This window comes from Enterobacter cloacae complex sp. P16RS2, from assembly GCF_014982155.1.
Lineage (GTDB): Bacteria > Pseudomonadota > Gammaproteobacteria > Enterobacterales > Enterobacteriaceae > Enterobacter > Enterobacter cloacae_M.
In genome coordinates this window covers 113,616-169,959 of sequence record NZ_JADCKW010000013.1, presented here as the reverse complement: position 1 = coordinate 169,959, position 56,344 = coordinate 113,616, and the positions used below count along the sequence as shown (strand labels likewise).

Below are 56,344 nucleotides of genomic sequence, written 5' to 3'. Positions count from 1 at the left end.
GCGCTGGTTTTGCCGTCACGCGCCAGAAAATCCAGCAGCTCATCAACATCGATATCCAGGCTGTCTCCCAGGGCAATGAAGTAGGAGAATCCCATTTCACGCTGTTGCGCCCAGTCGAGGATGGTGTTCGATACCGCAGCCGACTGCGAGATAAATGCCAGTTTGCCTTTGCGGATCGGAACCGGGGAGAAACTGGCATTCAGCCCCTGCCAGGGGGCAAGCAGGCCCAGACTGTTTGGCCCGAGAATGCGCATTTGATAGCGGCTGGCGCAGGCCAGAAGCTCGGCTTTCTGTTCAGGCGGAGACGAGAGAATTATGCAGGTTTTACACCCTTTCTTGCCGAGTGATTCCAGCAGTTCCGGGTTGCGCTTCGCGTTTGTACAAAGTACGGCAAGATCCGGCACGAAAGGCAGGCTTTGTACATCAGGCCATGCAAGCACTCCCTGAACTGCCTTATAGGACGGCGTGACGGGCATGACGGGGCCATTAAATCCCCCGGCCAGCAGATTACGCATCATCAGATAGCCAGCACGATCCGGCTTCATTGATGCGCCGATAACGGCAATGGATTTAGGACGAAGTAGCGCTTCTAACCCTCGCTGGCTCATGCAGGCCTCCTGTAAATGCAAGCGACCTGATGATTTTAAACGCTTTCTGGCTCGGGCGCTGTGACGCTGCCCTTATGAACGCTTTTTCCCGCCAGATAGCGCTCCCGGAAGCAAGAGAAATGGTTGCCCAGGGCACCAGCCGCAGCGGTATCTCCCGCTAAATCCAGAAGCGCAATCGCCACTTCGGCGGTGCAGTATTGCCCGTCAGCATGCGCTTCACGCAGGCGGTAGGCGGAGACGCGGGAAAGATCGACAGAAATCACCGGCAGCGCGTCGAGATACGGGCTTTTGCGAAACATTTTTCGCGCTTCGGTCCAGGTTCCGTCCAGCATGATAAACAGCGGTGGTTTACCGGATGGCGGCGCTGAAAGCACCTGGCGATCTACACCTGCATATGACGCGGGGAAGACGACCATAGGCTGATAGTCGGGGCTGGCCACTAAATCGAGCAGGGCCTGAGGCGGCTCCGTACGGGACCACTGAAACGCGGCGGTATCCGGCAGAATATCGGCGATAAGACGCCCCGTATTGCTGGGTTTCATCGGCTCGGTATCGAACATGACCAGACAAAAACGGCTCTGTGCCGTACTCGGCGCCAGCGTCTCGCACAGACAAACCTTCAGCGGCAACAGGCAGCGCTGACAGCGGCGAATACGGTTGCCTCGGGCGAGGAACGGTCGGGTGGCGCGCGCAAGGCGTTCGGCCCGTAATTTAAGAACAGCGTTATCAGTCATGGGCGAAATGCAGGAAAAACGCTATTTTCGCAGAGGCGGGAGCGGGGCACAAGACGTGCCCCGTGAATGTTACAGCGACTCGTTTAACCAGCTGTCAAAAGGTGCTTTTGGAACCGCACCGTTGAGCATATCGATCACTTCGCCATTTTTGAAAATCATAATGGTCGGGATGCTGCGAATACGAAAACGTGCGCTCAGTTCGGGTTCGGCTTCGGTATTGACCTTAACGAACCGCATTTTTCCGCTGCGCTCTTCGGCCACATCTTCGAAAATCGGCGCGAAGCTACGGCAAGGGCCGCACCATGGCGCCCAGAAATCGATCACGACAGGAAGATCGTCCTTGAGGAGTTTGTCCAGCGTAGCACCCGTCGCGTTAATGACATCGCCATCAAATAATTCATGGCCACAACGTCCGCATTTCGCACCATCTTCCATCCGATCGTCCGGAATGCGATTAAGAGCCTGACAGTTGGCACATACGGTATTCATAACTAACCTCTGATAGAGCCGTGGGACAGCGGCACAACGCCGATAATGTTTCTAATATGTTACATATTATCAATGAGCCTGTTTGAAACAACAATGCGTTTTATTCAATGAGAACAATAGTCACAGGCTTTTGTACGAAATTATGGCTATGCGCTGGCACATCGGGTAATCTGCGCGCTTCGCGCAGCGCTGGTGGAGAAAAGCATGAACGACGAAATGAAAAACAAAAGCGGCAAGGTCAAAGTGATGTATGTCCGCAGTGATGATGACTCTGATAAACGCACCCAAAATCCGCGTACCGGAAAAGGTGGCGGGCGTCCAGCGTCTTCTCGTGCAGACGGTGGCCGTCGCCCCGCCCGCGATGACAGAAATAACCGCGGTGATGACCGCAAACGTGACGATCGCAAACGCGATGACCGTCCGCGTTCCGACCGCCCACGCAGTGACCGTCCACGCGACGATCGTCCGCGTGATGACTTCTCACGTGATAACGCCTCCCCGTGGCGCACCGTTTCTCGCGCCCCTGGCGATGAGACGCCGGAAAAAGCCGATCACGGCGGTATCAGCGGTAAAAGCTTTATCGACCCGGAAGTGCTGCGCCGTCAGCGTGCGGAAGAGACCCGCGTGTATGGCGAGAACGCCTGCCAGGCGCTGTTCCTGAGCCGTCCTGAGTGTATCGTCCGCGCCTGGTTTATCCAGAGCGTGACCCCGCGCTTCAAAGAAGCGCTGCGCTGGATGGCCGCGAACCGTAAAGCCTACCACGTGGTTGATGATGCCGAGCTGACCAAAGCGTCCGGCACTGAACACCACGGCGGCGTCTGCTTCCTGATCAAAAAGCGTAACGGCACGACTGTGCAGCAGTGGGTCAGCCAGGCGGATGCCGATGATTGCGTGCTGGCCCTGGAAGATGTGGGCAACCCGCACAACCTGGGCGCAATGATGCGTAGCTGCGCGCACTTTGGCGTGAAAGGCGTGCTGTTGCAGGATGCCGCGCTGCTGGAATCCGGTGCCGCAATCCGTACTGCGGAAGGCGGAGCCGAGCACGTACAGCCAATCACCGGCGACAGCGTTCTGGACGCCCTCGAGCAGTTCCGTAAAGCGGGTTATTCCATCGTGACCACCTCAAGCCATGCCGGTACGCCGCTGTTTAAAGCGACGCTGCCGCGCAAAATGGTGCTGGTGCTGGGGCAGGAACGTGATGGTCTGTCTGACGCGGCGCTCTCCAGTGCGGATCTGAGTGTCTCTATCGACGGAACAGGCAATGTGGAAAGTCTGAACGTATCCGTTGCGACTGGTGTACTGCTGGCCGAATGGTGGCGCCAGAATAAGGCATAATCCATTGTGCTTTTTGTATGCCCGGTGAGCCGGGCATACAAACTCTAACTACTCGCTCTCTGCCGGTAATACAGGCATCCAGTCAATTGGCTTTTCGCCACGTTTTTCCAGCCATTCATTCGCCAGAACAAAATGATTACTGCCAAAGAAACCGCGATGTGCAGACAGCGGTGATGGGTGCGGTGCCTTCAACACGTGATGACGCTGACGATCGATAATCGCCCCTTTCTTCTGCGCGTGAGAACCCCAGAGTAAAAACACCACCCCTTTACGATGCTCGTTGATCAGGCTGATGACTTTATCGGTAAACGTCTCCCAGCCCAGACTGGCGTGCGAGTGCGCCTGACCCGCCCGTACGGTAAGCACCGTATTCAGTAACAGCACGCCCTGGCGCGCCCAGCTTTCCAGGTAACCGTGGTTTGGTCGGGTAAAACCGGGCACGGTTGCTTCAAGCTCTTTATACATGTTGAGCAGAGAAGGGGGGATAGCCACGCCCGGACGAACGGAAAACGCCAGCCCATGCGCCTGCCCGGGGCCGTGATAGGGATCCTGGCCCAGAATGACCACTTTCACATCGCTCAGTTCGGTGTAGCGAAAGGCGTTAAACACGTCTTTCTGCGGCGGGTAAATCGTCTGTCCGGACTGACGCTCAGCGGCAACGGTGCTGAGCGTATTGATAAAATAGGGCTGCTGCTTTTCTTCGGCCAGCACATCATGCCAGGTTAAAGGTGTCGTCATCTCGCTCTCCTGCGAATCTCAATCTCTGACTAGCTTACCTGTTTCACCCCGGTGAGCAAAATTACGCGCTGAAATAGGTGCTAAGTGGCTAAATTTATTTTGAAAAGATGCAGGGTAAGTTGAATTGGTAAGGCTGGGAAATTGATCTAAAACAATAAAGTCAAACCACACTCTTTATGTGGTTGGTGTTTTTGTTGATTCAAATCAATAAATCACCGGGGTGTGAATGATATATATACACACAAGAAACAATGGTTTTACCAATTGGCCGCGAGAGGCCGACATCAGTTAATGTAGCCTAAGGGAGGCAACACATGATCAAAGGTATCCAGATTACTAAAGCTGCAAATGACGATCTGCTCAATTCTTTCTGGCTGCTGGACAGCGAGAAGAACGAAGCGCGCTGCGTCGTTGCGAAAGCGGGTTTTGCTGAAGATGAAATCGTACCGGTAAACAAACTGGGCGAAATCGAATACCGTGAAGTTCCTATGGAAGTGCAGCCGGAAGTGCGCGTGGAAGGTGGTCAGCACCTGAACGTAAACGTGCTGCGCCGCGAAACGCTGATGGATGCCGTTGAGCATCCAGAAAAATACCCACAACTTACCATCCGCGTGTCTGGCTATGCGGTTCGCTTTAACTCACTGACTCCAGAACAGCAGCGCGACGTTATCGCCCGTACCTTTACTGAAAGCCTGTAACGGCTTCAGCAGGGGGGAATAAAAAGCCGGGAATTTCCCCGGCTTTTTTTTACTCTTCAGTTTTCGTCTCTGGTGCGGCAGAGCTTGGCTTACGGCGCTTACCAATATTTTTGGTATCGCGGTGGCGCTGCTTCACGCGCGGTTTCTCTTTTTCTTTCTCTTTTCTCTCAGCACGTTTTGCGAGCGCTTTCTTGGACGGTTTACCCGTCATCTTTTCACTCGGCGCACGCGTGGTCGGGCGCAGTTCGTCAATAACGCGCGCTTTCAGCGCCTCATCAACATAGCGGCCAATCTTCTGCAGCAGCAGGTAGTCATGCGCTTCGACGAGTGAAATTGCAATCCCTTTGCGGCCCGCGCGGCCGGTACGGCCAATACGGTGCAGGTAGGTATCTCCGCTGCGCGGCATATCGAAGTTAATGACGTGGCTGACGTCCGGGATGTCGATCCCGCGTGCGGCAACGTCAGTCGCAACCAGCACGTTAACGCGACCATCGGTCAGACGCTTAATCCCTTCGGTACGCTTGATCTGCGCCATCTCGCCTTCAAGATAGCAGTTGTTGATCCCGGCGTTACGGAGCATTTCAGCCAGCTCGTGCACGCGCTCACGCTTACGCACAAATACGATTGTGCGCAGTGCATCTTCCTGTTTGAGCAGGTGTTTCAGCAATTCGACCTTGTGCTCAAGGTTATCCGCGCGGTAGTACCACTGGTGGATCTTCTTACGCTCGCGGGTGGACGGCGTCGCCGACACTTCCACCGGATCTTCCAGCAGACGCTCCGCGAAGTCTTTGATCGCTTCCCCTTCGAGGGTGGCAGAGAACAGCATCGTCTGGTTACGCCAGCGCGTTTCTCCTGCAATGTGCTCGATATCCTGTGCGAAACCCATGTCCAGCATGCGGTCGGCTTCATCGAGGATCAGCGTTTCAACCGCGCGGCAGTCGAAGTTCTCTTCTTTAATATACTGCAGCAGGCGGCCGGTCGTAGCAACGACGATGTCCTGGTTTTCGCTGAACACTTCGGCGTGGTTCATGTACGCAACGCCACCGGTGATGGTGGCGATATCCAGATGAGTATTTGCCGCGAGTTCACGCGCGTGATCGGCAACCTGCATTGCCAGTTCGCGCGTAGGCGTCAGGATCAAAATACGCGGCGGGCCAGATTTTTTACGCGGGAAGTCGAGCAGATGCTGCAACACAGGCAGCAAATAGGCTGCTGTCTTCCCCGTGCCGGTTGGCGCAGAACCGAGCACATCGCGGCCCTCAAGCGCAGGCGGAATGGCCGCTGCCTGAATGGCGGTCGGGCGTGTAAAGCCTTTGCTCTCAAGTGCCTTGAGCAGGCTTTCATCGAGTTCAAGTTCGGAAAAAGTCGTTACAGTCATGTTCTACCTCTGTGTGGGGCGCTGATTATAGACGTTACGGCTGTAATCTTCATCTGTTTGTATGGATATCGCTTTTCGGCCACTTCGCTTTCCCCTATGCTACTCCAGTTTCACTTAGAAGGTTGCCCTGACATGTCTCAACTCAAAGCGCAGCTGCGCCGCGATGGTTTTACGTTTAAACAGTTTTTTGTCGCGCACGATCGCTGTGCCATGAAGGTCGGTACAGACGGTATTTTACTGGGAGCGTGGGCGCCTGTCGCAGGTGTTAAGCGTATTCTTGATATCGGTACCGGCAGCGGGCTGGTGGCGTTGATGCTGGCGCAGCGTACGGAAGAGCATGTCACAATTGATGCCGTCGAACTGGATGCACAGGCCGCAGAGCAGGCGAGTGACAATATGGCCGAATCCCCCTGGGCAGCCCGAATGAAAGTGGAATGCGCAGATGTACTCGCCTGGGCGCCTGAACAAACCGCGCGTTACGATCTGATTGTCAGCAACCCTCCCTACTACGCGCCCGGCGTTGAGTGCGGGACACCCGAGCGTGAACAGGCGCGTTATACGGGCTCCCTCGATCATAAAGCGCTGCTCACCAGTGCGGCAGAACTCATCTCCGAAGAAGGTTTTTTCTGCGTGGTCCTGCCTGAGAGTACCGGCAACACGTTCATCGGTATCTCGCAGGAGATCGGCTGGACGCTACGTCTGCGTACCGATATTTCGGATACGGAAGGCCGACTGCCGCACCGCGTGCTGCTGGCGCTCTCGCCAAAAGAGGGTGAATGCTTTAATGACCGAATGGTGATCCGTGGGCCAGACCAGCGTTATTCCGAAGATTACACTGCCCTGACCCAGGCGTTTTATCTGTTTATGTAAACCTGCGGGGCGAGGATTGACGGGCCGGACTCCGCAAGCTGATCCGGGTAGTCCAGCGTATAGTGCAGCCCGCGGCTCTCTTTACGCATCATCGCGCAGCGAACGATCAGCTCGGCAACCTGTACCAGATTGCGCAGCTCCAGCAGGTTATTCGATACGCGGAAATTGGCATAATATTCATCAATTTCCTGCTGCAGCATGGTGATGCGGCGCAGGGCGCGTTCCAGTCGTTTCGTGGTGCGCACAATCCCCACGTAGTCCCACATAAACAGCCGTAGCTCATGCCAGTTGTGCTGGATCACGACCAGCTCGTCCGGGTTATCCACGCGGCTTTCATCCCAGGCAGGCAGGCGGTCTGTCTCGCGGGCGTAGGGCATGCGTTTGGTGATGTCTTCCGCGGCCGACCAGCCGTACACCAGACATTCAAGCAGCGAGTTAGAGGCCATACGGTTCGCGCCATGAAGCCCGGTATAGCTGACCTCTCCGATAGCATAAAGTCCGTCCACATCGGTACGTCCATGATCGTCAACCATCACGCCACCGCAGGTATAGTGGGCGGCTGGCACAATCGGCACCGGATCGCGCGTTAAATCAATGCCCAGACCGAGCAGCTTTTCATAAATCATCGGAAAATGCTGGCGAATGAACTCTGCTGGCTTATGGCTGATATCGAGATACATGCAGTCCACGCCAAGGCGCTTCATTTCATGATCGATGGCGCGGGCAACGATATCGCGCGGGGCCAGTTCACCCCGGGCGTCAAAGTCGGGCATAAAACGGGAGCCGTCAGGGCGTTTCAGATAAGCGCCTTCACCGCGAAGGGCTTCCGTCAGCAGGAAGTTGCGCGCCTGAGGGTGGAACAGGGCGGTTGGGTGGAACTGATTGAACTCAAGATTCGCCACCCGACAGCCGGCGCGCCAGGCCATCGCGATACCGTCTCCGGAGGCAATGTCCGGGTTCGTGGTGTACTGATACACTTTAGAGGCGCCGCCCGTCGCCAGGACTACAGCCTTCGCCTGGCAGGTTTCCACCTTCTCTTTATTACGGTTCCAGACCCAGGCGCCCACCACGCGACGCGTGCCGGGCAGGCCAATCTTGTCGGAGATAATCAGATCAACGGCATTGCTTCGCTCGAGAACCCGAATATTAGGATGGTTCAGCGCTTTACTGACAAGCGTGGTTTCCACTTCTTTTCCGGTGGCATCCGCTGCGTGCAGGATGCGGCGGTGGCTATGGCCGCCTTCGCGAGTCAGGTGATAGCTCTCTTCACCGTTGGGTTGAACCTGCGTATCGAATAAGACGCCCTGGTCTATGAGCCACTGCACGCAGTGGCGGGCATTGCTGGCGACAAACTCTGCGGCGTGCGCATCCACGATGCCGGCCCCGGCAATCAGCGTATCGTCGACGTGGGAGGCAATGCTGTCTGTCTCATCAAACACGGCGGCAATGCCACCCTGGGCATAAAACGTGGAACCTTCACTTATCGGTCCTTTACTCAGAACGATAACGTTTTGATGCTCGGCCAGGCGCAGCGCCAGAGAGAGACCGGCAGCGCCGCTGCCGATGATCAGTACATCACAATGGAGTTCAGATGTTGTGTTCATGATTGTTGTTTAATTTACTAAACAGTGTTGGGTCAGAATAGCACTCGAATGCGATATATCGCACGTTTTTTTTAAGAGGTGTTGCAATGACTAAACGCGTAAGCGGAGGTAAACGGAGGGTAAATGAGTGAAATTATTTTGCGAAGCAGATCGTTAGCGTCAGATTTTGTGGTGAAATAAAGCCTGTGTTGCGTTACTCTTCTGGCGGGAAAAAGATGTTTCTTGTCAGAAAGTGGTGCGTATCGTGAACAGACTTATAATGAGAGAAAATGAACAGTCTGCGGCGCGATGAACAAAAACAAAGGCGTTACGGAACTTATTGAAGATCAGACACTCTAATTGGTGCTTGCTCAAAGTGCGGTATTTTTAGAGTGGCGTTTCGATAACGCGTGGAATTTAGGTTTGGGGAGACATTACCTCGGATGAGCGAGCAGTTAACGGACCAGGTCCTGGTTGAACGGGTCCAGAAGGGAGATCAGAAAGCCTTTAACCTACTGGTGGTCCGCTACCAGCATAAGGTGGCGAGCCTGGTTTCCCGCTATGTACCGTCAGGCGATGTGCCTGATGTGGTGCAAGAGTCTTTTATTAAGGCCTATCGCGCGCTGGATTCTTTCCGGGGAGATAGTGCTTTTTATACCTGGCTGTACCGTATTGCGGTCAATACGGCAAAGAATTATCTGGTCGCTCAGGGTCGTCGTCCGCCTTCAAGTGATGTGGACGCAATAGACGCCGAAAACTTCGAAAGTGGCGGCGCATTGAAAGAAATTTCGAACCCTGAGAACTTAATGTTGTCAGAAGAACTGAGACAAATCGTTTTTCGCACGATCGAGTCGCTCCCGGAAGATTTACGTATGGCAATTACGTTACGGGAGCTGGATGGTCTGAGCTATGAAGAGATAGCCGCTATCATGGATTGTCCGGTCGGCACGGTACGTTCGCGAATTTTCCGTGCGCGAGAAGCTATTGATAATAAAGTTCAACCGCTTATCAGGCGTTGACGATAGCGGGATACTGGAAAAGGTATTAGGCATGCAGAAAGAAAAACTTTCCGCTTTAATGGATGGTGAAACGGTGGATAGTGAGCTGCTCAATGAGCTGTCTCATTCACCCGAAATGCAAGAGACCTGGGAGAGTTACCATCTCATCCGTGACACCCTTCGCGGTGACACCGGCGAGGTTCTCCATTTCGATATCTCAGCCCGCGTCATGGCGGCGATTGAGAATGAGCCTGTTCATCAGACCACTCCGCTGATTCCTGAAGCTCAACCCGCGCCTCACCAGTGGCAGAAAATGCCGTTCTGGCAAAAGGTGCGTCCGTGGGCCAGCCAGCTTACCCAAATGGGTGTGGCTGCATGCGTATCGCTTGCAGTTATTGTTGGCGTCCAGCACTATAATACTCAGTCTGAAACTAATCAGCAGCCAGAAGCGCCAGTGTTTAACACACTGCCGATGATGGGCAAAGCCAGCCCGGTAAGCCTGGGCGTACCGGCTGATGCATCCGCCAGCGGCGGTCAGCAACAGCAGGTTCAGGAGCAGCGCCGTCGCATTAATGCGATGTTGCAGGATTACGAGTTGCAGCGTCGTCTGCACTCTGAACAGCTTCAGTTTGAGCAGGCGCAGACACAGCAAGCTGCTGTGCAGGTGCCCGGAAACCAAACTTTAGGAACGCAATCGCAGTAATGAAGCAACTTTGGTTCGCCATGTCTCTGATGGCGGGTAGCCTGTTCTTCTCTGCCAACGCCTCGGCTGATGTATCATCCGGGGCGTTGTTGCAGCAAATGAATCTGGCCAGCCAGTCACTCAATTACGAGTTGGCATTTATCAGCATTAATAAGCAGGGCGTCGAGTCGTTACGCTATCGCCATGCCCGTCTTGATAACCAGCCGCTCGCCCAGCTTTTACAGATGGATGGCCCGCGTCGGGAAGTCGTCCAGCGTGGTAACGAAATCAGCTATTTCGAGCCAGGCCTGGAGCCTTTCACGCTGAATGGCGACTATATCGTTGATTCCCTGCCGTCACTCATTTATACCGACTTTAAACGGCTTGCCCCTTACTACGATTTTATTTCGGTAGGGCGTACCCGTATCGCGGACAGACTGTGCGAGGTAATTCGCGTTGTTGCCCGGGACGGAACGCGCTACAGCTATATCGTCTGGATTGATGCCGAAACCAAACTCCCCATGCGTGTTGACCTGCTCGACCGTGACGGTGAAACGCTGGAACAGTTCCGGGTTATCTCCTTCAGCGTGAACAATCAGGTTGGCAACAGCATGCAGAATCTGGCTAAGGCCAGCCTGCCGCCGCTGCTTTCTGTTCCTGCCGGGGATTCTGTTAATTTCAATTGGGTACCTGCCTGGATCCCGCAAGGGTTTAGCGAAGTGTCCAGCAGCCGTCGTCAGCTGCCAACGATTGAAACGCCGGTAGAATCGCGTCTCTATTCGGATGGTTTGTTCAGCTTCTCTGTGAATATCAATCGCGCAACGGCAAACAGCGCTGAACAAATGCTGCGTACCGGGCGCCGTACGGTGAGTACAACGGTACGCGATAACGCAGAGATCACCATTGTGGGAGAACTCCCTCCGCAGACGGCGAAGCGCATCTCCGACAGCATTAAATTCAGGGCTACACAATGATCAAAGAGTGGGCGACGGTTGTCTCCTGGCAGAACGGCATTGCGCTGGTGAGCTGCGATGTTAAAGCCTCGTGTAATAGCTGCGCATCCCGCGCTGGCTGCGGCAGCCGCGTGCTGAATAAGCTCGGGCCACAAACATCGCACACGATTTCTGTGCCAAGCGAACAGCCGCTGATGGCGGGGCAGAAGGTGGAACTGGGCATCGCGGAAGGCAGCCTGCTCAGCTCCGCTATGCTGGTGTATCTCTCTCCGCTGGTCGGCCTGTTTATCATGGGGGGCCTGTTTCAGATGCTGTTTGGTACCGATGTGGCCGCTATGTGCGGTGCCGCATTGGGTGGCGTGGGGGGATTCTGGCTTGCCAAAGGGCTATCTCCGACGCTTGCCGCGCGCGAGGAGTGGCAGCCTGTCATTCTCAGCGTTGGGCTGGCGCCAGACCAGCTTCGTGTTGAAACGCTCTCTTCTGAGGCCCGGTGATCCATCGGGCTTTATCATTTTTTACACCCTAAAACAGAAAACGGCCTTTCTTCACGCTATACCTGCTTCTAAGTGCATTTCCAGGTAGCGAGGATGTAGTGTAGAATGCTGCGTTTTCGCACTGAAAAACGTCAGGCTAAGAACAGCGGCCTCCAGGAATTCGTAAGGCATAATTATTTAACTATATGAAGAACATACGTAACTTTTCGATCATTGCTCACATTGACCACGGTAAGTCGACGCTGTCTGACCGTATTATCCAGATTTGCGGTGGCCTGTCTGATCGTGAAATGGAAGCCCAGGTTCTGGACTCCATGGACCTGGAACGCGAACGCGGTATCACCATCAAGGCGCAGAGCGTTACGCTTGATTACAAAGCGGCTGATGGTGAAACCTATCAACTGAACTTTATCGACACCCCAGGCCACGTTGACTTCTCCTATGAGGTTTCACGCTCGCTCGCGGCCTGTGAAGGCGCGCTGCTGGTGGTGGATGCCGGGCAGGGTGTTGAAGCCCAGACCCTGGCAAACTGCTACACCGCGATGGAAATGGATCTCGAAGTTGTGCCGGTTCTGAACAAGATCGACCTGCCAGCCGCCGATCCTGAGCGCGTCGCGGAAGAGATTGAAGATATTGTCGGCATTGACGCGACCGATGCCGTGCGCTGCTCTGCTAAAACCGGTGTCGGCGTGACCGACGTGCTGGAACGCCTGGTGCGTGACATTCCGGCTCCGGAAGGCGATCCGGATGCCCCGCTGCAGGCGCTGATTATCGACTCCTGGTTCGATAACTATCTGGGCGTTGTCTCTCTGGTGCGTATTAAAAACGGCACCATGCGTAAAGGCGACAAAATCAAGGTAATGAGTACCGGACAGGTCTACAACGCCGACCGTCTGGGCATCTTCACGCCAAAACAGGTTGACCGTACCGAGCTGAGATGCGGCGAGGTAGGCTGGCTGGTCTGCGCCATTAAAGACATCCTCGGCGCGCCGGTGGGCGATACCCTGACCGGTGCGCGTAACCCGGCAGATAAAGCGCTGCCAGGCTTTAAAAAGGTGAAACCGCAGGTTTACGCGGGTCTGTTCCCGGTCAGCTCTGACGACTACGAAAACTTCCGTGACGCGCTCGGTAAACTGAGCCTGAACGATGCTTCACTGTTCTACGAGCCAGAAAGCTCAACGGCGCTGGGCTTCGGCTTCCGCTGTGGCTTCCTTGGTCTGCTGCACATGGAGATCATTCAGGAGCGTCTGGAGCGTGAATACGATCTGGATCTGATCACCACGGCGCCGACCGTAGTCTATGAAGTTGAAACCACCTCGAAAGAAGTGATCTACGTCGATAGCCCGTCCAAGCTGCCGCCGCTGAACAACATTCAGGAGCTGCGTGAGCCTATCGCAGAGTGTCACATGCTGCTGCCGCAGGAATTCCTGGGTAACGTCATTACGCTGTGTATTGAGAAGCGTGGCGTGCAGACCAACATGGTTTACCACGGTAACCAGGTGGCGCTGACCTATGAAATCCCAATGGCGGAAGTGGTTCTCGACTTCTTCGACCGTCTGAAGTCGACCTCCCGTGGCTATGCGTCACTGGATTACAACTTCAAACGCTTCCAGGCCTCCAACATGGTGCGTGTGGACGTGCTGATCAACGGCGAGCGTGTGGATGCGCTGGCGCTGATCACCCACAACGACAACGCGCCGTACCGTGGCCGCGAGTTGGTTGAGAAAATGAAAGATCTGATCCCGCGTCAGCAGTTCGATATCGCGATTCAGGCGGCGATTGGCAACCACATTATCGCGCGTTCAACCGTGAAACAGCTGCGTAAAAACGTTCTGGCGAAGTGCTATGGCGGTGACGTCAGTCGTAAGAAAAAGCTGCTGCAGAAGCAGAAAGAAGGTAAGAAGCGTATGAAGCAGGTCGGTAACGTCGAGCTGCCGCAGGAAGCATTCCTTGCCATTCTTCATGTTGGTAAAGACGGCAAATAACCCTAAGGAGTTGGCATGGCGAACATGTTTGCCCTGATCCTGGTCATTGCTACCCTGGTGACAGGTCTGCTGTGGTGTCTGGATAAGTTTATCTTCGCCCCAAAACGTCGTGAACGTCAGGCTGCCGCACAGGCAGCCACTGGCGATGGGATTGACGCGAAAACCCTGAAGAAAGTCGGCCCGAAACCGGGCTGGCTGGAAACGGGTGCCTCGGTATTTCCGGTGCTGGCAATTGTGCTGGTGGTACGTTCGTTTATTTACGAGCCGTTCCAAATCCCATCAGGTTCAATGATGCCAACGCTGCTGATTGGTGATTTTATTCTGGTAGAGAAGTTTGCCTACGGCATTAAAGATCCTATCTACCAGAAAACGCTGATCGAAACCGGTCATCCGAAACGTGGCGACATCGTGGTGTTTAAATATCCGGAAGATCCGCGCCTGGACTACATCAAGCGCGCGGTAGGTCTGCCGGGTGATAAAGTGACTTACGATCCGGTTGCGAAAGAAGTCACCGTTCAGCCGGGCTGCAGCTCCGGTACCGCATGTGAAAACGCGCTGCCAATCACTTACTCAAACGTTGAGCCAAGTGATTTTGTGCAGACCTTTGCCCGTCGTAACGGCGGCGAAGCGACCAGCGGATTCTTCCAGGTACCGAAAGGTGAAACCAAAGAGGACGGCATCCGTCTGGTTGAGCGCAAAGAGACGCTGGGCGATGTGACGCACCGAATCCTCACCGTGCCAATCGCGCAGGATCAGCTGGGTATGTACTATCGCCAGCCTGGCCAGCAGCTGGCGAGCTGGATTGTACCGCCAGGACATTACTTCATGATGGGTGACAACCGCGATAACTCTGCGGACAGCCGTTACTGGGGCTTTGTGCCGGAAGCGAATCTGGTCGGCAAAGCCACCGCCATCTGGATGAGTTTTGAGAAGCAGGAAGGCGAATGGCCGACCGGTGTACGCCTGAATCGTATCGGCGGAATCCATTAATTCTCAATAAATGAACGCGTAGCCGCTTTAATTAGCGGCTACGTGAATTATTTCCACGATAAATCTCTTCGAACTAACGACATCCCCTGTCGTTGTGTATAGAATATTCCCCCGAAGTTTAAGGTTGGCCCTGCAAGGGTGCCACGGCACACGAAACCGCGTTGGTTTTCTCAGGTCGGTTTCGTGTGCTGCATTTTTGACGCATTCATTTATTGGTATCGCATGAACCCCATCGTAATTAATCGGCTTCAACGGAAGCTGGGCTACACTTTTCATCATCAGGAGTTGTTGCAACAGGCATTAACCCACCGCAGTGCCAGCAGCAAACATAATGAGCGTCTCGAGTTTTTAGGCGACTCTATTTTAAGTTTCGTGATTGCGAATGCGCTTTATCATCGTTTCCCGCGTGTGGACGAGGGTGATATGAGCCGCATGCGTGCCACGCTGGTTCGGGGTAATACCCTTGCGGAAATCGCTCGCGAATTTGAGCTGGGCGAATGTCTGCGTCTTGGACCGGGTGAACTGAAAAGCGGCGGCTTCCGTCGTGAATCTATTCTTGCCGATACGGTCGAAGCATTAATTGGTGGTGTGTTCCTGGACAGCGATATCCAGACCGTAGAAAAGCTGATCCTGAACTGGTATCAGACCCGTCTGGACGAAATCAGCCCGGGCGATAAACAAAAAGATCCGAAAACGCGTCTGCAGGAATATTTGCAGGGTCGTCATCTCCCGCTGCCGTCTTATCTGGTGGTACAGGTGCGTGGCGAAGCGCACGATCAGGAATTTACCATCCATTGCCAGGTCAGTGGCCTGAGTGAACCGGTGGTGGGCACAGGTTCAAGCCGTCGTAAGGCTGAACAGGCTGCCGCCGAACAGGCGTTAAAAATGCTGGAGCTGGAATGAGCGAAGATAAAACCTATTGCGGATTTATTGCCATCGTCGGACGTCCGAACGTTGGCAAATCCACCCTGCTGAATAATCTGCTCGGGCAGAAGATTTCTATCACCTCGCGTAAGGCGCAGACCACGCGTCACCGCATCGTCGGCATCCATACTGAAGGCGCGTATCAGGCGATCTACGTCGATACCCCTGGCCTGCACATGGAAGAGAAGCGCGCCATCAACCGCCTGATGAACAAGGCGGCGAGCAGCTCGATCGGCGATGTAGAGCTGGTGATTTTCGTTGTGGAAGGCACCCGCTGGACGCCGGACGACGAGATGGTGCTGAACAAGCTACGTGACGGCAAAACGCCGGTCATCCTCGCGGTCAACAAAGTTGATAACGTGCAGGAAAAGGCCGACCTGCTGCCGCATCTGCAGTGGCTCGGTAGCCAGATGAACTTCCTCGACATCGTTCCGCTGTCTGCAGAGACCGGTCTGAACGTGGATACCATCGCGGGCATCGTGCGTAAGCATCTGCCGGAAGCAATTCATCACTTCCCGGAAGACTACATCACCGATCGCTCTCAGCGCTTTATGGCGTCTGAAATCATCCGTGAAAAGCTGATGCGTTTCCTGGGGGCTGAACTGCCTTACTCCGTAACGGTAGAGATCGAGCGTTTCCAGACCAACGAGCGCGGTGGCTACGATATCAACGGCCTGATCCTCGTAGAGCGCGAAGGGCAGAAGAAGATGGTTATCGGCAACAAAGGGGCCAAGATCAAAACCATCGGCATTGAAGCCCGTAAGGACATGATGGAGATGTTCGAAGCGCCGGTTCACCTCGAACTGTGGGTGAAAGTGAAATCTGGCTGGGCCGATGATGAGCGTGCTCTGCGCAGCCTCGGTTACGGCGAAGACCAGTAACTTAAGACGACGCGCATATGGATGGATGGCAGCGCGCCTTTGTCCTGCATAGTCGTCCCTGGAGCGAAACCAGCCTTATGCTGGACGTCTTCACGGAAGAGTCGGGCCGCGTGCGCCTTGTTGCGAAAGGCGCACGTTCCAAACGTTCTAACCTGAAGGGCGCCCTCCAGCCTTTCACGCCGCTGCTGGTACGCTTCGGTGGGCGAGGGGAAGTGAAAACCCTGCGCAGTGCCGAAGCCGTCTCTCTGGCGCTTCCTCTTTCCGGCATCACGCTCTACAGCGGTCTGTATGTCAACGAACTCATCTCACGCGTTCTTGAACATGAAACCCGTTTCTCTGAACTTTTCTTCGATTATCTGCACTGTATCCAGGCGCTGGCTGGCGGAACCGGCACGCCCGAACCTGCCTTGCGTCGTTTTGAACTGGCGCTGCTGGGCCACCTCGGATACGGCGTAGATTTTCTGCACTGCGCGGGCAGCGGTGACGAGATAGAAGACACCATGACCTACCGCTACCGCGAAGAAAAAGGTTTCATTGCCAGTATCGTGATAGACAACAGCACCTTTACCGGTCGCCAGCTCCGGGCGCTGTACGAGCGCGAGTTTCCCGATCTGGACACCCTGCGCGCAGCAAAACGCTTTACCCGGATTGCCCTCAAGCCGTATCTTGGCGGCAAGCCCTTAAAGAGCCGCGAATTATTCAGGCAGTTTGTGCCGAAACGTTAGACCACAGAATCGAAAAGAAAACCGAGGATTGTCATGGCTGAATTACTGTTAGGCGTCAACATCGATCACATCGCCACGCTGCGTAACGCGCGCGGCACGGCGTATCCCGATCCGGTTCAGGCGGCGTTTATCGCTGAACAGGCTGGCGCCGACGGCATTACCGTTCACCTGCGTGAAGACCGTCGCCACATTACTGACCGCGACGTGCGCATTCTGCGTCAGACGCTGGACACCCGAATGAATCTGGAGATGGCGGTCACCGAAGAGATGCTGGCGATTGCCTGCGAGACCCAGCCGCACTTCTGCTGCCTGGTGCCGGAAAAACGCCAGGAAGTAACCACCGAAGGCGGTCTGGATGTGGCCGGTCAGCTCGACAAAATGCGCGATGCCTGCAAGCGCCTGGCGGATGCCGGTATCCTGGTTTCTCTGTTTATCGACGCCGATTTCGCCCAGATTAAAGCGGCGGCCGACGTGGGCGCACCGTATATCGAAATCCACACCGGCTGCTACGCCGATGCCAAAAATGATGCCGAACAGTCCAAAGAGCTGGAGCGTATTGCCAAAGCGGCCACGTATGCTTCAAGCCTGGGACTGAAGGTTAACGCCGGTCACGGCCTGACCTACCACAACGTGAAGGCCATTGCCGCACTGCCAGAAATGCACGAGCTGAACATCGGCCACGCCATCATTGGCCGCGCGGTGATGAGCGGCCTGAAAGAGGCGGTTTCAGAAATGAAACGCCTGATGCAGGAAGCGCGTCAGTAATGGCCATTCTGGGCTTAGGCACCGATATCGTTGAAATAGCCCGTATTGAAGCGGTGATCGCCCGTAGCGGCGATCGCCTCGCAAGACGCGTTCTGAGCGATAACGAGTGGGCCATCTGGGAAGCGCATCAGCAGCCGGTGCGCTTTCTGGCAAAGCGCTTTGCGGTAAAAGAGGCGGCGGCCAAAGCCTTCGGGACCGGCATTCGTAACGGCCTGGCGTTTAATCAGTTCGAAGTGTTTAACGATGAGCTGGGCAAACCGAGCCTGCGTCTGTGGGGAGAAGCGCAGAAGCTGGCGGAAAAGCTGGGGGTGAATCATATGCACGTGACGATCGCGGATGAACGCCACTATGCCAGCGCGACGGTGATCATCGAAAGTTAAAGTTTGTCCGCGTGGTGCATCAGGACAAACTTATCCCATAGCTGCTCTTCGCTCTCAGCGTGGGCCGGATCCTTCAGGATGGTATTCGGGATCGGGCACACTTTCTGACAGGTCGGCGTTTCATAGTGGCCGATGCATTCCGTGCAGCGGTCGCTGTTAATCTCATAAATGCTGTCGCCCATCGAAATCGCCTGGTTCGGGCATTCGGGCTCGCACATATCGCAATTAATGCATTTTTTGGTAATTAACAGCGCCATCAGGAAATTCTCAGAAACAACACAAACCGGGCGGGCATTATACGCGTCAAACCAGTTTCTTTACCAGTTCTTCGCTGTGACGAATGCGTTCGGGCGCGCGCTCCAGATCCTGCTGCACCAGCGCCATAAACAGCAGGTCCGTCAGCATCATTTGCGCGCTGGTGGACGAGATAGCCGCGCTGCGCGTGGCCTGCTCTTCAGCAATGGTATATAAACAGCGCGTTGCCCGCTGCTGCAGGGCATTCGGCGTAAAACCGGTGATCGCCAGAATTTTACCGCCGACGCGCAGGGCCTCATCGGTGGCCATATTGATTTCACGGCGCTCGCCGGAGTAAGAGATGGCCAGCAGCAGATCGTCAGGATCCATCGCCTGTACGGTCGCCAGCAGGGCGTGCATATCCTGCTCGACGATGGCGTTAAGCCCAATTTTCGTCAGCTTCCAGCCGAAGTTACGCGCCACAAGTCCGGACGCGCCGATACCGGTCAGGATGATGCGCCGCGCGCCGCGCAGCATCGCCACGCTCTCCAGCAGCTTCTCTTCGGTATTCACGTCGAGCGTCGCGTGCATAGCCGCCACGTTCTCTTTGATCAGCTTTTCGCCAACCAGCCGCATCGGGTCATCGCCGCGGATCTGATTATGCACCGGCATTGACTGCGGGTTGGGGTTGCTCACCAGCGCTTCGCTGATCGCCAGCTTGAGGGCGGGGAACCCCTTAAAGCCAATCTTCTGGGCAAACTTCACCACGCTGGACTGGCTCACGCCGGCTTCACTCGCCAGCTGCTGCGAGCTGAGATGGCGCGCGCGATCGGGTTGAGAAAGCAGAAAATCCGCCAGCTTCTTGTCGCTTTGGGCAAAGCCTGCGTAGCGCTGGCGAATGCGAATTAAACAGTTCATAGGGTCTCCTGGCGAAAATGTGATTATCTGCGCAAATACGAATTTTGCTCGCCTGAATGAATTTTATATTCCATTATAATGTGATTATTATGAATTAAAAATTCTTGAGGTACAAAAATGAATCTTGGCTCACTTGTTTCTGAAACGCGTAACCCACAAACCATGGATCTGGATGCGCTCTCCACCCTGGAGCTGGTTAACCGCTTTAATCAACAGGATACGCTGGTCGCGCAGGCAGTGAAAGAGACATTACCCGAGGTGGCGAAAGCGGTCGATGCGGCGGCGGAAGCCCTTAAGGCCGGCGGTCGCATTATCTACATGGGAGCGGGCACCAGCGGGCGTCTTGGGGTTCTGGATGCGTCAGAATGTCCGCCAACCTTTGGGGTGCCGCACGGTCTGGTCGTTGGGCTGATTGCCGGTGGACCCGGTGCGCTGCTGAAAGCCGTTGAAGGAGCGGAAGACAATGCACAGCTGGGCGAGGATGACCTGAAGGATCTGAATCTGACCGCGAAGGATCTGGTGGTCGGGCTGGCGGCATCCGGGCGCACCCCGTACGTCATTGGCGGGCTGGAATACGCCAACCGGACGGGCTGCACGACGGTCGCCATCTCCTGTAATCCGGGTTCCCCGATTGCGCAGGTGGCCGCTATCGCTATCTCTCCGGTTGTCGGGCCGGAAGCGCTCACCGGCTCCACGCGTCTGAAATCCGGGACCGCGCAAAAGCTGGTGCTCAATATGATCTCCACCGGCGCGATGGTGAAGTTCGGCAAGGTTTATCAGAACCTGATGGTGGATATGCAGGCCACCAACGTCAAGCTGTTGGACAGAGCCTGCCGCATGGTGATGGAGGCGACAGGCGCAGGCCGTGAAGAGGCAGAAGCGGTGCTCAAGCAGACCGCTCACGATGTTAAACCGGCCATTCTGATGATCCTGAGCGGGCTGGATGCGGCGGCCGCGAGGGCCAAACTCGCTGCGCATAACGGCTTCTTACGGGCGGCATTAGAAAACTAACAGAGGCGTCTATGGACAAAACAGCAGCGCTTGCCAGCGATATCCTGCAGGGGATCGGTGGGGAAAAAAATATTCAGCGTCTCGAAAACTGCATGACGCGCGTGCGCGTCGAGGTGCATAACGACGACCAGCTTGACGTGCCGCGCCTGAAGCAGCTGTCCGGCGTCAGCGGCTACGTAAAGCAGGGGCAGCAGCATCAGCTGATCGTCGGGCCGGGGAAAGCGGCGCAGGTTGTCGATGCCATGCGCGCGCTGATGGGCGTTAGCGCGAGCGCGTCGATGGACGATGCGGAGCGCACCAAAGCGCAGGCAAAGGCCAAATACAAAGCCCCCATGAGCGATGCGCTGCGTCAGCTGGCAAACGTCTTCATTCCGCTAATCCCGGCGTTTATTGCCTCAGGCCTGATCACCGGGATCATCAACATCCTCAAGCGACCGGATATTGTGGGGGATTTCGCCACGCAGTATCCGAACCTGCTGGGGATTCTCGGGATCTTCGGCAGCGCTGTTTTCGCCATCATGAACATTCTGGTCGGGGTGAATACCGCGAAGGTGTTTGGCGGATCGCTGGCGATGGGCGGGGTCATGGCGGGCATCTTGTCCAGCCCGCAGCTGGCGCAGATCACGCTGTTTGGTGAGGCGCTCCAGCCGGGCCGCGGTGGGGTAATCGCCGTGCTGCTGGTTGTCATCCTGATGTGCTGGATCGAGAAAAGGCTGCGCGCGGTTCTGCCTGGCTCGATCGAGCTGATTCTCAACCCGCTGTTGACCACGCTGATTACCGGTAGCGTAGCGATTGTGGCCCTCCAGCCGCTAGGCGGATGGATCTCTGAAGCCATCGCTCACGGTGCGTCTCTGGCTATCGACCGAGGCGGGCTGCTGGTGGGCGCTGTGCTTTCCGGTACCTTCCTGCCGCTGGTGCTGACCGGCCTGCACCAGGGGCTGGTGCCGATCCACGTCGAGCTTGTACAGGCGCACGGCTATAACGCGCTGCTGCCTATCCTGTCGATGGCGGGGGTGGGGCAGGTCGGCGCGGCGATTGCCGTACTGATGAAAACCCGCAACGCCCGTCTGAAAAAAATGATTAAAGGCGCGCTCCCGGTCGGACTGCTCGGCATTGGCGAGCCGCTGATTTTCGGCGTTACGCTGCCGCTGGGTAAACCGTTCCTCGCCGCCTGTCTGGGGGGCGCGGTAGGCGGGGCGCTGCTCAGCTACTGGAAAGTCGCTACCGTTATCACCTTTGGGCTTTCCGGTTTACCGCTGGCATTAACCATCGTGACCGGAAAAGTGATGCTCTATCTGTTAGGCTACTTAGTAGCGGTGATCGCCGGGTTCCTGTTTACCTGGCTGTTAGGTTTCAACGACCCAGAGGAGTAAGGTTTGGCAAATCACGCGCGTCGCGTTGTCTTTTTCGACCTGGATGGAACGCTGCATCAGCAGGATATGTTTGGTACGTTTATGCGTTACCTGCTGCGGCGTCAGCCTTTGAATGCGCTGCTCGTGCTGCCGCTCTTACCGGTTATCGGTATCGCGCTGCTGGTGAAAGGCCGTGCGGCGCGGTGGCCGATGAGTTTGCTGCTGTGGGGATGTACCTTTGGGCACAGCGAAGCGCGGCTCAAGCAGCTCGAAAAGGATTTTGCGCACTGGTTTCGCGGCCACGTCGCCGCCTTTCCGGTGGTGCAGGCGCGCCTGACCAGCTACCTCGACGCGAACGATGCCGACATCTGGCTGATTACCGGCTCCCCGCAGACGCTGGTGGAGCAGGTCTACTTTGATACCCCCTGGCTTCCGCGCGTGAATCTTATCGCCACGCAAATTGCCCGCGGTTACGGCGGCTGGGTGCTGACCCTGCGCTGTCTGGGGCATGAAAAAGTGGTCCAGCTGGAAAAACGCATCGGTACGCCGCTGCGCCTGTACAGCGGCTACAGCGACAGCAAGCAGGACAACCCGCTGCTCTATTTTTGCCAGCACCGCTGGCGCGTCACGCCATCAGGCGAACTTCAGCAACTCGAATAGTCTTCTCTAAAACTGGCGTGTATAATGCCGCCCGCTTTTCGACTGGAGTATCAGCCTTTGTCCAACCCTGAACACAATCATGAATACTGGATGCGCCACGCGCTAACGCTGGCTCAACGCGCCTGGGACGAGGGCGAAGTGCCCGTGGGCGCGGTGCTGGTTCATAACAATCAGGTGATTGGCGAAGGGTGGAACCGTCCTATTGGCCGCCACGATCCTACTGCGCATGCCGAAATCATGGCGCTTCGCCAGGGCGGTCTGGTGCTGCAAAACTATCGCCTGCTTGATACCACGCTGTATGTGACGCTGGAGCCGTGCGTGATGTGCTCCGGCGCGATGGTGCACAGCCGGATCGGGACGTTGGTTTTCGGGGCGCGGGATGAAAAAACCGGTGCGGCCGGTTCGCTGATGGACGTGCTGGGTCACCCGGGTATGAACCACCAGGTGAAGACTATCGGTGGGGTGCTTGCACCAGAGTGTTCGGGGCTATTAAGCGATTTCTTTCGAATGCGCCGTCAGCAGAAAAAGCAGCAAAAGGCAGTATTGAAGCTGTCGGACGATTAAGCTCGTCCGGCGCCACGACCGGGTAGCTTTGAGCCAGCTGTTTGGCCTCCGTCGCCTCTTTCTCTTTCTCCAGCAGATACCCGACCAGGCTAATCTGATATTTACGGATATTTTCCACGTAGGCGTAGGCTTCATGTCCGCGCGCGTAGCCGTATGTCAGCTTGTTATACCATGGCTTCTGGCTCAGCAGCGGCAGGCGCTGCTTAACGTCTGACCAGCTGTCCGGGTTACCTTTCGTTTTGGCCGTCAACGCTCGCGCATCAAGCATATGCGCGTAGCCCATATTGTAGGCCGCCAGCGCAAACCAGATCCGCTCTTCTTCCGGCACCGTTTCCGGTACTTTGGCCATCATATCCTGCAGATAGCGCGCGCCGCCGCTGATGCTCTGTTCGGCATCGGTACGATCGTTCACGCCCAGGCTCAGCGCGGTATTTTTGGTTAACATCATCAAACCGCGTACGCCCGTGGGCGACGTGGCCTGGGTATCCCAGTGGGATTCCTGATACGAAATAGCCGCCAACAGTTTCCAGTCAATCTCCTGGGCGTATTTTTCGAACAAGGGCTGCAGGTCCGGCAGGACGCTGTCTACCGCGCGCAGGAAGCTGCGGGTATCAACGTAGTCAAAGTCATCACCGTGCCCGAGGTACTTCTCCTCCAGACGCGCCAGGGTACCGTCTTCATTGATGGTGTTAAAGAAATCAAGCATCGCGGCAGAGAAGGTCTGATCGTCATCAAGCTGGCTAAACCAGGTCACGGGCTGCTCGTCGGTGACGTCCAGCGCCACGGCGATTTCAGGATGCACCCGCTGGAACAGGCTGATCGCGACCGAATCGGCGATGGTGTAGGGCACCTTCTGATCTTTTACCTGCTCCAGCAGCTCCGTCGTGCCGAGTTTCGGATCCACCGTCCAGCTCAGGTCGGGATATTTCTTCTCCTTGAGCTCCCGCAGATCGTCAATCACCACGTGGCCGGGCGCAATCGTCAGCTGCCGATCGTTAATTGACGCCAGCGAGCGCGGGCGCAGGCTCCCGACGCGGTAAACCAGCTGCTGAGAAACGGAGTAGTAGGTCGGGCCTGGCTGGTAGTTCTTGCTGCGCTCGCTGTTATACACCAGCCCGGCGGCGAGCATATCAGCATCGTCGTTATCGAGGTCGTCAAACAGCTCGTTGATATTCTGGCGGACGGTGATTTTAAGCTTCACGCCAAGATAATCGGCGAACTGTTGTGCCAGTTCATAATCCAGGCCAGTGATTTTGCCGTTGACGTCGCTGTAAATCAGCGGAGAATTGAGGGTACTGACGCGCAATTCCCCCCGCTCCTGAATGGCGGCGATACGGTTTTCGGCTTTGCCGAACCAGGGGATGGAAGGCCAGAGGGCCACTGCCAGCAGCAACGTTACAATGCCGATGAGCAGATAATTAATCTTTAATTTTTTCAATTAGTTAATTCTCTGCGACGCCGGTTGCCTCAGTCTGCTGTAGCCATGTTAATCATAAGGTTTGCCATTGAATGAGCGGCATTTTGCGTAAACTTGCGCCACTTGGCAACCAATTAGAGAGACAGGTCACATCTATTGTTAAATCTCTGTGCAAATTTTATTTCGACGCAAACGGTTTCGTCGGCGCTCAGGATTCTCTATAATGACGCCCGTTTTCCCCCCTTGCGCACACTGTAAGCGCCCCGGCGCTTCGAAGACGAGAGACTTATGATGGAAATTCTGCGTGGTTCGCCTGCACTGTCTGCCTTCCGTATCACTAAACTGCTGGCACGTTTTCAGGCGGCCGACCTTCCGGTAAGCAATATTTACGCTGAGTATGTCCATTTTGCTGACCTGAATGCCCCCCTGAATGCAGAGGAGCGCGTACAGCTGGAACGCCTGCTCAAGTATGGCCCAAGCCTGAGCAGCCATACGCCAACCGGCAAACTGATCCTTGCGACGCCTCGTCCGGGCACCATCTCCCCCTGGTCTTCCAAAGCCACCGACATCGCCCATAACTGTGGCCTGAGCCAGATTAACCGTCTGGAACGCGGCGTGGCGTACTATGTGGAAGCCTCTACCCTGAGCGACGCTCAGTGGCAGGCGGTTGCGGCTGAACTGCACGATCGCATGATGGAGAGCGTATTTGCCTCTCTCGATGACGCGCAGAAGCTTTTCTCTCACCATCAGCCTGCGCCGGTACAGAGCGTAGACCTGCTGGGGCAGGGCCGTCAGGCGCTGATTGACGCCAACCTGCGTCTCGGCCTGGCGCTGGCAGAAGACGAAATTGATTACCTGCAGGATGCGTTTGTTAAGCTCAACCGTAACCCGAACGACATCGAACTCTACATGTTCGCGCAGGCTAACTCTGAGCACTGCCGCCACAAGATATTCAACGCCGACTGGATTATTGACGGCGAACAGCAGCCGAAGTCGCTGTTCAAAATGATCAAAAACACCATGGAGCAAACCCCTGACCACGTGCTGTCTGCCTATAAAGACAACGCCGCGGTAATGGAAGGTTCCGAGGTGGGCCGCTTCTTCGCCGATCGCGAAGCAGGGCGCTATGACTTCCATCAGGAGCCCGCGCATATCCTGATGAAAGTGGAAACCCACAACCACCCGACGGCGATCTCTCCGTGGCCGGGCGCGGCGACCGGCTCCGGCGGTGAAATCCGTGATGAAGGTGCGACCGGTCGTGGCGCTAAACCTAAAGCGGGTCTGGTCGGTTTCTCCGTCTCTAACCTGCGTATCCCGGGCTTTGAACAGCCGTGGGAAGAAGATTTCGGCAAGCCAGAGCGTATCGTGACCGCTCTGGATATCATGACCGAAGGCCCGCTGGGCGGCGCGGCGTTTAACAACGAATTTGGTCGTCCGGCGCTGAACGGTTACTTCCGTACCTATGAAGAGAGAGTGGACAGCCACAACGGCGAAGAGCTGCGCGGCTACCACAAGCCGATCATGCTGGCGGGCGGGATCGGCAACATCCGTGCCGATCACGTGCAGAAAGGCGAGATCGTCGTCGGCGCGAAGCTGATCGTACTGGGCGGCCCGGCGATGAACATCGGTCTGGGCGGCGGAGCGGCCTCTTCTATGGCCTCCGGCCAGTCTGATGCGGATCTCGACTTCGCCTCCGTGCAGCGCGACAACCCTGAAATGGAGCGCCGCTGCCAGGAAGTGATCGACCGCTGCTGGCAGCTGGGCGACGCTAACCCGATCCTCTTCATTCACGACGTGGGCGCGGGCGGCCTGTCCAACGCCATGCCGGAGCTGGTAAGCGACGGCGGCCGCGGCGGGCGTTTCAACCTGCGTGACATCCTGAGCGATGAGCCGGGCATGAGCCCGCTGGAAATCTGGTGTAACGAATCCCAGGAGCGCTACGTGCTGGCGGTTGCTGCCGACCAGCTGCCGCTGTTTGACGAGCTGTGCCGCCGCGAGCGCGCGCCGTATGCCGTCATCGGTGAAGCGACCGAAGAGCAGCACCTTTCCTTAAGCGACACCCACTTTGACAACCAGCCAATCGATCTGCCGCTCGACGTTCTGCTTGGTAAAACGCCGAAGATGACCCGCGACGTAACCACCCGTAAAGCGGCGGGCAAAGCGCTGGATCGCCAGGGCATCACCGTGGCAGAAGCGGTCAACCGCGTGCTGCACCTGCCTGCTGTGGCAGAGAAAACCTTCCTGGTGACCATCGGCGACCGCACCGTGACCGGTATGGTATCGCGCGATCAGATGGTCGGTCCGTGGCAGATCCCGGTCGCTAACTGCGCCGTGACCACCGCGAGCCTCGACAGCTACTACGGCGAAGCGATGGCTCTCGGCGAACGTACCCCGGTGGCGCTGCTGGACTTCGCTGCTTCTGCCCGTCTGGCGGTCGGTGAAGCGCTGACCAACATCGCCGCGACGCAGATTGGCGATATCAAACGTATCAAGCTCTCCGCCAACTGGATGGCCGCTGCCGGCCACCCTGGCGAAGATGCTGGCCTGTATGAAGCCGTGAAAGCGGTGGGCGAGGAGCTGTGTCCTGCCCTGGGCCTGACCATTCCGGTGGGCAAAGACTCCATGTCGATGAAAACCCGCTGGCAGGAAGGCAGCGAGCAGCGCGAGATGACCTCTCCGCTGTCGCTGGTCATCACCGCGTTTGCTCGCGTGGAAGACGTGCGTCACACCGTTACGCCGCAGCTTGCGACAGAAGACAACGCCCTGCTGCTGATTGACCTGGGTAAAGGCCACAACGCGCTGGGTGCCACCGCGCTGGCGCAGGTTTACCGCCAGCTCGGCGACAAGCCAGCCGACGTGCGTGACGTGGCCCAGCTGAAAGGCTTCTACGACGCGATTCAGGCGCTGGTGGCGCAGCGTAAGCTGCTGGCCTACCACGACCGTTCCGACGGCGGCCTGCTGGTGACCCTGGCAGAGATGGCCTTCACCGGCCACTGTGGCGTGGAAGCGAACATTGCGACGCTGGGCGAAGACCGTCTGGCGGCGCTGTTCAACGAAGAGCTGGGCGCCGTGATTCAGGTGCGCGCGGCGGATCGCGACGCGGTTGAAGCGATTCTGGCGAAGCACGGTCTGGCAGACTGCGTGCACTATCTGGGCAAAGCCGTTCAGGGCGACCGCTTCGTGATTGAAGCAGACAGTCACGCGGTATTCAGCGAAAGCCGCACCACGCTGCGCATGTGGTGGGCGGAAACCACCTGGCAGATGCAGCGCCTGCGTGATAACCCGGAATGTGCCGATCAGGAACATAACGCGAAAGCGAATGATCAGGATCCAGGCCTGAACGTGAAGCTCTCCTTCGACATTAACGAAGATATCGCTGCGCCGTACATTGCGACCGGCGCGCGTCCAAAAGTGGCCGTGCTGCGCGAACAGGGCGTTAACTCCCACGTTGAGATGGCGGCTGCCTTCCACCGCGCGGGCTTTGACGCTATCGACGTCCACATGAGCGACCTGCTGGCCGGACGTACCGGTCTGGAAGATTTCCAGGCGCTGGTGGCGTGCGGCGGCTTCTCCTACGGCGACGTGCTGGGCGCGGGCGAAGGCTGGGCGAAGTCCATCCTGTTCAACAGCCGCGTCCGCGACGAGTTCGAAACCTTCTTCCACCGTCCGCAGACCCTGGCGCTGGGCGTGTGTAACGGCTGCCAGATGATGTCTAACCTGCGCGAGCTGATCCCGGGCAGCGAAGCCTGGCCGCGCTTTGTGCGCAACCAGTCTGACCGCTTCGAGGCGCGCTTCAGCCTGGTGGAAGTGACCCAAAGCCCGTCTCTGCTGCTGCAGGGGATGGTCGGTTCTCAGATGCCAATCGCCGTTTCCCACGGTGAAGGTCAGGTAGAAGTGCGTGATGCTGCGCATCTGGCTCAGCTGGAGAGCAAAGGCCTGGTGGCGCTGCGCTTTGTCGATAACTTCGGCAAGGTGACTGAAACCTACCCGGCTAACCCGAACGGCTCCGCCAACGGTATTACGGCGGTGACCAGCGAAAGCGGTCGCGCGACCATCATGATGCCGCACCCGGAACGCGTGTTCCGTACCGTGAGCAACTCCTGGCACCCGGAAAACTGGGGCGAGGACAGCCCGTGGATGCGTATCTTCCGCAACGCGCGTAAGCAGCTGGGTTAAGTTTTAGCCTCACACCCTTCCAGGCCCGGTAAGCGAAAGCTCCACCGGGCTTTTTTATTTGTGTCGCAATTACGCGACAGACCCGCAATCCAACTGTCTCCAAAAGGCGACATTTAACTCATTGATTTATATGTGGAAGTAAAGGTTCCCGTTAAGGTGTTGCTTAATAGCGACACTTAGCCTGGAAATCATTCAACCGATAATTAACAGGCTAAACGAGCAAAACTCATATATTTCAAACTGTTAATATTTTGTTTTGCATTCTGGCACGGGTATTGCATAATATTAACCAGTGGCTCATTCACCTTCTTATGTCAGCCCCTTCGGGACGCGCTACATAAACTTCGAATGACGCACAAAAAGGTGCCTGCCGTCCAACTACTGATCATAGCGATGCTTTATCAGGCCAGGGCGAAACGTCGAGTTAGGCACCGCCTCATTCCATGACAAAGCCGGGTTTTTACCCGGCTTTGTTGTATCTGAAGGGCAGACTCAGTTACGCTCTGCGTAAATCCCCATTAAGAGAGTAATGCGTTGAAACGCTGGCCCGTTTTCCCCCGCTCCCTGCGGCAGCTCGTCATGATGGCCTTCCTGCTGATCCTGCTGCCGCTGCTGATCCTTGCCTGGCAGGCGTGGCAAAGCCTGAACGCGCTGAGCGCGCAGGCGGCTTTGACCAACCGCACGACGCTCATCGACGCCAGACGCAGTGAAGCAATGACCAACGCCGCGCTGGAGATGGAGCGTAGCTATCGTCAGTATTGCGTGCTTGACGATCGGACGCTGGAAAAGGTTTATCAGAGTCAGCGTAAACGCTACAGCGAAATGCTGGACGCTCACGCGGGGGTCTTGCCTGATGACAAGCTGTATCAGGCGTTACGTCAGGATTTGAACGATCTCGCGCAGCTGCAGTGCAGCAACAGCGGCCCGGATGCCGCCGCCGCCGCGCGCCTCGAAGCATTTGCCAGCGCCAACACCGAGATGGTGCAGTCAACGCGCGCGGTGATTTTCTCTCGCGGCCAGCAGCTCCAGCAGGAGATTGCCGAGCGTGGCCAGTTCTTTGGCTGGCAGGCGCTGGTGCTGTTCCTGGTGAGCCTGGGGCTGGTTCTGCTCTTTACCCGCATGATCATCGGCCCGGTGAAGGGTATTCAGCGTATGATCAACCGTCTGGGGGAGGGGAAATCGCTCGGGGATACGGTAGCCTTTAAAGGTCCCCGCGAGCTGCGATCCGTAGGCCAGCGCATTATCTGGCTGTCCGAGCGCCTGGCGTGGCTCGAATCACAGCGCCATCAGTTCCTGCGCCATATCTCTCATGAGCTTAAAACGCCGCTGGCCAGCATGCGCGAAGGGACGGAGCTGCTGGCGGACGAAGTGGCCGGGCCCCTTACGCCAGAACAGAAAGAAATTGTCGAGATCCTGGATAACAGCAGCCGCAATCTGCAAAAGCTGATTGAGCAACTGCTGGATTACAACCGCAAGCTGGCTGACGGGGCGGTCGTACTGGAAAACGTTGAAATTGAGCCGCTGGTGGATATGGTGATCTCCGCCCACAGCTTGCCAGCAAGAGCTAAAATGATGCATACCGGCGTTGAGCTGAATGCGCCTGCGTGCCTGGCTGAACCCATGCTGCTGATGAGCGTTCTGGATAATCTTTACTCCAATGCGGTGCACTATGGTACTGAATCCGGTAACATTTATATCCGAAGTAATACGAATGGTTCACGGGTGTTTATTGACGTCGCAAACACCGGCTCCCCGATCCCCGATGACGAAAAAACCATGATCTTCGAACCCTTTTTCCAGGGGAGTCATCAGCGGAAAGGCGCGGTTAAAGGAAGCGGTCTGGGCTTGAGCATCGCCCGGGACTGCATACGACGCATGCAGGGTGAGCTAAACATTGCCGCGGACGAACGTTCAGATGTTTGCTTCCGTATCGAACTGCCCGTGAGCCGGAAAAATCAATAAAATGAATCTATGTCTGGTGAGTATGTCACACGTTTTTTTCCGCGCCGTACGCGCGGTGTTTTCCTGCAACACGCTTCGCCTGAGCCTGCCCTGTTTGTTTCTGGCAGGGTGTGTTTCCCATGCGCCACAAAGTGCAATTAGCGATAAACAAGAAGATAAATGGCCCGATAACCAGCTGGCAGATTTCCTCTCAACCCGCTGCGACGACATCTGGAACCTGTCAGGACATGACGTTGAAAGCAACCCGCTGTTCTGGCTGCGCGGAATAGATTGCGCCCAGCGTCTTGCGCCGGTAGACGCCCGCTCGAAGGCGGCGATGCTGGATGACGACACCTGGCAGGACGCTTTCAAGCGCGGGATTTTACTCGCAGATGCGAAAATCACTCCCGTTGAACGCCGCGTCAATGTCACCCGGCTGGACACGTTTGTAGTCAATCTTCCTGTGCAGGTACGCCCGGTATACCAGCTCTGGCGCGATGGGCAGACATTACAGCTTCAGCTGTCTGAAGAGCGCTCCCGCTACAGCAAGCTGCAGCAGTCAACCGACAGCGAGCTTGATACGCTGCGTCAACAGCAGCAACATTTACGTACGCAGCTGGATACCACGACGCGCAAGCTGGAAAACCTGACGGATATCGAAAGGCAGCTCTCGTCGCGTAAATATCAGCCGGGGAGTTCATCCGCTGCACCGGACAGCGATACGCCAAAACAAGAGGATGTGAAGCATGACGAGCCGTAAACCTGCCCATCTTTTACTGGTGGATGACGATCCCGGACTGTTAAAGCTGCTGGGGATGCGTCTGGTGAGCGAAGGTTACAGCGTCGTCACCGCTGAAAGCGGGCTGGAGGGGCTCAAGATCCTCAGCCGCGAGAAAATCGATCTGGTGATAAGCGACCTGCGAATGGACGAAATGGATGGCCTGCAGCTGTTCGCGGAGATCCAGAAGCAGCAGCCGGGTATGCCCGTGATTATCCTGACGGCGCACGGGTCGATCCCGGATGCGGTTGCCGCGACGCAGCAGGGGGTCTTCAGCTTCCTGACCAAGCCGGTGGACAAAGACGCGCTTTATAAGGCTATCGACAGCGCGCTGGAACACGCCGCCCCGGCGGGGGATGAAGCGTGGCGGGAGTCCATCGTCACCCGCAGCCCCATTATGCTGCGTCTGCTTGAACAGGCCCGGATGGTGGCGCAGTCCGACGTCAGCGTGCTCATCAACGGCCAGAGCGGAACCGGGAAAGAGATCCTGGCGCAGGCGATCCATAACGCCAGCCCGCGCAGTAAAAACGCCTTTATCGCCATTAACTGCGGCGCGCTTCCGGAACAGCTGCTCGAATCTGAACTGTTTGGTCACGCCCGCGGCGCATTCACCGGCGCGGTGAGCAGCCGGGAAGGGCTGTTCCAGGCCGCGGAAGGGGGCACGCTGTTCCTGGACGAGATTGGCGACATGCCCGCGCCGCTGCAGGTCAAACTGCTGCGCGTATTGCAGGAGCGAAAAGTTCGCCCGCTGGGCAGCAATCGCGACATTGATATTAACGTACGCATTATTTCCGCTACCCACCGCGACTTGCCAAAAGTGATGGCCCGCAACGAGTTTCGCGAAGATCTCTACTACCGTCTGAACGTGGTGAATCTGAAGATCCCGGCGCTGGCGGAGCGTGCGGAAGACATTCCGCTGCTGGCGAACCATCTTTTGCGCCAGGCGGCCGATCGCCATAAACCATTCGTGCGCGCGTTTTCCACCGACGCGATGAAGCGGCTGATGGCCGCAGGCTGGCCGGGTAACGTGCGCCAGCTGGTGAACGTGATTGAGCAGTGCGTGGCGCTGACCTCCTCACCGGTGATCAGCGATGCGCTGGTGGAGCAGGCGCTGGAAGGGGAAAACACGGCCCTGCCGACGTTTGCGGAAGCGCGGAATCAGTTTGAGCTGAACTATCTGCGCAAGCTATTGCAGATCACCAAAGGCAACGTGACCCACGCGGCGCGCATGGCCGGACGCAACCGCACCGAGTTCTACAAGCTGCTGTCGCGCCACGAGCTGGAAGCAAACGATTTTAAAGAGTAATGCCGTATGGTACTGTGAGCAATCGATTACGAGGCAGCTTACAGGCAAGAGTTTAAGGACCCACCATGAAAAAGATTGATGCGATTATTAAACCTTTCAAACTGGATGACGTGCGTGAAGCGCTGGCGGAAGTCGGCATCACCGGGATGACCGTGACGGAAGTGAAAGGTTTTGGTCGTCAGAAGGGCCACACCGAGCTTTACCGTGGCGCAGAGTACATGGTCGACTTTCTGCCGAAAGTAAAAATTGAAATCGTGGTCAGCGACGATATCGTTGATACCTGCGTGGATACCATTATCCGCACGGCGCAGACGGGCAAAATCGGCGATGGTAAAATCTTCGTCTTTGACGTGGCGCGCGTGATCCGTATCCGTACCGGCGAAGAAGACGACGCCGCGATTTAACAATGCCAATGGTTTTGTAGGCCGGGTAAGGTGCAACCACCCGGCGAAAAAAAAGCCCCTCGAACGAGGGGCTTTTTCATTACAGCACCTTATGGGGCCCGAAACATTCATAATGAATGTTGTCTTTGTTCACACCCAGCTCCACCAGCTGCTTCGCGGCATACTGCATAAACGTCACCGGCCCGCAGACGTAGAACTGCATGTCCGGCGCGCTAAACGCCCCTTCCATCAGGCTTAAATTCATCAGACCTTCGCTGTCAAATCGTGCGGCCGCGCGGTCTGCATCCGTCGGCAGACGATACCAGGTGTGCGCGGTGAAGCGCGGCAGGGACGCCCCGAGCGTTTTCACTTCATCAGCAAAGGCGTGCACGTCACCGTTTTCCGCAGCGTGGAACCAGTTGACCTGCGCACCGTGGTTGGCTTTCGCCAGCGTATCAAGCATCGCCAGCATTGGCGTTTGGCCGACGCCCGCAGAGATCAGCGTAACCGGGGTATTCGCTTCAACGGCCATGAAGAAATCGCCCGCCGGCGCGGCCAGATGAACCACGTCGCCCACGTTAGCTTCGCTGTGAAGCCAGTTGGATACCTGACCGCCGTCCTCACGCTTCACCGCAATGCGGTAGCCTTTGCCGTTTGGCTTGCGGGTAAGAGAATACTGGCGGATCTCCTGATGCGGGAAACCTTCAGGCTTCAGCCACACGCCCAGATACTGGCCCGGCTGGTAATCGGCAACCGGCTGTCCGTCCACTGGCTCAAATTCAAAGCTGGTAATCAGCGCGCTGCGCGGCGTTTTCTCAACGATGCGGAAGGCGCGCGTGCCTTCCCAGCCGCCGTTCTTGCTGGCATTTTCGCTGTAGATCTGCGCTTCGCGGTTGATAAACACGTTTGCCAGCACGCCGTAGGCTTTCCCCCACGCGTCCAGCACCTCCTGGCCCGGGCTGAACATCTCGTCCAGCGTTGCCAGCAGGTGGCCACCCACAATGTTGTACTGCTCGGGCTGGATCTGGAAGCTGGTGTGCTTCTGCGCGATTTTTTCCACCGCGGGCAGCAGTGCCGCCAGGTTTTCAATATTGCTGGCGTAGGCCGCGATGGCGTTGAAAAGCGCTTCGCGCTGATCGCCGTTACGCTGGTTGCTCATGTTGAAAATTTCCTTGAGCTCCGGGTTGTGCGTGAACATGCGATCGTAGAAATGGGCGGTGAGTTTAGGGCCGGTTTCCACCAGCAGGGGAATGGTGGCTTTAACGGTAGCGATGGTTTGAGCGTCGAGCATGAGCGCATCCTTCTGATGTGACTTTAATGATGTATTTTAAATGCATCTTATAAAAAATACCCCTGCGTTGTAAATGGTTCTTTGCAAGATGAAAAATATGCATCACAAACCTGAAAAGAAATCCGCTGGAAAGAGCGAGAGCTTTATTCCTCAAACCCTTGCGTGGCGGGTAGGAAAACGTTTGCGTAAAATCGTTTGTCAAGACCTGTTATCACAGAACTAATCAGTTATACTGTTGCCCGTCGTCCAACAGGACTGCCTTTTCAGGCCAAAATTTACTTGTTAGCTGAGTCAGGAGATGCGGATGTTAAAGCGTGAAATGAACATTGCCGATTATGATGCCGAACTGTGGCAGGCTATGGAGCAGGAAAAAGTACGTCAGGAAGAGCACATCGAACTGATCGCCTCCGAAAACTACACCAGCCCGCGCGTCATGCAGGCGCAGGGTTCTCAGCTGACTAACAAATATGCTGAAGGTTACCCGGGCAAACGCTACTACGGCGGCTGCGAGTACGTTGATATCGTTGAGCAGCTGGCTATCGACCGTGCGAAAGAACTCTTTGGCGCTGACTACGCAAACGTGCAGCCGCACTCTGGCTCTCAGGCTAACTTCGCGGTATACACCGCGCTGCTGCAGCCGGGCGATACCGTTCTGGGTATGAACCTGGCGCAGGGCGGCCACCTGACTCACGGCTCCCCGGTTAACTTCTCCGGCAAACTGTACAACATCATCCCTTACGGTATTGATGAGTCCGGTAAAATTGACTACGAAGACATGGCGAAGCAGGCTAAAGAGCACAAACCGAAGATGATCATCGGTGGCTTCTCTGCTTACTCCGGTATCGTTGACTGGGCAAAAATGCGCGAAATCGCGGACAGCATCGGTGCTTACCTGTTCGTCGACATGGCGCACGTTGCGGGCCTGATTGCCGCTGGCGTTTACCCGAACCCGGTTCCACACGCTCACGTTGTGACCACCACCACCCACAAAACCCTGGCGGGTCCACGCGGTGGCCTGATCCTGGCGAAAGGCGGTGACGAAGAGCTGTACAAAAAACTGAACTCCGCTGTATTCCCAAGCGCGCAGGGCGGCCCGCTGATGCACGTTATCGCGGCAAAAGCGGTCGCGCTGAAAGAAGCGATGGAGCCTGAGTTCAAGGTTTATCAGCAGCAGGTTGCTAAGAATGCCAAAGCGATGGTGGATGTGTTCCTGAACCGTGGCTACAAAGTGGTATCCGGCGGTACTGAAAACCACCTGTTCCTGCTGGATCTGGTTGATAAGAACCTGACCGGTAAAGAAGCTGACGCAGCCCTGGGCCGCGCCAACATCACCGTGAACAAAAACAGCGTGCCAAACGATCCGAAGAGCCCGTTCGTGACCTCCGGTATCCGTATCGGTTCTCCGGCCGTAACTCGCCGCGGCTTTAAAGAAGCGGAAGTGAAAGAATTGGCTGGCTGGATGTGTGACGTTCTGGACAACATCAATGACGAAGCGGTTATCGAGCGCGTCAAAGGTAAAGTTCTGGATATCTGCGCACGCTTCCCGGTTTACGCATAATTCCTCTGCCTGGCAGAAATAAAAAAGGCCGCGCTTGCGGCCTTTTTTTATGGCTTAACGCCGGTCGAGGGAAATGGCTCCAGGTCCGACAATCGCCAGCAAAATAAAGGCGCCAGCAATACTGACGTTCTTATAGAAGTTAATCATATTCGGCACGACCGCATCACCTGTCATATCCCAGTAGTGGTGCCCAATCACCGCGGTTCCGAGGGTATAGAATACAAACAGTACCGCGAGAGGACGGGTGAAAAAGCCCAGGACGATCAGGATAGCGGCAGGCACTTCCATTACCACCGCAATAATGGCCGCCAGCATGGGCATCGGCGCACCCAGCGAGGTCATATATTGCACGGTGCCGCTAAACCCCGTCAGTTTTGGATAACCAAAGATAATAAACAGCACGACAAGCGCGATGCGGCCAATCAGCAGCAGCAGGTGACGTGACTGACCGAAATCGAAATAACGTAGAGTGTTCATAGCTGGCTCATTTTTCAGGGGACCCAATCTAAAATTAATACACAAATCCATAGTCTTCCATTCAGTTTTTCTTCATAAATCAGGCGTTCGCGTGATGTTAAATTCAGACTTCGTGTAAAATTGTCTCTTTTCTTAGGCAAGGGAAATTTATGCAGTGCATATCATGTCAGCAAGAAGAGGCAAATAAAGAATCCGGGCTGTGTAATCATTGTGAGCGTGCAGATGAAAAGAAAATTAACGGGCTGCTTTATCTTCCGGCGGCGGGCCTGGTGATTAACCTCATCATGACGCCCATTGGAGCATGGAATTACTTTGCGGCGATGTTCCACTTTTTCCAGTCAGGGGGAATTAACCTGTTTGGTGCCGTGGGTATCGCGGTAATGATAATTGATGTGGCACTGACCGCGGCCGCAGGCTGGTATTTCTTTAAAAGAAAGTCGGGTATCCGTAAGATCATCATTCCCTACTATTTAATGGGCGTTGTCTTTATGCTCTATTTTGTGGGCATACCTGCCTGGCTCTTCGACGCAAGGCTGGATACGGCTGATATTCGCAATGCGCTTTCCTCCATTGTTGGCGCATCGATCTGGATCCCCTACTTCCTGGTTTCCAAACGCATTAATCAGGTCTTTGTACGCTAGACGTTTCGCAGGGCCGCCATGGCCCTGTAAAATGTGCGTGTTATTCACTTGTTAATAGTTGCTTGCGCAGGCTTTGATTTAACGCCAGACTATGGCCTCGATTTCGGGAGGGATTCATGGTCTTGCATTCCACGCGCTGGCTGGCGCTCAGTTATTTCACCTATTTCTTTAGCTACGGTATTTTTCTGCCTTTCTGGAGCGTCTGGCTCAAGGGTATCGGCCTGACTCCTGAGACCATCGGTGTCCTGCTGGGGGCCGGGCTGGTGGCGCGTTTCCTCGGCAGCCTGCTGATTGCCCCGCGCGTCAGCGATCCCTCCTTGCTGATCAAGGCCGTGCGTATTCTTGCTCTGCTGACGCTGGTCTTTGTTGCCTGCTTCTGGGTCAGCCACCAGTTTGCCTGGCTGATGGTGGTGATGGTCGGCTTTAACCTGTTCTTCTCACCGCTGGTGCCGCTAACGGATGCCCTGGCGAACACCTGGCAAAAGCAGATCACCATGGACTATGGCCGCGTGCGCCTGTGGGGCTCTATTGCCTTTGTGATTGGCTCTGCGCTGGTGGGTAAACTGGTCAGCCTTTACGATTACCGCGCCATTCTCGCCCTGCTGAGTATCGGTATTGCCTCAATGCTGCTGGGCATGCTGCTGCGTCCGTCGGTGATGCCGCAAGGGGAAAGCCGCCATCAGGAGAGCGCAGGCTGGCCCGCCTGGCGGAGCCTGGTGGCCCAGAGCTGGCGTTTTCTGGCGTGTGTCTGTCTGCTTCAGGGGGCGCATGCGGCGTACTATGGCTTCAGCGCCATCTACTGGCAGGGGGCGGGATATTCTGCTTCCGCAGTGGGCTATCTGTGGTCGCTGGGGGTAGTGGCCGAAGTCATTATTTTCGCCCTGAGCAAGAAGCTGTTCCGCCGCTTTGGCGCGCGAGACCTGCTGCTGCTTTCCGCCGTGTGCGGCGTGGCGCGCTGGGGGATTATGGGCTGGACGACCGATCTGCCATGGCTGATAGTGGCGCAAATCCTTCACTGCGGCACCTTTACCGTGTGCCATCTGGCGGCGATGCGCTATATCGCTGCGCGCGAGGGCGGAGACGTTATTCGCCTGCAGGCCGTCTATTCGGCGGTTGCAATGGGGGGCAGTATCGCGATCATGACGGTATTTGCGGGGTTCCTTTACCAGCATCTGGGGCATGGCGTCTTCTGGGTAATGGCGCTGGTCGCCTTACCCGCCATCGTTGTGCGCCCTAAAGTGGCCGCTCGCGCGCCGCTATGATTCCAGCATGGCGCGAATATGTTCTTGCTGCTGCGCGTTCAATGTCTCAACGGCATGTATCAGCGGCGGCGAGAACAGCGGCAGGACGGTAGGGTAGGGGGTGATAACCAGCGCGGCCTCGCGCGGTGCCCCCTCTTTCTGGAAAGCCTGCAGCGTCAGATAGCGAATGTTGAGCGGCAGCAGCGTCAGCTCGCGAAGCTGCTGTTCAATCAGGTCCTCGGTGGCTTTATCGTCTCCCGTCAGCAGGATCACCTGTTTTTCGTGCAGATCGGTCTCCTGCATCAGCCAGGCGCCGAAAATCACCGCGACAAGACTCATCTCTTCATCAGAAAAACGCAGCCCAAACTCCGCTTCCAGCTCAAACAGCGCTTCCTTTGTGGTGCGTAACAGCCGGGGATAGAGGCGATGGATCTCCTCCGGCAGGCTATTGTCGATGCCGATCTCAAACAGCGAGCGGTCCAGCGCCTGAGCAAGATGGATATACAGCTGATCGGTCAGCCCTTGCTCATCGCTGAAGTTCATCCCGGTCTGCGAGCGAAAACGGGCGACCATGCGCACGATGGCCCGACGCAAGCGCTGATCCTGCTGGTGTTTATCGAGCACCGGATCGGGCGTGCGGAGCATCATAAACAGCAGTGCCAGAAACAACTGTTCATCCCCGTGCGCACCCTGCGGCACGCGACGTCTCCAGTGACGCACGATCTCCTGGGCCGTAAAATACTCCCCTCTCGACTGGGTCCAGCTGCGCTGAACGTGAGAAAACTGTGGCGTATTCCCAAGCTGGTGCTGAATAAGACAGTATTGCAGATAGAGCTGTAAAAACTGGACGTCGCGGCATTCAAACTGGCGCTGCAGCTTGCGGGAGCAGAAGCCGATCAGCGCCCGCAGGTTCGCATCATCGTAAAGCGGCCGCGCAATGCCGTGTTGTTTAAGCGCGGTTTTTAATGCGGGGGTAAACTGGTGCGAGACAAACTGCGGGCAAAGCCGCAGCGCCCGGCGCAGCCAGTGCAGCAGGCATAAACGCTGATTCAGGGCTGTGCCTTCAATCCGGTAGCTGCCGTCGTGGTGCGTGACGATGTCCAGCCGGTGATAGCGCTGGATTTCATCGCGCGTCTCGGCTATATCTTGCCGTGCCATCGCGTCGTCCACCCCGTTGGCAGCAATTATGCTCTGTGCGGTGACGGCAGCATCGGGCAGGTAAAGCATCAAAAGCACCTGGCAGCGGCGCTGCGAACTGGAAAGCACAGATGGAATTTCAAGCGTCGTCATCATCTGTCGGGTATCCAGTGTGAATGTTTGATAAGAATAGCTAAAGGATGAGCGCTGAAAAGCGCGCCGGCAGGCCTTTCACTCAGGATTGCTGGGGAACATCACAGAATTTTTGACGTGAGGAATTGATGCAAACAGTTAAACAAAGTGCGATGGCGTTATTTTTGGCGGTTATCAGCTTCACCGCCAGCGCACATCCTCACAGTTTTATTGACCTCCAGACCGAGCTGGTTACCGACGGCACGCAGCTGAGCGGCCTGAAGATGCGCTGGACGATGGATGAAATCACCTCGGCCGATCTGCTCTATGATGCGGGAAACGCGAAGCCTGGCGATGAAATCTGGAAAAAGCTGGCGGCGGAAGTGATGGCTAACGTGCTCGGCCAGCACTACTTCACGGAATTCTGGCACAACGGGCAGAAGGTCAAATTTCTGAACCGGCCAACGGAATACGGTATGACGCGTGACGGGCATCAGGCGGTGCTGACGTTTGTGCTTCCGCTGGCACATCCGCAGCCGCTGGCGGGGCAAACGTACCGCTTTTCTACCTTTGATCCTACCTACTATGTCGACATGCGCTATGACAAAGACGGCGACGTACGGCTGCCGGACGCTCTGCAAAAAAACTGCAAAATTGGCGTGCACACCCCGAAACCCAGCGAAGAGACGCTGAACTTTGCGATCTCGCTTGATAAAGAAGATGCACCCCCTGAGGACATGGAGTTGGGTAAACAGTTCGCGCAGGAGGTGACGTTACAATGTCAGTGATCTCTTCTCCGGTTCGGAAACCGCGCCGCTGGCTGCACCTCTGGCCGCTGGCGCTCTTTCTCCTGCTAGCCGTTTGCGGTTCGCTCTGGCTATGGCAGGCCTGGCCGCAGGTGATGATGAAAAGTATTGTCTGGCAGCGTGAGGTCAACCAGCAGATGAGCGGCCTGCTGAAGGCGGTGGCGGAGAACCCGACCAAAGCGGGCGGATCCCTGCTGGCGTTCAGCTTTATCTATGGCGTTCTGCACGCGCTGGGGCCGGGGCACGGCAAAATAGTGATCGCGACCTGGCTCGCCACCCATCCGTCGAAGCTGAAATCGAGTATCGGGCTGACGCTGGCCTCCTCGCTGCTTCAGGGCAGCGTGGCGATTGCGCTCGTCGTTGTCGTGCTTTCGCTGTTGCAGCTTCCCGCGCGCCAGCTGCACATGAGCAGTTTCTGGCTGGAGAAGGGGAGCTACGCGCTGGTTGGCGTGCTGGGGGTGATCCTCTGCTGGCGGGCGCTGAAAAAGCTGCGCGTGCTGCTGCAAAAACCGAAATTCAAAACCTTTACGCCGCACCACGTTCATGATGACAACTGCGGCTGCGGGCATCAGCATTTGCCCACGCAGGAACAGTTGCAGAGCGGTGACGACTGGCGCGCGCGGCTGATGATTGTTCTCTCGATGGGCATGCGCCCGTGCTCGGGGGCCATCATGGTGCTGCTGTTCAGTAAGGTGATTGGCGTGTTTGGCTGGGGAATGCTCTCTGCGCTGGCGATGGCGGCAGGAACGTCTCTCACCATTTCGTCTTTAGCGCTGCTGGTTCACAGCTTCCGTCAGCTGGCGGTCAAACTGAGCGGCAATAAAACGCCGGTGCTGTGGCGGCAGGTAGGGTGGACAACGCTTGCGCTGGCGGGCGGAGTGATTCTGCTGGTGGCGGCAGTGACGATGTGGATGAGCGCGGTGCCGGTGGGAAGGGGATTGCGGCCTTTCTAGCGTACTGAGGGATTTTGTAGGCCCGGTAAGCGTAGCGCCACCGGGCTTAACTAACTGGATTAACGCTTCAGCGCATCGCTCAGTTCATCACGCATGTTGGCCAGCATGGCTTTAACAACGCGTGGGTTACCCGCAACGACGTTGCCGGTAGACATATAGTTATGGCCGCCGGTGAAATCACATACGATGGCGCCTGCTTCACGTGCGATCAGCTCGCCCGCAGCAAAGTCCCACGGCTTCAGAGACAGCTCGAAGTAACCGTCAACGCGGCCGGTCGCCACGTAGGCCAGATCCAGCGCGGCAGAACCGGTGCGGCGGAAGTCAGCGCATTCGGTAAACAGTTTGCCCAGGATATTCATATAGGTGGTCGCGTGCTGTTTCGCCTTGAACGGAAAACCGGTCGCCAGGATGGTGCCGTCCAGATCGCGTGCGTTGCTGCAGCGTAGACGGTAGCCGTTCAGCTGTGCGCCCTGACCGCGGGTAGCGGTGAACAGTTCATTACGCATTGGATCGTAAACAACGGCGACTTCAGTACGGCCTTTAATGCGTACTGCGATAGACACAGAGAAGTGTGGCAGGCGTTTAACAAAGTTGGTGGTGCCATCCAGTGGATCGATAACCCATTGAACATCCTGATCGGTACCTTCATGTTCACCGCTTTCTTCGGTGATGATGGTGTGCTGCGGGTAAGATTTGCGGATCGTTTCGATAATAATCGCTTCTGCGGCTTTATCGACGTTAGTCACGAAATCATTGCTGCCTTTCTGGCTGGTTTCTACGGAGTCTGGCGTTTCGTAGTGTTTGGCAATTACATTACCCGCCTTGCGCGCTGCGCGCACGGCGATGGTCAGCATCGGATGCATCGGTCTCTCTCACTGGATGTTAAAGAACAGGAAAATCGGCGCAGAGTATAGCAGTGGGATCGGATTATGTCTCCCGTTTATGATAATATGCCGGAATATTCTTCAGACGCTGAATTCAGACATTAAAAATTATGCTGCAAAACATTCGAATCGTGCTGGTCGAAACATCGCACACCGGCAACATGGGCTCCGTTGCCCGCGCTATGAAAACCATGGGTTTAACGAACCTGTGGCTGGTTAATCCGCTGGTGAAACCTGACTCGCAGGCTATCGCCCTGGCGGCCGGTGCCAGCGACGTGATCGGCAACGCCCAGATCGTCGATACCCTTGACGAAGCGCTGGCCGGCTGCAGCCTTGTTGTTGGCACCAGCGCACGTTCACGCACGCTGCCGTGGCCGATGCTGGACCCGCGCGAATGCGGCCTGAAAAGCGTCTCAGAAGCGGAGCAGGCGCCGGTTGCGCTGGTGTTTGGCCGCGAGCGCGTTGGCCTGACCAACGACGAGCTGCAGAAGTGTCATTATCACGTCGCCATTGCGGCAAACCCGGAGTACAGCTCGCTGAACCTGGCGATGGCGGTGCAGGTTATCGCCTATGAGGTGCGTATGGCGTGGCTGGCGACGCAGGAGAAACCGGTCGAACAGAAAGAAGAGACGGCCTACCCGCTGGTGGACGATCTTGAGCGCTTCTATGGTCATCTGGAGCAGACGCTGCTCTCAACCGGCTTTATTCGTGAAGGCCACCCGGGCCAGGTGATGAACAAGCTGCGCCGTATGTTTACCCGCGCTCGCCCGGAAAGCCAGGAGCTGAACATCCTGCGCGGGATTTTGGCGTCGATTGAGCAGAAGAATAAAGAGTAGTGCCGGTTTGTTTTCTCCCTCTCCCCGTGGGAGAGGGCCGGGGTCAGGGCATCAGGCCGCACCCAGGTAAAACGGCACGGAAGGTTAAATACCTGACTAAAACAGTCAAGTAAATAGTTGACCATTTTAGTCAGGAATGTCAGACTTGGCCCTGCTATGCAATACCCCCATTTTACAATAAAAAACCCCGGGCAGGGGCGAGTTTGAGGTTAAGTAAGACATGAGACTGACATCTAAAGGGCGTTATGCCGTGACCGCGATGCTGGACGTTGCGCTCAACTCCGAAGCGGGCCCGGTTCCGTTGGCTGATATTTCTGAACGACAAGGGATCTCCCTCTCTTACCTGGAACAGCTGTTCTCCAGACTGCGTAAAAATGGACTGGTTTCCAGCGTTCGTGGCCCAGGCGGCGGTTATCTGCTGGGTAAAGACGCGGGCAGTATTGCAGTTGGTGAAGTGATTAGCGCAGTTGACGAATCCGTTGACGCGACCCGTTGCCAGGGTAAAGGTGGCTGCCAGGGCGGCGATAAATGCCTGACCCACGCGCTGTGGCGCGATCTGAGCGACCGTCTCACCGGCTTCCTGAACAACATTACCCTGGGTGAACTGGTCAATAACCAGGAAGTTCTGGATGTCTCTGGTCGTCAGCACGGTCAGGATTCCCAACGCAGCACCCGCGCGCAGGACGCTATCGACGTCAAACTGCGCGCGTAATAAAACGATAAAGATTTCAGAATCAGGCCGGGGCGGTCACGCCCCGCGTACTCGGTCGTACATCCAGCCGGTTGCCTGATTCCTTGCATTGAAGCGATGTACGGAGTTTAAAGAGCAATGAAATTACCGATTTATCTCGATTACTCCGCAACCACGCCGGTGGACCCGCGTGTTGCCGAGAAAATGATGCAGTGTCTGACCCTGGACGGAAACTTTGGTAACCCAGCTTCCCGTTCACACCGTTTTGGCTGGCATGCTGAAGAGGCGGTTGATATCGCCCGTAATCAGATTGCCGACCTGGTGGGTGCCGACCCGCGTGAGATTGTATTCACCTCCGGTGCGACCGAATCCGACAACCTGGCGATCAAAGGTGCAGCCAACTTTTATCAGAAAAAAGGCAAGCACATCATCACCAGCAAAACCGAACACAAAGCCGTGCTGGATACCTGCCGCCAGCTGGAGCGTGAAGGGTACGAAGTGACTTACCTGGCGCCACAGAGCAACGGGATCATCGACCTGAAAGAGCTTGAAGCGGCCATGCGTGATGACACCATTCTGGTTTCCATCATGCACGTCAACAACGAAATCGGCGTCGTTCAGGACATCGCAACCATCGGCGAAATGTGCCGCGCGCGCGGTATCATCTATCACGTTGACGCGACCCAGAGCGTGGGCAAACTGCCTATCGATCTGAGCCAGCTGAAAGTGGACCTGATGTCCTTCTCCGGCCACAAAATTTATGGCCCGAAAGGGATCGGCGCGCTGTACGTTCGTCGTAAACCGCGTATCCGCATCGAAGCACAGATGCACGGCGGCGGTCACGAGCGCGGCATGCGTTCCGGCACTCTGCCTGTTCACCAGATCGTGGGCATGGGCGAAGCGTACCGCATTGCAAAAGAAGAGATGGAAACCGAGATGGCGCGCCTGCGCACGCTGCGTAACCGTCTGTGGGACGGCGTGAAAGATATGGAAGAAGTGTATCTGAACGGCGATCTCGAGCAGGGCGCACCGAACATCCTCAACGTCAGCTTCAACTATGTTGAAGGCGAATCGCTGATCATGGCGCTGAAAGACCTGGCCGTTTCTTCCGGTTCTGCCTGTACGTCTGCAAGCCTGGAGCCATCCTACGTGCTGCGCGCGCTGGGCATGACCGACGAGCTGGCACACAGCTCTATCCGTTTCTCTTTAGGTCGTTTCACTACCGAAGAAGAGATTGACTACACCATCAAGCTGGTTCGCAACTCCATCGGCCGTCTGCGCGACCTTTCTCCACTGTGGGAAATGTTCAAGCAGGGCGTGGATCTGAACAGCATTGAATGGTCACATCACTAATCGGTACATAAGGAGAATTCAATCATGGCATACAGCGAAAAAGTCATCGATCATTACGAGAACCCGCGCAACGTTGGCTCATTTGACAACAGCGACGAATCTGTCGGTAGCGGCATGGTTGGCGCACCGGCGTGTGGCGACGTGATGAAGTTGCAGATTAAAGTCAACAATGAAGGTATCATTGAAGACGCGCGCTTCAAGACCTACGGCTGCGGTTCTGCTATCGCGTCCAGCTCCCTGGTCACCGAATGGGTGAAGGGCAAGTCCCTGGACGAAGCACAGGCAATCAAGAACACCGATATTGCTGAAGAACTCGAACTGCCACCGGTGAAAATTCACTGTTCAATTCTGGCAGAAGACGCGATCAAAGCCGCCATTGCGGACTATAAAAGCAAACGTGAAGCAAAATAATTGAGGTTTGAGTATGTCGATTACCCTTAGCGACAGCGCTGCCGCGCGAGTAAGCTCTTTTCTGGCGAACCGTGGTAAAGGCTTTGGCCTGCGACTGGGCGTACGTACCTCCGGCTGTTCTGGTATGGCTTACGTACTGGAGTTTGTTGACGAGCCGGCGTCTGACGACACCGTGTTTGAAGACAAGGGCGTGAAGGTGGTGGTCGATGGCAAAAGCCTGCAATTCCTCAACGGCACTCAGCTGGACTTCGTTAAAGAAGGCCTGAACGAAGGGTTCAAATTCACGAACCCGAACGTCAAAGACGAGTGTGGTTGCGGCGAAAGCTTCCACGTTTAACCGCGCGTCATCCGAAACCCCACCGTGGCTTACCCGCTGCGCGTGGGGTTTGTTCTAACAGGCTACCCCTGAGATTGTTATGGATTACTTCACTCTCTTCGGACTACCCGCTCAATACCCGATTGATCTCCAGGCGCTGACGATCCGTTTTCAGGATCTTCAGCGTCAGTATCACCCGGATAAATTCGCCAGTGGTACTCAGGCAGAACAGCTGGCTGCGGTATCGCACTCTGCGACCATCAACCAGGCCTGGCAGACGCTGCGCCATCCGCTGGCGCGTGCAGAATATCTGCTCTCGCTCCACGGTTTCGATCTGGCGAGTGAACAGCATACCGTGCGCGACACCGCGTTTCTGATGGAACAGCTGGAGCTTCGCGAAGAGCTGGATGAGATTGAACAGGCCAAAGACGAAGCGCGTCTGGAAAGCTTCATCACGCGCGTGAAGGGCATGTTCGATACCCGCCATCAGCAGATGGTGGAGCAACTGAACAACGAGACCTGGGACGCGGCGGCAGACACTGTGCGCAAACTCCGTTTTCTCGATAAACTGCGAAGCAGTGCTGAACAACTCGAAGAAAAGCTGCTCGATTTTTAATTTCGGAAGCAATTATGGCCTTATTACAAATTAGTGAGCCTGGCTTAAGTGCCGCACCGCACCAGCGTCGTCTGGCGGTGGGTATCGATCTGGGCACCACCAATTCCCTCGTGGCGACCGTGCGCAGCGGCCAGGCGGAAACGCTGGCCGACGAGCAGGGCCGCCATCTGCTGCCTTCCGTGGTCCACTACCAGCAGCAGGGTCACTCGGTCGGCTATGACGCCCGCGCCAACGCCGCGCGCGATCCGGCCAACACCATCAGCTCCGTAAAGCGCATGATGGGCCGCTCGCTGGCCGATATTCAGACCCGCTATCCGCATCTGCCGTATCAGCTGCAGGCCAGTGAAAACGGCCTGCCGATGATTGCGACCGCGGCCGGTCTGCTGAACCCGATTCGCGTTTCCTCCGACATCCTCAAAGCGCTGGCCGCGCGCGCGACGGCGACGCTTGGCGGCGAACTGGACGGCGTAGTCATCACCGTTCCGGCCTATTTTGACGACGCACAGCGTCAGGGCACCAAAGACGCCGCGCGTCTGGCGGGCCTGCACGTGCTGCGCCTGCTGAACGAACCGACGGCGGCGGCGATTGCCTACGGCCTCGACTCCGGTCAGGAAGGGGTCATTGCGGTTTACGATCTCGGCGGCGGTACCTTTGATATCTCGATCCTGCGCTTAAGCCGCGGGGTATTTGAAGTGCTGGCGACCGGCGGGGATTCCGCACTGGGCGGCGATGACTTCGACCATCTGCTGGCGGATTACATTCGCGAGCAGGCGGGCATCAGCGATCGCAGCGATGCGCGCGTGCAGCGTGAACTGCTGGATGCGGCCATCGACGCTAAAATCGCCCTGAGCGATGCGCAGACGGTTACCGTAAACGTTGCGGGCTGGCAGGGTGAGATCGCCCGCGACCAGTTCAGCGATCTCATTGCCCCGCTGGTGAAACGCACCCTGCTGGCCTGCCGTCGCGCACTGAAAGATGCGGGCGTTGAGGCGAACGAGGTGCTGGAAGTGGTCATGGTGGGCGGTTCGACCCGCGTGCCGCTGGTGCGCGAGCGCGTGGGCGAATTCTTTGGCCGCACGCCGCTGACCTCCATCGATCCGGACAAAGTGGTTGCCGTGGGCGCCGCAATCCAGGCCGATATTCTGGTCGGCAACAAGCCGGACAGCGAAATGCTGCTGCTGGACGTCATCCCGCTGTCGCTCGGGTTAGAAACCATGGGCGGCCTGGTAGAGAAAGTGATCCCGCGTAACACCACTATTCCGGTGGCGCGCGCGCAGGAGTTCACGACCTTCAAAGACGGCCAGACCGCGATGTCTATCCACGTGATGCAGGGCGAACGCGAGCTGGTGCAGGACTGCCGCTCTCTGGCGCGCTTTGCGCTGCGCGGCATCCCGGCGCTGCCTGCGGGCGGGGCGCATATTCGCGTCACCTTCCAGGTGGACGCCGACGGCCTGCTGAGCGTCACGGCGATGGAAAAATCCACCGGCGTGGAATCGTCCATTCAGGTGAAGCCGTCCTACGGCCTGACCGATGGCGAAATCGCCTCCATGATTCAGGACTCAATGAGCTACGCCGAGCAGGATGTGAAGGCGCGTATGCTGGCTGAACAGAAAGTTGAAGCCGCCCGCGTGCTGGAGAGCCTGAACGGCGCGCTCGCTGCCGATGCCGCGCTGTTAAGCGCCGCTGAGCGCCAGGTGATTGACGACGCTGCCGCGCATTTAAGCGCAGTAGCAGAAGGTAATGACGCTGACGCAATAGAAGAAGCCATTAAAAACGTTGATAAACAAACCCAGGACTTTGCTGCTCGCCGCATGGACAAATCTGTCCGCGTCGCGCTGAAAGGCCAGTCCGTGGACGAGGTTTAATATGCCAAAGATTGTTATTTTGCCTCATGCGGACCTCTGTCCGGATGGCGCTGTTCTGGAAGCGAAGACCGGTGAAACCATTCTCGATGTTGCCCTGCGTGCAGGTATCGAAGTGGAACACGCCTGTGAAAAATCCTGTGCCTGCACCACCTGCCACTGCATCGTGCGTGAAGGTTTCGACTCTCTCGCCGAGAGCACCGAAGACGAAGACGACATGCTGGATAAAGCATGGGGTCTGGAGCCTGACAGCCGCCTGAGCTGCCAGGCCGCGGTGACCGATGAAGATCTGGTCGTGGAATTCCCACGCTACACCATCAACCACGCACGCGAGCATTGATATGGGACTTAAGTGGACAGACAGCCGTGAAATCGGCGAAGCGCTCTACGACGCAAACCCGGATCTCGATCCTAAGACCGTACGATTCACCGACATGCATCAGTGGATCTGCGATTTAGAGGATTTCGACGACGACCCAAACGCATCCAATGAAAAAATTCTGGAGGCGATTCTGTTAGTCTGGTTAGATGAAGCAGAATAATTTCCACGTCATGCTTCACGTTGCCGATGCGTTGGCTGCGCTTGTTCACCCCGGTCACAGAGTTATCTCTGCTCCCGGGGATTCACTCGCTTGCCGCCTTCCTGCAACGCGAATCATTTAGTGGAAAGAGACTCTATGGGCTGCCTTCAGGCGGCCCGTTTGCTAATAAGGATAAATAAAATGACCGAAGCGATGAAGATTACGCTCTCTACGCAGCCAGCCGATGCGCGCTGGGGCGAGAAAGCCACCTACAGCATCAACAACGACGGCATTACCCTGCACCTGACGGGCAACGATGATTTGGGCCTGATCCAGCGCGCCGCGCGTAAAATTGACGGCCTGGGCATTAAGCATGTGTCCCTGGAAGGCGAAGGCTGGGACACCGACCGCAGCTGGGCATTCTGGGCTGGCTACAAAGGGCCGAAAGGCACCCGCAAAATTGAGTGGGCAAACCTTGACGCTGCCGGTCAAAAAGAGCTGGAAAGCCGCCTGCAAATCATCGACTGGGTGCGTGACACCATCAACGCCCCGGCGGAAGAGCTTGGTCCTGAGCAGCTGGCGCAGCGCGCGGTTGACCTGCTGTGCGGCGTGGCGGGCGACAAGATGTCCTACCGCATTACCAAAGGTGAAGATCTGCGCGAGCAGAATTACATGGGCATCCACACCGTGGGTCGTGGTTCTGAGCGTCCTCCGGTCCTGCTGGCGCTGGATTACAACCCAACCGGCGATAAAGCGGCGCCGGTCTTTGCCTGCCTGGTGGGTAAAGGTATCACCTTCGATACCGGCGGCTACAGCCTGAAGCAGAGCGCGTTCATGGACTCCATGAAGTCCGACATGGGCGGCGCGGCAACTATCACCGGCGCGCTGGCGTTCGCCATCACCCGCGGTCTGAACAAGCGCGTGAAGCTGTATCTGTGCTGCGCGGACAACATGGTGAGCGGTAACGCCTTCAAGCTGGGCGACATTATTCGCTATCGCAACGGCAAAAACGTCGAAGTGATGAACACCGACGCCGAAGGCCGCCTGGTGCTGGCCGATGGCCTGATCGACGCGTCTGCCCAGAAGCCAGAGCTGATTATTGACATGGCGACCCTGACCGGCGCGGCAAAAACCGCCCTGGGCAACGACTACCACGCGCTGTTCAGCTTTGACGACAAGCTGGCCGCTCGCCTGCTGGCAAGCGCCGCTGCCGAAAACGAACCGTTCTGGCGTCTGCCGCTGGCCGAGTTCCACCGCAGCCAGCTGCCGTCCAACTTTGCCGAGCTGAACAACACGGCGAGCGCGGCGTACCCTGCGGGTGCAAGCACGGCGGCAGGCTTCCTGTCCCACTTCGTTGAGAATTATCACGAAGGCTGGCTGCACATCGACTGCTCGGCAACCTACCGTAAAGCGGCGGTTGAGCAGTGGTCCGCTGGCGCGACCGGTCTGGGCGTGCGTACCGTGGCGAACCTGCTGACGGCTGAGTAATCTTTATTGCCCTCACCCTAACCCTCTCCCAAGGGGAGAGGGCATGGTTTGCTCCCTCTCCCTTGAGGGAGGGCCGGGGTGAGGGGAAATGCATCATCTGGAATTGTTATGTCCGAAACCAAAAACGAATTAGAAACCCTGCTGGAGCAGGCGGCGACCGAGCCCGCCCACCGTCCGGCATTTTTCCGCATGCTGCTGGAATCCACCGTCTGGGTGCCGGGCACCGCGGCGGAAGGTGAGCAGGTTGTAGAAGACAGCGCGCTGGATCTGCTGCACTGGGAGAAAGACGACGGCACGTCGGTGATCCCGTTCTTTACCTCGCTGGAAGCCCTGCAGGAAGCGGTAGAAGACGAACAGGCGTTCGTGGTGATGCCGGTGCGTACCCTGTTCGAAATGACGCTGGGCCAGACGCTGTTCCTTAACGCGAAGCTGCCGACCGGGAAAGAGTTTACGCCGCGTGAAATCAGCCATCTGTTAGGTGAAGAGGGCAACCCGCTCAGCACCCAGGAAGTGCTGGAAGGGGGCGAAACGCTGCTGCTGTCTGAAGTGGCCGAGCCGCCCGCGCAGATGATTGATTCCCTGACGACGCTGTTCAAAACCCTGAAACCGGTTAGACGCGCGTTTCTCTGCTCCATTAAAGAGCGTGCGGACGAGCAGCCGGTGCTGCTGATTGGTATTGAGGCGGACGGCGATATCGACGACATCATTCAGGCGGCGGGAAGCGTGGCGACCGACACGCTGCCGGGCGACGAGCCGATTGATATCTGCCAGGTGAAGAACGGCGAGAAGGGCATCAGCCACTTTATTACCGAGCACATCACCCCGTTCTACGAGCGTCGCTGGGGCGGCTTCCTGCGCGATCTCAAAACCAACCGCATCATCTGATTACGGCGGGGTGAATATCACCCCGTTGCTTCCAGCAGCAGTAAATCCATCAGCAGCACCAGATTCGACTCAAACGACGTCACCCCCGCGGCTTCGGCGGCGAAGTGTACCGCTTCGTCATAGAGGGCAAAATGCACGTCCGCCATCCCCGCCAGCGTATTGGCCGAGGCGCGGGTAAACGCGACAATCGTCATACCGACGTTTTTGGCAATCCGCGCTTTATCCAGCACCTGCTCCGTTTCGCCGCTGCGCGAGACGGCAATAAACACCTGATAGCGTGAGGCGTTGCTGAGGAAAATATTCCGGCTGTCTCCCGGCCCGGAAATAAACGCCGTTTTGCCCAGCACCTGCAGCTTCTTGGTCAGGTACTCCGCAAACAGATAGGAAAACCCGGCCCCGTAGAGAAAGAAGCTTTCTTTCTGGCGCAGCAGGTCGGCAAACTGCTGGCGCTTCTCCTGCGTGACCCACTGGAAGGTGTGCTGATAGTTGGCGATAAACTGATTAAACAGCACCGGGAGTTCTGGAAGGGAGGGCGCCTGGGCGGCAATATGCGGCGTGTCGGAGAGCAGCTGCTTGCAGTGCCAGATAAACTCGCTGAAGCCGCTAAACCCCAGCTTCTGACACAGCCGCATGATGGTGGCGGTAGAAACAAACGTCGCCTGCGCCAGCTCGCGAACCGTGATGTTGCCCACCAGCTGCGGGTGCTCCGTGAGGTGGGCGAGGACGCGATACTCCGCGCGGGTCAGCGACGCCCCGCGCGTTAACAGCGTGACCAGGCGGTTATCCATTATTTCGCGGGTTCGACAGGCAGATCGTCCCGCGCACCCCATTCGCTCCAGGCACCGTCGTAAAGTGTGACGTCGTTTACGCCAAGCGTGGCGAGCGCCAGGATCACCACGCAGGCCGTTACGCCGGAGCCGCAGCTGGCAATAATCGGACGGTGTAAATCAACGCCGGCACGGTCAAAAATGGCGCGCAGTTCGTCGGTGGTTTTCAGCTCTCCCTCAAACACCAGATCGCCCCACGGCACGTTCAGCGCCCCCGGAATATGCCCCCGCTTCAGCCCTGGACGCGGTTCATCCGCTTCGGCATTGAAGCGCGGAGCAGGACGGGCATCGACGATTTGCGCCGTTTTTTCATGGCTCACGACCAGCACGTCGGTCAGGCGTTTTACCACGTGCGCGTCGAACGTGGCATCGAATTCGCCTTCCGGCAGCGTCACGTCGCCCTGCTGGAGCGGCAGCTCGTCGCGCTTCCAGCCCGCCAGCCCGCCCGCCAGAATAGAGACTTTTTCCACACCGAAGTTTTTCAGCATCCACCACGCGCGCGGTGCGGAGAAGAGGTTACCTTCATCATAAACAACGAGGTGTTTGTCTTTGCTGACGCCCAGCTCGCGCATCGCCACGGAAAACGCTTCCGGGCGCGGCAGCATGTGCGGCAGGGGAGAGTTGCAATCGGAGAGGGCTTCGATATCAAAAAATACCGCGCCAGGCAGATGTCCGGCACGGTATTCCGCGACCATATCGCGAAGGTGTTCCTGCCCGGCCGGGGCCATACGCGCGTCAATAATCTGAACTTCCGGATCGTCACCGTGCTCAATCAGCCAGTCGGCGGCGACAAAATATGAGGTGGACATGGGTTGCCTCCATTCTTTTCCGTAAAAAAGGATTGTCGGTGTTTTTTCTGACACCGACAAGCAAACCACGTTCAACTCGCGAGCAAGCCCCTATTTTTTCACCGGTTCGCCGTCCTGCCAGGCTTTTTGCAGCGCTGGCCAGTAGTCGCGGTTGGCCTCGATCATCTCATCCAGAATCGCTTTCGCGTGCTCCATGGTCGGCACGGTGCGGTTGAGGGTAAACGCCTGCAGGGCTTTCTCATAGCAGCCCTCGATGGTCGCCTCCACCAGCAGCTGTTCAGAAGCGAGCTGCTGTTGCAAAAGGGTCTGATGGAACAGCGGCACCTGACCGACGCGAATCGGTTCTGGCCCTTCGGAGGTGATATAAGCGGGCACTTCCACCACCGCATCGTAAGGCAGGTTGGTAATCGCGCCGCGGTTCTCCACCATCACCAGATGGCGGCTCCGCAGGTTAAAGGCCAGCGAGCAGGCAACATCGACGATAAACTCGCCGTGAACGCCCACGTGGAAGGCATCCGGCAGGATCCCGGTGCGCTTGTATTCTTCAGCTGCGGCGAACAGCTTTTTCTCGCGCCCGTCCATGACTTCATTGGCGCGGGTATAGTCCGGGTTCTGATGCTCCACAATCTGGTTCGGCATCAGGTAGTACTGCAGGTACGGGTTCGGCAGATACTCCGGGAAGTTGTCCATGATTGGCTTAATGTTGCGCCAGGTTTTTACCCACGAAGGATCCGAGTGCTGCGGGTCGGTTTTGGCCGCATCTTCCGTCAGCAGGCCAAACTTCGCGATATGTTTACGCAGCTCGGGAAGCTTGTCTTCGCCGTCCACCAGCACGCGGGTAAACCAGCCGAAGTGGTTCAGGCCGAAGTAGTCCACCTCCAGCCTGCGGCGATCGACACCCAGAATCGCCCCCATATTGCGCATCGCGGCCACCGGCATATCGCAGATGTTAAGAACCCGCGCGTCCGGACGCAGCCGGCGCACGCCCTCCGCGACGATCGCCGCCGGGTTGGAGTAGTTCACGATCCAGGCTTTTTCGTGCGCGTAGCGATCGACCAGATCGATAAGCTCCACCATTGGCAGGATCGTGCGCAGCCCGTACGCCAGGCCGCCGGGCCCGCACGTTTCCTGCCCGACCACGCCGTGGCGCAGCGGGATCTTCTCATCCTGCTCGCGCATCTTGTACTGGCCGACGCGCATCTGGGCGAAGACGAAATGCGCGTCGCTGAACGCCACTTCCGGGTCACTGGTAACGGTGAACTTGATGCTCTGGCTGTGGTCGCGAATGACCTTTTCGACGACGGGCGCAATGGTGTTCTGGCGCGCCTCGTCGATGTCATAAAGGCGGATTTCAGCCAGCGGGAAATCCTGCAGGCGCACCATCAGGCTTTTCACAATGCCCGGCGTGTAGGTGCTACCGCCGCCGGCAATCGACAGAATGAATGGGGGTATAAACATCTTTAGCTCCTTTCAGAGAAACGTCTCAACGGCTTCTCGCATTTTTTTGACGTGCAGCCCGTAGACCACCTGAACGTTGTTACCTTGTTTGATAATCCCTTTCGCGCCGGTCGCCTTGAGCCTCGGCTCGTCGATAATGGCGACGTCCTTCACCGTGACGCGTAAGCGGGTGTAGCAGTTGTCCACCACCTCGATGTTTTCCCTACCGCCCAGACCCGTCACGATGGATTCGCCCAGCCCGTCATTATTGCCCTTCGCCTGGTACTCCTGCTTGCTGTAGAGGCGCGTCTCCCGATCGTCATCCTCACGGCCCGGCGTTTTCATGTTGAAGCGCAGGATCAGGAAGCGGAACACCACGAAGTAGAGGGCAAACATGATCAGCCCGACCACGATGTACATCGGCCAGTTGGACTTCTCCGTGCCAAGCGGCAGGTTGTAGAGGATGAAGTCGATAATCCCGTTGGCGCCGATGGCGTGAACGCCCAGCAGCGAGAACAGCATCATGCCGATGCCGGTCAGCACCGCATGCATCACGAACAGCAGCGGAGCGACGAACAGGAAGGAGAACTCAATCGGCTCGGTTACGCCGACCAGCAGCGAGGTCAGCGCCGCCGGGATCAGAATGGCTTTCGCAATGGCTTTACGCTCCGGCTTTGCGGTCATATACATCGCCAGCGCGGCGGCTGGCAGGCCGAACATCTTGCTGATGCCGCGCGCGTCCCACACCACGGTGCTGCTGAGCTGCTTCACGTCCGGGCAGGCCATCTCGGCGAAGTAGATATTGCGCGCGCCCTGATAGGTTGCGCCGCACACTTCCTGCGTGCCGCCCAGCTCGGTATAGAGGAACGGGGTATAAACCAGATGATGCAGGCCGGTGGGGACCAGAATACGTTCCAGGAAACCGTAGATTGCCACGCCAAACGGCCCGGAGCCTTTGATGGCCAGCGCCAGGGCGCTAATGCCGTGCTGGGCAAACGGCCACAGTTCACTCATCACCACGCCGAGCAGCATGGAGACGGGAAGCATGACGATGGCGACAAAACAGTGGCCGGAGTAAATCGCCATTGCGCCATTAAACTGTACGCCGGAGTATTTGTTGTACAGATATCCGGAGAGCGCCCCGGTCAGGATCCCGGCAAAAACGCCCATCTCCAGCACCTGCACGCCCAGCACCATGGTCTGTCCGGCCGCTTTCATCTGGGCAACTGGCGCCAGCGCGCCCTGCAGCTGCAGCGTGACGTTCATGGCGTTGATGAACACGATAAAGGTGACCAGGCCAATCAGCGCGGCATAGCCTTTATCACGCGTCGCCAGACCAATCGGGATACCGACGGCAAACACCAGCGCCAGGTTAACCAGCACCGACACGGCAGATTTCGCGATAAGCTGACCAGTATGCTGAATCAGAGGATGTCCAAGAAACGGCAGGTACTCGGCGAGATTACCGTTACCCAGCACGTTACCAAAGGCGATAAACAGACCGACGATCGGTAAGATAAGTACCGGTCCGTACAATGATTTTCCGAAATTTTGTAGGGCGTTCACGGCTCGTTTCATGGCTTTCTCTCTTTTTGAACCGCGCACTCGGGGTGCGTCATGGTCATAAAACTAGCAGCCTTCAGGCGAGCTTAGCCAGCTATCTTCTTGTTTTAAAAACAAATGACTTGAAAGGTAACATGTGACGTTATGTGCTGTGATCGCGGTTCCATCACGGCGTAGCGACGTGATGCCATTCTGCGAGACGCTTTCCAGATTTTAAAATTGGCCTTTTTGAATTAATGAAACTTGCGGATAATACTTATCCGGACGACGACCAACAGGCTCCATGGGCCAGGGATAAAGGATGAAACCGTTTCGCTTAGCCGCGCTCTCTCTTGCGCTGCTTACCACGTTTACGCTTGTCGGCTGTGATAACAGCGACAATAAACCCCAGGCTGCGGCTCCCGCGGCATCCATCGCATCCACACCGAAAGCCGCGGAAAAGCCCAATGCTGACACGCTGGCTAAACTGGCTGCCCAGAGTCAGGGAAAAGCGCTGACGTTGCTGGATACCTCTGAAGTTCAGCTCGACGGTGCCGCCACGCTGGTGCTGACCTTTTCTGTTCCGCTAAATCCCGATCAGGATTTCGCCAAAACGGTGCATGTCGTGGATAAGAAAAGCGGCAAGGTTGACGGGGCGTGGGAACTTGCGCCTAACCTGA

Annotated in this window: 58 protein-coding genes (2 of these 58 only partly in view); 41 read left to right on the top strand and 17 right to left on the bottom strand. The window is 56.8% G+C overall.

Annotated elements, in window-relative coordinates; all coding sequences use genetic code 11:
- From pat to trxC, 3 genes are all read right to left on the bottom strand, one after another.
- Positions 1-608, bottom strand: the beginning of a protein-coding gene (gene pat, locus INF68_RS09785; RefSeq protein ID WP_126787298.1) for a protein lysine acetyltransferase. Its footprint begins 2,056 nt before the window's first position; only the first 608 of its 2,664 coding nucleotides appear in the window; it begins with the start codon at positions 606-608; its stop codon lies off the left edge, out of view.
- A gap of 35 nt (positions 609-643) precedes the next feature.
- The gene (locus INF68_RS09780; protein WP_126787297.1) at positions 644-1,342 is read right to left on the bottom strand and encodes a tRNA-uridine aminocarboxypropyltransferase; all 699 of its coding nucleotides are present in this window, start codon (positions 1,340-1,342) and stop codon (positions 644-646) included.
- 69 nt (positions 1,343-1,411) lie between these two features.
- Positions 1,412-1,831, bottom strand: coding sequence for a thioredoxin TrxC (gene trxC / locus INF68_RS09775; RefSeq protein ID WP_126787296.1), 420 nt, complete (start codon positions 1,829-1,831; stop codon positions 1,412-1,414).
- Positions 1,832-2,035: 204 nt separating this feature from the next.
- On the opposite strand from trxC, the gene INF68_RS09770 reads away from it, so the two are divergent.
- Entirely contained in the window at positions 2,036-3,166 is a 1,131-nt protein-coding gene (locus INF68_RS09770) for a tRNA/rRNA methyltransferase (RefSeq protein WP_029741125.1), read from the top strand.
- Positions 3,167-3,214: 48 nt separating this feature from the next.
- On the opposite strand, the gene ung is transcribed toward INF68_RS09770, so the two are convergent.
- The gene (ung, locus tag INF68_RS09765) at positions 3,215-3,904 is read right to left on the bottom strand and encodes a uracil-DNA glycosylase (RefSeq protein ID WP_126787295.1); all 690 of its coding nucleotides are present in this window, start codon (positions 3,902-3,904) and stop codon (positions 3,215-3,217) included.
- A gap of 314 nt (positions 3,905-4,218) precedes the next feature.
- On the opposite strand from ung, the gene grcA reads away from it, so the two are divergent.
- The gene (grcA, locus tag INF68_RS09760; protein WP_058841740.1) at positions 4,219-4,602 is read left to right on the top strand and encodes an autonomous glycyl radical cofactor GrcA; all 384 of its coding nucleotides are present in this window, start codon (positions 4,219-4,221) and stop codon (positions 4,600-4,602) included.
- 49 nt (positions 4,603-4,651) lie between these two features.
- Here the strand turns inward: grcA and srmB are convergent, their stop codons facing one another.
- Positions 4,652-5,980: an ATP-dependent RNA helicase SrmB gene (gene srmB / locus INF68_RS09755; protein ID WP_126787294.1), complete on the bottom strand. Its 1,329-nt coding sequence runs from the start codon at positions 5,978-5,980 to the stop codon at positions 4,652-4,654.
- Between the two features lie 132 nt (positions 5,981-6,112).
- Here srmB and INF68_RS09750 point away from each other — a divergent pair, with 132 nt between their 5' ends.
- Positions 6,113-6,850: a tRNA1(Val) (adenine(37)-N6)-methyltransferase gene (locus INF68_RS09750; RefSeq protein ID WP_126787293.1), complete on the top strand. Its 738-nt coding sequence runs from the start codon at positions 6,113-6,115 to the stop codon at positions 6,848-6,850.
- Here INF68_RS09750 and nadB read toward each other — a convergent pair.
- Complete coding sequence (gene nadB, locus INF68_RS09745; protein ID WP_126787292.1) at positions 6,835-8,454, bottom strand: L-aspartate oxidase; 1,620 nt, start codon at positions 8,452-8,454, stop codon at positions 6,835-6,837. The genes INF68_RS09750 and nadB overlap by 16 nt on opposite strands.
- A 342-nt stretch (positions 8,455-8,796) precedes the next feature.
- Between nadB and rseD the strand changes: the two genes are divergently transcribed.
- The 12 genes from rseD (at position 8,797) to acpS (ending at position 18,210) form a co-directional block, all read left to right on the top strand.
- Positions 8,797-8,880, top strand: a complete 84-nt coding sequence (rseD, locus tag INF68_RS23495) for a rpoE leader peptide RseD (protein WP_223605340.1) — start codon at positions 8,797-8,799, stop codon at positions 8,878-8,880.
- Positions 8,877-9,452: an RNA polymerase sigma factor RpoE gene (rpoE, locus tag INF68_RS09735; protein WP_006176728.1), complete on the top strand. Its 576-nt coding sequence runs from the start codon at positions 8,877-8,879 to the stop codon at positions 9,450-9,452. Before rseD ends, rpoE begins: the two co-directional genes overlap by 4 nt.
- A gap of 31 nt (positions 9,453-9,483) precedes the next feature.
- Complete coding sequence (rseA, locus tag INF68_RS09730; RefSeq protein WP_008502186.1) at positions 9,484-10,134, top strand: anti-sigma-E factor RseA; 651 nt, start codon at positions 9,484-9,486, stop codon at positions 10,132-10,134.
- Positions 10,134-11,087 carry a sigma-E factor regulatory protein RseB gene (rseB, locus tag INF68_RS09725; RefSeq protein ID WP_109845520.1) on the top strand — a complete coding sequence of 318 codons (954 nt, stop codon included), beginning with the start codon at positions 10,134-10,136 and terminating at the stop codon, positions 11,085-11,087. Before rseA ends, rseB begins: the two co-directional genes overlap by 1 nt.
- A complete protein-coding gene (gene rseC, locus INF68_RS09720; RefSeq protein WP_023308850.1) occupies positions 11,084-11,560 on the top strand; it encodes a SoxR-reducing system protein RseC in 477 nt (158 codons plus the stop codon). The genes rseB and rseC overlap by 4 nt, the downstream gene beginning before the upstream one ends.
- 185 nt (positions 11,561-11,745) lie before the next feature.
- Complete coding sequence (lepA, locus tag INF68_RS09715; RefSeq protein ID WP_109845519.1) at positions 11,746-13,545, top strand: translation elongation factor 4; 1,800 nt, start codon at positions 11,746-11,748, stop codon at positions 13,543-13,545.
- Between the two features lie 15 nt (positions 13,546-13,560).
- Positions 13,561-14,535 (top strand): signal peptidase I, encoded by a 975-nt coding sequence (gene lepB, locus INF68_RS09710; protein ID WP_023308848.1) that lies wholly within the window; start codon positions 13,561-13,563, stop codon positions 14,533-14,535.
- Between the two features lie 222 nt (positions 14,536-14,757).
- Positions 14,758-15,438 (top strand): ribonuclease III, encoded by a 681-nt coding sequence (rnc, locus tag INF68_RS09705; RefSeq protein WP_003860711.1) that lies wholly within the window; start codon positions 14,758-14,760, stop codon positions 15,436-15,438.
- Positions 15,435-16,340, top strand: a complete 906-nt coding sequence (gene era, locus INF68_RS09700; protein ID WP_023308847.1) for a GTPase Era — start codon at positions 15,435-15,437, stop codon at positions 16,338-16,340. Before rnc ends, era begins: the two co-directional genes overlap by 4 nt.
- Positions 16,341-16,357: 17 nt before the next feature.
- Positions 16,358-17,065 carry a DNA repair protein RecO gene (recO, locus tag INF68_RS09695; RefSeq protein ID WP_023308846.1) on the top strand — a complete coding sequence of 236 codons (708 nt, stop codon included), beginning with the start codon at positions 16,358-16,360 and terminating at the stop codon, positions 17,063-17,065.
- A 33-nt stretch (positions 17,066-17,098) separates the two neighbouring features.
- Complete coding sequence (pdxJ, locus tag INF68_RS09690; protein WP_109845517.1) at positions 17,099-17,830, top strand: pyridoxine 5'-phosphate synthase; 732 nt, start codon at positions 17,099-17,101, stop codon at positions 17,828-17,830.
- Positions 17,830-18,210, top strand: coding sequence for a holo-ACP synthase (gene acpS / locus INF68_RS09685; RefSeq protein ID WP_023294331.1), 381 nt, complete (start codon positions 17,830-17,832; stop codon positions 18,208-18,210). The genes pdxJ and acpS overlap by 1 nt, the downstream gene beginning before the upstream one ends.
- Here the strand turns inward: acpS and INF68_RS09680 are convergent.
- Complete coding sequence (locus tag INF68_RS09680) at positions 18,207-18,467, bottom strand: YfhL family 4Fe-4S dicluster ferredoxin (protein WP_109845516.1); 261 nt, start codon at positions 18,465-18,467, stop codon at positions 18,207-18,209. The two genes, acpS and INF68_RS09680, sit on opposite strands and share 4 nt — an antisense overlap.
- A gap of 46 nt (positions 18,468-18,513) precedes the next feature.
- The gene (locus INF68_RS09675) at positions 18,514-19,362 is read right to left on the bottom strand and encodes a MurR/RpiR family transcriptional regulator (RefSeq protein WP_023333056.1); all 849 of its coding nucleotides are present in this window, start codon (positions 19,360-19,362) and stop codon (positions 18,514-18,516) included.
- 117 nt (positions 19,363-19,479) lie between these two features.
- Here INF68_RS09675 and murQ point away from each other — a divergent pair, with 117 nt between their 5' ends.
- From murQ to tadA, 4 genes are read left to right on the top strand one after another with little or no spacing between them, the layout of a single operon-like run.
- On the top strand, positions 19,480-20,373 hold the full coding sequence (gene murQ, locus INF68_RS09670; protein WP_126787291.1) for an N-acetylmuramic acid 6-phosphate etherase: 894 nt from the start codon (positions 19,480-19,482) through the stop codon (positions 20,371-20,373).
- Positions 20,374-20,384: 11 nt separating this feature from the next.
- On the top strand, positions 20,385-21,746 hold the full coding sequence (locus INF68_RS09665) for a PTS transporter subunit EIIC (RefSeq protein WP_126787290.1): 1,362 nt from the start codon (positions 20,385-20,387) through the stop codon (positions 21,744-21,746).
- A 3-nt stretch (positions 21,747-21,749) separates the two neighbouring features.
- Entirely contained in the window at positions 21,750-22,385 is a 636-nt protein-coding gene (gene yfhb, locus INF68_RS09660; RefSeq protein ID WP_039263757.1) for a phosphatidylglycerophosphatase C, read from the top strand.
- A gap of 24 nt (positions 22,386-22,409) precedes the next feature.
- The gene (tadA, locus tag INF68_RS09655; RefSeq protein WP_109845512.1) at positions 22,410-22,949 is read left to right on the top strand and encodes a tRNA adenosine(34) deaminase TadA; all 540 of its coding nucleotides are present in this window, start codon (positions 22,410-22,412) and stop codon (positions 22,947-22,949) included.
- On the opposite strand, the gene mltF is transcribed toward tadA, so the two are convergent.
- Positions 22,837-24,387: a membrane-bound lytic murein transglycosylase MltF gene (mltF, locus tag INF68_RS09650; RefSeq protein WP_109845511.1), complete on the bottom strand. Its 1,551-nt coding sequence runs from the start codon at positions 24,385-24,387 to the stop codon at positions 22,837-22,839. The genes tadA and mltF overlap by 113 nt on opposite strands.
- 267 nt (positions 24,388-24,654) lie before the next feature.
- On the opposite strand from mltF, the gene purL reads away from it, so the two are divergent.
- From purL to glnB, 5 genes are all read left to right on the top strand, one after another.
- On the top strand, positions 24,655-28,542 hold the full coding sequence (gene purL, locus INF68_RS09645; RefSeq protein ID WP_109845510.1) for a phosphoribosylformylglycinamidine synthase: 3,888 nt from the start codon (positions 24,655-24,657) through the stop codon (positions 28,540-28,542).
- Between the two features lie 534 nt (positions 28,543-29,076).
- Positions 29,077-30,504 (top strand): two component system sensor histidine kinase QseE/GlrK, encoded by a 1,428-nt coding sequence (qseE, locus tag INF68_RS09640; protein ID WP_023308837.1) that lies wholly within the window; start codon positions 29,077-29,079, stop codon positions 30,502-30,504.
- A 1-nt stretch (position 30,505) separates the two neighbouring features.
- Entirely contained in the window at positions 30,506-31,243 is a 738-nt protein-coding gene (qseG, locus tag INF68_RS09635) for a two-component system QseEF-associated lipoprotein QseG (RefSeq protein WP_023308836.1), read from the top strand.
- A complete protein-coding gene (gene glrR, locus INF68_RS09630; RefSeq protein ID WP_023308835.1) occupies positions 31,230-32,567 on the top strand; it encodes a two-component system response regulator GlrR in 1,338 nt (445 codons plus the stop codon). Before qseG ends, glrR begins: the two co-directional genes overlap by 14 nt.
- A gap of 65 nt (positions 32,568-32,632) precedes the next feature.
- Positions 32,633-32,971, top strand: coding sequence for a nitrogen regulatory protein P-II (glnB, locus tag INF68_RS09625; RefSeq protein ID WP_003860685.1), 339 nt, complete (start codon positions 32,633-32,635; stop codon positions 32,969-32,971).
- Positions 32,972-33,050: 79 nt separating this feature from the next.
- On the opposite strand, the gene hmpA is transcribed toward glnB, so the two are convergent.
- The gene (gene hmpA / locus INF68_RS09620) at positions 33,051-34,241 is read right to left on the bottom strand and encodes an NO-inducible flavohemoprotein (RefSeq protein ID WP_045355303.1); all 1,191 of its coding nucleotides are present in this window, start codon (positions 34,239-34,241) and stop codon (positions 33,051-33,053) included.
- A 304-nt stretch (positions 34,242-34,545) separates the two neighbouring features.
- On the opposite strand from hmpA, the gene glyA reads away from it, so the two are divergent.
- Entirely contained in the window at positions 34,546-35,799 is a 1,254-nt protein-coding gene (glyA, locus tag INF68_RS09615) for a serine hydroxymethyltransferase (protein ID WP_126787289.1), read from the top strand.
- Positions 35,800-35,853: 54 nt separating this feature from the next.
- On the opposite strand, the gene INF68_RS09610 is transcribed toward glyA, so the two are convergent.
- Positions 35,854-36,276, bottom strand: coding sequence for a DoxX family protein (locus INF68_RS09610; protein ID WP_109845507.1), 423 nt, complete (start codon positions 36,274-36,276; stop codon positions 35,854-35,856).
- Between the two features lie 149 nt (positions 36,277-36,425).
- Here INF68_RS09610 and INF68_RS09605 point away from each other — a divergent pair, with 149 nt between their 5' ends.
- Entirely contained in the window at positions 36,426-36,917 is a 492-nt protein-coding gene (locus INF68_RS09605) for a DUF2569 domain-containing protein (protein WP_126787288.1), read from the top strand.
- Positions 36,918-37,033: 116 nt separating this feature from the next.
- Positions 37,034-38,179, top strand: coding sequence for a 3-phenylpropionate MFS transporter (locus tag INF68_RS09600; RefSeq protein ID WP_039263750.1), 1,146 nt, complete (start codon positions 37,034-37,036; stop codon positions 38,177-38,179).
- Here the strand turns inward: INF68_RS09600 and csiE are convergent.
- The gene (gene csiE / locus INF68_RS09595) at positions 38,174-39,451 is read right to left on the bottom strand and encodes a stationary phase inducible protein CsiE (RefSeq protein ID WP_023308831.1); all 1,278 of its coding nucleotides are present in this window, start codon (positions 39,449-39,451) and stop codon (positions 38,174-38,176) included. The genes INF68_RS09600 and csiE overlap by 6 nt on opposite strands.
- A 125-nt stretch (positions 39,452-39,576) precedes the next feature.
- On the opposite strand from csiE, the gene INF68_RS09590 reads away from it, so the two are divergent.
- Positions 39,577-40,215, top strand: a complete 639-nt coding sequence (locus tag INF68_RS09590) for a DUF1007 family protein (protein WP_045399603.1) — start codon at positions 39,577-39,579, stop codon at positions 40,213-40,215.
- Entirely contained in the window at positions 40,206-41,186 is a 981-nt protein-coding gene (locus INF68_RS09585) for a nickel/cobalt transporter (RefSeq protein ID WP_126787287.1), read from the top strand. The genes INF68_RS09590 and INF68_RS09585 overlap by 10 nt, the downstream gene beginning before the upstream one ends.
- A 59-nt stretch (positions 41,187-41,245) precedes the next feature.
- On the opposite strand, the gene suhB is transcribed toward INF68_RS09585, so the two are convergent.
- A complete protein-coding gene (suhB, locus tag INF68_RS09580; RefSeq protein WP_023308828.1) occupies positions 41,246-42,049 on the bottom strand; it encodes an inositol-1-monophosphatase in 804 nt (267 codons plus the stop codon).
- Positions 42,050-42,180: 131 nt separating this feature from the next.
- On the opposite strand from suhB, the gene trmJ reads away from it, so the two are divergent.
- The 11 genes from trmJ (at position 42,181) to sseB (ending at position 51,049) form a co-directional block, all read left to right on the top strand.
- On the top strand, positions 42,181-42,906 hold the full coding sequence (trmJ, locus tag INF68_RS09575) for a tRNA (cytosine(32)/uridine(32)-2'-O)-methyltransferase TrmJ (protein WP_029741152.1): 726 nt from the start codon (positions 42,181-42,183) through the stop codon (positions 42,904-42,906).
- 220 nt (positions 42,907-43,126) lie between these two features.
- The gene (iscR, locus tag INF68_RS09570) at positions 43,127-43,618 is read left to right on the top strand and encodes a Fe-S cluster assembly transcriptional regulator IscR (RefSeq protein WP_023308826.1); all 492 of its coding nucleotides are present in this window, start codon (positions 43,127-43,129) and stop codon (positions 43,616-43,618) included.
- A 117-nt stretch (positions 43,619-43,735) separates the two neighbouring features.
- Entirely contained in the window at positions 43,736-44,950 is a 1,215-nt protein-coding gene (gene iscS, locus INF68_RS09565; RefSeq protein ID WP_008502157.1) for a cysteine desulfurase, read from the top strand.
- 24 nt (positions 44,951-44,974) lie between these two features.
- Positions 44,975-45,361 (top strand): Fe-S cluster assembly scaffold IscU, encoded by a 387-nt coding sequence (gene iscU, locus INF68_RS09560; RefSeq protein ID WP_003860661.1) that lies wholly within the window; start codon positions 44,975-44,977, stop codon positions 45,359-45,361.
- A gap of 13 nt (positions 45,362-45,374) precedes the next feature.
- Entirely contained in the window at positions 45,375-45,698 is a 324-nt protein-coding gene (iscA, locus tag INF68_RS09555) for an iron-sulfur cluster assembly protein IscA (RefSeq protein ID WP_003860659.1), read from the top strand.
- A 79-nt stretch (positions 45,699-45,777) separates the two neighbouring features.
- Entirely contained in the window at positions 45,778-46,293 is a 516-nt protein-coding gene (gene hscB, locus INF68_RS09550; protein ID WP_048976602.1) for a co-chaperone HscB, read from the top strand.
- A gap of 14 nt (positions 46,294-46,307) precedes the next feature.
- Entirely contained in the window at positions 46,308-48,158 is a 1,851-nt protein-coding gene (gene hscA, locus INF68_RS09545) for a Fe-S protein assembly chaperone HscA (RefSeq protein WP_126787286.1), read from the top strand.
- A gap of 1 nt (position 48,159) precedes the next feature.
- Entirely contained in the window at positions 48,160-48,495 is a 336-nt protein-coding gene (fdx, locus tag INF68_RS09540) for an ISC system 2Fe-2S type ferredoxin (RefSeq protein WP_003860652.1), read from the top strand.
- A gap of 1 nt (position 48,496) precedes the next feature.
- Positions 48,497-48,697: a Fe-S cluster assembly protein IscX gene (iscX, locus tag INF68_RS09535; protein WP_003860650.1), complete on the top strand. Its 201-nt coding sequence runs from the start codon at positions 48,497-48,499 to the stop codon at positions 48,695-48,697.
- A gap of 180 nt (positions 48,698-48,877) precedes the next feature.
- On the top strand, positions 48,878-50,164 hold the full coding sequence (gene pepB / locus INF68_RS09530) for an aminopeptidase PepB (RefSeq protein WP_023308823.1): 1,287 nt from the start codon (positions 48,878-48,880) through the stop codon (positions 50,162-50,164).
- A 108-nt stretch (positions 50,165-50,272) separates the two neighbouring features.
- On the top strand, positions 50,273-51,049 hold the full coding sequence (gene sseB, locus INF68_RS09525; RefSeq protein WP_126787285.1) for an enhanced serine sensitivity protein SseB: 777 nt from the start codon (positions 50,273-50,275) through the stop codon (positions 51,047-51,049).
- 17 nt (positions 51,050-51,066) lie between these two features.
- Here the strand turns inward: sseB and INF68_RS09520 are convergent, their stop codons facing one another.
- The 4 genes from INF68_RS09520 to INF68_RS09505 form a co-directional block, all read right to left on the bottom strand.
- On the bottom strand, positions 51,067-51,837 hold the full coding sequence (locus tag INF68_RS09520; protein ID WP_126787284.1) for a MurR/RpiR family transcriptional regulator: 771 nt from the start codon (positions 51,835-51,837) through the stop codon (positions 51,067-51,069).
- Complete coding sequence (sseA, locus tag INF68_RS09515) at positions 51,837-52,685, bottom strand: 3-mercaptopyruvate sulfurtransferase (RefSeq protein ID WP_126787283.1); 849 nt, start codon at positions 52,683-52,685, stop codon at positions 51,837-51,839. The genes INF68_RS09520 and sseA overlap by 1 nt, the downstream gene beginning before the upstream one ends.
- Positions 52,686-52,775: 90 nt before the next feature.
- Entirely contained in the window at positions 52,776-54,143 is a 1,368-nt protein-coding gene (locus INF68_RS09510; protein ID WP_109845498.1) for a 6-phospho-alpha-glucosidase, read from the bottom strand.
- Positions 54,144-54,155: 12 nt separating this feature from the next.
- Complete coding sequence (locus INF68_RS09505; protein ID WP_126787282.1) at positions 54,156-55,700, bottom strand: PTS transporter subunit EIIC; 1,545 nt, start codon at positions 55,698-55,700, stop codon at positions 54,156-54,158.
- Between the two features lie 286 nt (positions 55,701-55,986).
- Here INF68_RS09505 and INF68_RS09500 point away from each other — a divergent pair, with 286 nt between their 5' ends.
- Positions 55,987-56,344: the beginning of an alpha-2-macroglobulin gene (locus tag INF68_RS09500; protein WP_126787281.1), read on the top strand. Its footprint extends 4,595 nt past the window's final position; only the first 358 of its 4,953 coding nucleotides appear in the window; it begins with the start codon at positions 55,987-55,989; its stop codon lies beyond the right edge, outside the window.

Excerpts from the sequence above, each read along its gene's own strand:
- INF68_RS09780 (WP_126787297.1), bottom strand. The coding sequence starts at position 1,342 with ATGACTGATAACGCTGTTCTTAAATTACGGGCCGAACGCCTTGCGCGC.
- trxC (WP_126787296.1), bottom strand. The coding sequence starts at position 1,831 with ATGAATACCGTATGTGCCAACTGTCAGGCTCTTAATCGCATTCCGGAC.
- INF68_RS09770 (WP_029741125.1), top strand. The coding sequence starts at position 2,036 with ATGAACGACGAAATGAAAAACAAAAGCGGCAAGGTCAAAGTGATGTAT.
- ung (WP_126787295.1), bottom strand. The coding sequence starts at position 3,904 with ATGACGACACCTTTAACCTGGCATGATGTGCTGGCCGAAGAAAAGCAG.
- grcA (WP_058841740.1), top strand. The coding sequence starts at position 4,219 with ATGATCAAAGGTATCCAGATTACTAAAGCTGCAAATGACGATCTGCTC.
- srmB (WP_126787294.1), bottom strand. The coding sequence starts at position 5,980 with ATGACTGTAACGACTTTTTCCGAACTTGAACTCGATGAAAGCCTGCTC.
- INF68_RS09750 (WP_126787293.1), top strand. The coding sequence starts at position 6,113 with ATGTCTCAACTCAAAGCGCAGCTGCGCCGCGATGGTTTTACGTTTAAA.
- nadB (WP_126787292.1), bottom strand. The coding sequence starts at position 8,454 with ATGAACACAACATCTGAACTCCATTGTGATGTACTGATCATCGGCAGC.
- rpoE (WP_006176728.1), top strand. The coding sequence starts at position 8,877 with ATGAGCGAGCAGTTAACGGACCAGGTCCTGGTTGAACGGGTCCAGAAG.
- rseA (WP_008502186.1), top strand. The coding sequence starts at position 9,484 with ATGCAGAAAGAAAAACTTTCCGCTTTAATGGATGGTGAAACGGTGGAT.
- rseB (WP_109845520.1), top strand. The coding sequence starts at position 10,134 with ATGAAGCAACTTTGGTTCGCCATGTCTCTGATGGCGGGTAGCCTGTTC.
- rseC (WP_023308850.1), top strand. The coding sequence starts at position 11,084 with ATGATCAAAGAGTGGGCGACGGTTGTCTCCTGGCAGAACGGCATTGCG.
- lepA (WP_109845519.1), top strand. The coding sequence starts at position 11,746 with ATGAAGAACATACGTAACTTTTCGATCATTGCTCACATTGACCACGGT.
- lepB (WP_023308848.1), top strand. The coding sequence starts at position 13,561 with ATGGCGAACATGTTTGCCCTGATCCTGGTCATTGCTACCCTGGTGACA.
- rnc (WP_003860711.1), top strand. The coding sequence starts at position 14,758 with ATGAACCCCATCGTAATTAATCGGCTTCAACGGAAGCTGGGCTACACT.
- era (WP_023308847.1), top strand. The coding sequence starts at position 15,435 with ATGAGCGAAGATAAAACCTATTGCGGATTTATTGCCATCGTCGGACGT.
- recO (WP_023308846.1), top strand. The coding sequence starts at position 16,358 with ATGGATGGATGGCAGCGCGCCTTTGTCCTGCATAGTCGTCCCTGGAGC.
- pdxJ (WP_109845517.1), top strand. The coding sequence starts at position 17,099 with ATGGCTGAATTACTGTTAGGCGTCAACATCGATCACATCGCCACGCTG.
- acpS (WP_023294331.1), top strand. The coding sequence starts at position 17,830 with ATGGCCATTCTGGGCTTAGGCACCGATATCGTTGAAATAGCCCGTATT.
- INF68_RS09680 (WP_109845516.1), bottom strand. The coding sequence starts at position 18,467 with ATGGCGCTGTTAATTACCAAAAAATGCATTAATTGCGATATGTGCGAG.
- INF68_RS09675 (WP_023333056.1), bottom strand. The coding sequence starts at position 19,362 with ATGAACTGTTTAATTCGCATTCGCCAGCGCTACGCAGGCTTTGCCCAA.
- murQ (WP_126787291.1), top strand. The coding sequence starts at position 19,480 with ATGAATCTTGGCTCACTTGTTTCTGAAACGCGTAACCCACAAACCATG.
- INF68_RS09665 (WP_126787290.1), top strand. The coding sequence starts at position 20,385 with ATGGACAAAACAGCAGCGCTTGCCAGCGATATCCTGCAGGGGATCGGT.
- tadA (WP_109845512.1), top strand. The coding sequence starts at position 22,410 with ATGCCGCCCGCTTTTCGACTGGAGTATCAGCCTTTGTCCAACCCTGAA.
- purL (WP_109845510.1), top strand. The coding sequence starts at position 24,655 with ATGATGGAAATTCTGCGTGGTTCGCCTGCACTGTCTGCCTTCCGTATC.
- qseG (WP_023308836.1), top strand. The coding sequence starts at position 30,506 with ATGAATCTATGTCTGGTGAGTATGTCACACGTTTTTTTCCGCGCCGTA.
- glrR (WP_023308835.1), top strand. The coding sequence starts at position 31,230 with ATGACGAGCCGTAAACCTGCCCATCTTTTACTGGTGGATGACGATCCC.
- glnB (WP_003860685.1), top strand. The coding sequence starts at position 32,633 with ATGAAAAAGATTGATGCGATTATTAAACCTTTCAAACTGGATGACGTG.
- hmpA (WP_045355303.1), bottom strand. The coding sequence starts at position 34,241 with ATGCTCGACGCTCAAACCATCGCTACCGTTAAAGCCACCATTCCCCTG.
- glyA (WP_126787289.1), top strand. The coding sequence starts at position 34,546 with ATGTTAAAGCGTGAAATGAACATTGCCGATTATGATGCCGAACTGTGG.
- INF68_RS09610 (WP_109845507.1), bottom strand. The coding sequence starts at position 36,276 with ATGAACACTCTACGTTATTTCGATTTCGGTCAGTCACGTCACCTGCTG.
- INF68_RS09605 (WP_126787288.1), top strand. The coding sequence starts at position 36,426 with ATGCAGTGCATATCATGTCAGCAAGAAGAGGCAAATAAAGAATCCGGG.
- INF68_RS09600 (WP_039263750.1), top strand. The coding sequence starts at position 37,034 with ATGGTCTTGCATTCCACGCGCTGGCTGGCGCTCAGTTATTTCACCTAT.
- csiE (WP_023308831.1), bottom strand. The coding sequence starts at position 39,451 with ATGATGACGACGCTTGAAATTCCATCTGTGCTTTCCAGTTCGCAGCGC.
- INF68_RS09590 (WP_045399603.1), top strand. The coding sequence starts at position 39,577 with ATGCAAACAGTTAAACAAAGTGCGATGGCGTTATTTTTGGCGGTTATC.
- INF68_RS09585 (WP_126787287.1), top strand. The coding sequence starts at position 40,206 with ATGTCAGTGATCTCTTCTCCGGTTCGGAAACCGCGCCGCTGGCTGCAC.
- suhB (WP_023308828.1), bottom strand. The coding sequence starts at position 42,049 with ATGCATCCGATGCTGACCATCGCCGTGCGCGCAGCGCGCAAGGCGGGT.
- trmJ (WP_029741152.1), top strand. The coding sequence starts at position 42,181 with ATGCTGCAAAACATTCGAATCGTGCTGGTCGAAACATCGCACACCGGC.
- iscR (WP_023308826.1), top strand. The coding sequence starts at position 43,127 with ATGAGACTGACATCTAAAGGGCGTTATGCCGTGACCGCGATGCTGGAC.
- iscS (WP_008502157.1), top strand. The coding sequence starts at position 43,736 with ATGAAATTACCGATTTATCTCGATTACTCCGCAACCACGCCGGTGGAC.
- iscU (WP_003860661.1), top strand. The coding sequence starts at position 44,975 with ATGGCATACAGCGAAAAAGTCATCGATCATTACGAGAACCCGCGCAAC.
- iscA (WP_003860659.1), top strand. The coding sequence starts at position 45,375 with ATGTCGATTACCCTTAGCGACAGCGCTGCCGCGCGAGTAAGCTCTTTT.
- hscB (WP_048976602.1), top strand. The coding sequence starts at position 45,778 with ATGGATTACTTCACTCTCTTCGGACTACCCGCTCAATACCCGATTGAT.
- hscA (WP_126787286.1), top strand. The coding sequence starts at position 46,308 with ATGGCCTTATTACAAATTAGTGAGCCTGGCTTAAGTGCCGCACCGCAC.
- fdx (WP_003860652.1), top strand. The coding sequence starts at position 48,160 with ATGCCAAAGATTGTTATTTTGCCTCATGCGGACCTCTGTCCGGATGGC.
- iscX (WP_003860650.1), top strand. The coding sequence starts at position 48,497 with ATGGGACTTAAGTGGACAGACAGCCGTGAAATCGGCGAAGCGCTCTAC.
- pepB (WP_023308823.1), top strand. The coding sequence starts at position 48,878 with ATGACCGAAGCGATGAAGATTACGCTCTCTACGCAGCCAGCCGATGCG.
- sseB (WP_126787285.1), top strand. The coding sequence starts at position 50,273 with ATGTCCGAAACCAAAAACGAATTAGAAACCCTGCTGGAGCAGGCGGCG.
- INF68_RS09520 (WP_126787284.1), bottom strand. The coding sequence starts at position 51,837 with ATGGATAACCGCCTGGTCACGCTGTTAACGCGCGGGGCGTCGCTGACC.
- sseA (WP_126787283.1), bottom strand. The coding sequence starts at position 52,685 with ATGTCCACCTCATATTTTGTCGCCGCCGACTGGCTGATTGAGCACGGT.
- INF68_RS09510 (WP_109845498.1), bottom strand. The coding sequence starts at position 54,143 with ATGTTTATACCCCCATTCATTCTGTCGATTGCCGGCGGCGGTAGCACC.
- INF68_RS09505 (WP_126787282.1), bottom strand. The coding sequence starts at position 55,700 with ATGAAACGAGCCGTGAACGCCCTACAAAATTTCGGAAAATCATTGTAC.